Raw genomic sequence first — 57,671 nt, forward strand, 5'->3', positions numbered from 1 at the left:
AGCAGCGGCACCCTCACCTTCGCGCCCAATCTGGGCTGGCGCGATGTGGCCATCGGCGGCCTGCTGCGGGCGCGCCTGCAGGGCAGCGCGCTGGCCGAGGTGCCGCTGTTCGTGCAGAACGAGGCCGATGTGGCCGCGCTCGGCGAGCTCGAGTTCCAGCCGGCGCCGGCGCCCGATCCGCTGCTCTACGTCAGCATCAACCAGGGCGTGGGCGCCGGTGTGGTGGTGGGCGACCGCCTGCTCACCGGCCGCCACGGCTTTGCCGGCGAGGTGGGCCACATGGTGCTGCAGGTCAACGGCCCGCGCTGCTCGTGTGGCCGCCGCGGCTGCGCCGAAGCCCTGATCGGCACGCGTGCGCTGGTGCCCGAGTCGAGCCCCGACGACGCCACCGGCAGCACCACGCTGGCCGAGGTGCAGCGCCGCCTGCAGGCGCAAGACCCCGCCACGCTGCGCAGCGTGCGCTGGGCCGGCACCTACCTGGGCGTGCTGCTGCAGAACCTGGCCAGCGCCTACGACCCCGGCTGCATCGTGCTGGGCGGGGCGGTGGTCGAGCTGGGCGAGCCCTTTCTCCAACCCGCACTCGACACCTTGAACGACTACGCCGCCGCCGCCAACCTGGCCCCTCCCGTGGTGCAGACCGCCCGTTTTGGCGCCGATGCCGTGGCCGTGGGTGCCGCTGCACTGGCGCGTTACAAGCTCACCCGTCCGCTGATCCCCACCACCTCCAGCGGCAAGGCGCTGGCCGAGGGCGACGGAGCTTTGCCATGAGCGCCCCAGCCGCCGAGCGCTGCTACCTGGGCATCGACCTGGGCACCTCCGAGCTCAAGCTGCTGCTGCTGGACGACCAGGGCCGCATCCTGGGCCAGGCGGGCGAGCCGCTGACGGTGTCGCGCCCGCAGCCGCTGTGGTCGGAGCATTCGCCCGACGACTGGTGGCAGGCCACCGAGCGCGCTGCCGCACGCCTGCGCGCTGGGCATCCGCAGGCCTGGGCCGCCATCCGCGCCATCGGCCTGTCGGGCCAGATGCACGGGGCCGTGCTGATGGACGCCGACGACCAGGTGCTGCGCCCGGCCATCCTGTGGAACGACGGCCGCAGCCACGCCGAATGCGCCGAGCTCGAGCAGCGCGTGCCGGCCCTGCACGACGTGGCCGGCAATCTGGCCATGCCCGGCTTCACCGCGCCCAAGCTGCTGTGGCTGCGCAAGCACGAGCCGGCGCTGTTTGCGCGGGTGCGCAGCGTGCTGCTGCCCAAGGACTGGCTGCGCTGGCGCCTGTCGGGCGACAAGGTCTCGGAGCCGTCCGACGCCGCCGGCACGCTGTGGCTGGACGTGGCCGCGCGCGACTGGAGCGACGGCCTGCTCGCCGCCTGCGGCCTCAGCCGCACGCAGTTGCCGCGCCTGGTGGAAAGCAACGAGGCCAGCGCCCGCCTGGCCGCGCCGCTGGCCCGGGCCTGGGGCCTGGGCGACACGGTGACGATTGCCGGCGGCGCCGGCGACAACGCTGCCAGCGCCATCGGCATCGGCGCGGTGGCGCCGGGCGATGGCTTCATCTCGCTGGGCACCTCGGGCGTGCTGTTCGTGGTCAACGACCGCTACCGCCCCAACCCGCAATCGGCCGTGCACGCCTTCTGCCACGCACTGCCGCAGCGCTGGCACCAGATGAGCGTGATGCTCTCGGCCGCCAGCTGCCTGAGCTGGTTCGTGCGCCTGAGCGGCGCGGCCGACGAGGCCACGCTGCTGGCCGAGGTGGCCGAGCTGCCGCCCGAGGCGCTGGACGCCGCACCGACCTTCCTGCCCTATCTGGCGGGCGAGCGCACGCCGCACAACGACCCCTTTGCCAGCGGCTTGTTCTTCGGCCTCACGCACCAGAGCTCGCGCGCGCTGTGCGCCTATGCCGTGCTGGAAGGCGTGGCCTTCGGCCTGGCCGATGGCCTGGCCGCCCTGCAGCGCGCCGGCACCGAGGTGAGCCAGCTGTCGCTGGTGGGTGGCGGCGCGCGCAGCCCGCTGTGGGCGCAGCTGATCGCCGACGCGCTGCAGGTCGACATCGTGCGCCACGACGGCAGCGAAGCCGGTGGCGCGCTGGGCGCCGCGCGCCTGGGCTGGCTGGCCGATGGCGGTGATCTGGCCCGGGTGTGCACCCGCCCGCCCGAACTGGCCCGCCACCGCCCCGACAGCGCCCGCCACGCCCGGCTGCAACCGCGGCTGCAGCGGTTTCGCGAGCTGTACCAGCGGCTGCAGCCGCTGACCTGTCCGATCCCGCGGCACTGAGCTGCCGCACCGCACCGCACCCCCCCCGCCATGACGACACGCTTTTTCGACCACATCGCCCCCATCACCTACCGTGGCCCCGACAGCCAGGAGCCGCTGGCCTTTCGCCACTACCAGCCCGAGCGCATGGTGCTGGGCAAACCCATGGCCGAGCAGCTGCGCTTTGCCGTGTGCTACTGGCACAGCTTCTGCTGGCCGGGCACCGATCCGTTCGGCCTGCCCACCTTCGACCGGCCGTGGTTCCAGGGCGGCTCGGCCATCGAGCAGGCGTTGGCCAAGGCCGAGGCGGCGTTCGATTTCTTCAGCAAGCTGGGCGCGCCGTACTACTGCTTTCATGACCGCGACGTGGCGCCCGAGGGCGACAGCCCGCGCGACAGCCGCAACCACCTGCTGCGCCTGGTGGACGCGCTGGGCGAGCACCAGCAGCGCACCGGCATGAAGCTGCTGTGGGGCACGGCCAACCTGTTCAGCCACCGGCGCTTCATGGGCGGTGCGGCCACCAACCCCGACCCCGCCATCTTTGCGCTGGCCGCGCTGCAGGTGCGCGACGCGATGGACGCCACGCTGCGCCTGGGCGGCGAGAACTATGTGCTGTGGGGCGGCCGCGAGGGCTACGAGACCCTGCTCAACACCAGGCTCGGGCAGGAGCTCGACCAGCTCGGCCGCTTTCTGAACATGGTGGTCGAGTACAAGCACAAGATCGGCTTCCAGGGCGCCATCCTGATCGAGCCCAAGCCGCGCGAGCCCACCAAGCACCAGTACGACTTCGACGTGGCCGGGGTCTACGGCTTTCTCGCCCGGCACGGCCTCGAGAAGGAGGTCAAGGTCAACATCGAGACCAACCACGCCACGCTGTCGGGCCACAGCTTCGAGCACGAGATCGCCACCGCCGCGGCGCTGGGCATCCTGGGCAGCATCGACATGAACCGCGGCGACGCCCAGCTCGGCTGGGACACCGACCAGTTCCCCAACAACCTGCCCGAGGTGGCGCTGGCCCTGTACCACATCGTGCAGGCCGGCGGCCTGGGGCAGGGCGGCCTGAACTTCGACGCCAAGGTGCGCCGCCAGTCGATTGACGCCGAGGACCTGTTCCACGGCCATGTGGGCGCGATGGACCTGTGCGCCCGCGCCCTGCTAGTGGCCGAAGCCATGGTGCTCGACGGGCGCCTGCAGGCCGCGCTGGATGCGCGCTATGCCGGCTGGGACACGCCGGCCGGCCGCGACATCCTGGCCGGCCGCCGCACGCTGGACCAGCTGGCCGAGCAGGTGCTGGCCGGCAACACCGACACCGCGCCGGCATCCGGTCGCCAGGAAGCCCTGGAGAACCTGGTCAACCGCTTCTGCGGCCTTTGAGCGAACCCGCTGCCCCTTCTGGCATGCCGGAGACAACCCAGCCAGGCGACTGACGCGCCTGCTCCACCGCAAGCGCCCGGCACAGCCCTGGGCCCGAGACGCCGGCATGCAGCCGGTCACCGACAGGAGACGACATGAACAGACTTCAGCGCACCGCCGTGGCCCTGGCCGCGGCCCAGGCCTCCTTGCTGTGCGGCGCCGCGGCGTGGGCGCAAGCCCCGGCGGCCGCCGATCCGGCCAAGGACGCCAAGGCCGAAACCGTGGTCGTCACCGGCCGCCGCGCCGCCATGCAATCGGCGCAGAAGATCAAGAAGGACGCCGAGGAGATCGTCGACTCGATCGTCGCCGACGAGATCGGCAAGCTGCCCGACCGCTCGGTCACCGAGGTGCTGCAGCGCGTGGTGGGCGTCACCATCGACCGCACCCTGGCCAAGAACGACCCCGAGCACTATTCGGTCGAAGGCTCCAGCGTGATGATCCGCGGCCTGAGCTTGGTGCGCTCCGAGCTCAACGGCCGCGACACCTTCTCGGCCAACGGTGGCCGTTCGCTCAACTTCGAGGATGTGCCGCCCGAGCTGATGTCGGGCGTGGACATCTACAAGAACCCGTCGGCCGCGCAGATCGAGGGCGCCATCGGCGGCCTGGTCAACCTGCGCACCGCCCTGCCCTTTGACTACCAGGGCCTCAAGCTGGCCGGCTCGCTGCAGGCCGGCTACAACGCGCTGCAAAAGAAGTGGAGCCCTTCGGCCACCGCGCTGATCTCGCACCGCGTCAACACCGGCCTGGGCGAGTTTGGCGGCCTGCTGAGCCTGGCGCATTCGGTCAGCACCACGCGCACCGACCTGTGGCAGGTGGAGCCCTACTACAAGCTCGATGGCACGCACTGGGTGCCCAAGGGCGCGCAGTGGCGCGACTCGAACTTCGAGCGCACCCGTGACGGCCTCTACGCCGCCGCCCAGTGGCGCCGCGGCGGCGTGAGCAGCTCGCTGAGCTACTTCGAGTCGAAGTACAAGATGCAGTGGGACGAAAACGCGCTGTTCGCGCAGTCGGACCCGTGGCGCATCAACGTGGCCAACGCCACCTACGGCGCCAACGGCCAGCTGCTGACCGGCACGCTGAGCGACCCCACCAATGGCGGCATTGCCTTTGGTGCCGACACGCGCTACATGACGCGCAACTCGAACACCCGCGACCTCGGCTGGAACCTGCAGTGGAAGGCCAGCGACCGCTGGTCGTTCAGCACCGATGTGCAGCTGGTGCGCTCCAGCACCCGGGCCTTCGATTCCACCGTGGCCACCGGCCTGCTGATGCCGCGCGAGACGCTTGATCTCAGCGGCTCGGTGCCGCGCGTGGTGTTCGACGCCAGCGATCTGGCCGCGCTGGGCAACAAGGCCAACTACTACTGGGCCTTCACGATGGAGCATCAAGACCGCTCCAAGGCCGAGCAGAAGGTCTGGAAGGGCGATGCCAAGTTCAGCTTCGACCACCCGGTGCTGCAAGACCTGAGCTTTGGTCTGCGTCTGACCGAGCGCAGCGCCATCACCACCAAGAGCGTGCCCGACTACAACTGGTCGCCGGTGAGCCAGACCTGGCAGCGCGGCTGGAACATCAAGGACCTGGCCTACCTGAACGATCCGCGCTTCAACGCACCGGTGCGGCTGCACAGCTTCAACAACTTCTTCGGCGGCCAGAACGTGCCGGCCGTGTACGTGCCCAGCATCGAGCTGGCCAAGGGCTATCCCGGCAGCTATGCCACCCTGCACAGCTACAACGACACGCTGTGCGCCGACCTGCAGGCCGCGCAGGGCTGGTCGGTGTGCTCGCCGTGGACGGCGGGCAGCTTCGGCACCGACCCGGCCGGCACCAATGACCAGAAAGAGCGCACCCAGGCCGCCTTTGCCCAGCTGCGCTTCGACTTTGCCGACTGGGGCGCGCCGCTGGACGGCAATGTGGGCGCCCGCGTGGTGCGCACCCAGAACAAGGCCAACGGCTACCTGGTGTTCACCAACAACGGGCCCACGCTGGCACCGGGCCAGACCCTGGGTGGCGTGCCGATCCCGGCCATCGCCAGCTTCAGCAGCCCGATCAAGGCCGAGCAGAGCTACACCGACGTGCTGCCCAGCCTGAACCTGCGCCTGAAGGCCGGGCCCGAGTGGCAGTTCCGCGCGGCACTGGCCAAGGCCATTGCGCGGCCCGATTTCTCGCAGCTGCAGGCCTACTCGAAGCTCGATCTGGGCACCACCAACCATGTGGAGGGCAGCACGCTGGTGATCGATCGCGTCAACCTCACCGGCTCGGCCGATGGCAACCCGATGCTCAGGCCGGTCAAGTCGACCCAGGCCGACATCACGGCCGAGTGGTACTTCGCCAAGACCGGCTCGGTCACCGTGGCGCTGTTCAACAAGCAGCTCAAGGACGTGATCGTCGACCAGACGGCCAGCAGCGTGCAGCGCGATGCCAGCGGCAACGCGCTGCTGTTCACCACCACCGCGCCGGTCAATGGCGCCAAGGGCCATGCGCGTGGCGTCGAGCTGTCGTTCCAGCGTTACCTCGACATGTTGCCGGGCTGGATGTCGGGCTTTGGCGTGCAGGCCAACTACACCTACGTGGACAGCAAGACCCGGCTCTACAACCCCGTGTTCAGCGCCTACTGCGCCGGCACCAGCGGCAATGACGACAACCTCAACCTCAACATCAACGGTTGCGACACCGACGGCCGCAGCTTTGGCGACCTGCCGCTGAAGGGCCTGTCACGCAACGCCTACAACCTGGCGCTGCTGTACGACCATGGCGACTTCTCGGCCCGCGTGGCCTACAGCTGGCGCTCGCGCTATCTGCAGGGCGTGAACGTGAACGGCACGCGCGGCAGTGACGGCCGCCTGGCCGATGGCAGCTCGGTGGCCTGGGCCCTGCCCACCTGGAGCGACGACTACGGCCAGGTCGATGCCGGCGTCAGCTACTCGGTCAACCAGCATCTCAAGCTCAGCCTCGAGGTCAGCAACCTCACCAACGAGGTCAACCGGCAGTTGATGCAGCAGCAGATCGGCATGATGACCCGCGCGGTCAACTACACCGGCCGCCGCTACAACCTGCAGGCCAACTTCCAGTTCTGAGCATGCGCCTGCCCGGTCTTCGCTCCTGTCTTGCCGCCGGCCTGTGGCTGGCGGTCCTGCTGTGCCATGCCGCGCCGCCACCGCGCCTGACCCAGCACGATGGCCGCGCCGCGCTGCTGGTGGACGGCCAGCCCTTCCTGATGCTGGGGGCCCAGGTGCACAACAGCAGCAACTACCCGGCGGCGCTGGCCCAGGTGTGGCCGGCGGTGAAGGACCTGGGCGCCAACACCGTGGCCGTGCCGGTGGCCTGGGAGCAGGTCGAGCCCGAGGACGGCCGCTTCGACTTCCGCTTTGTCGACACCCTGCTGGCCCAGGCGCGCCAGCGTGGCCTGCGTGTGGTGCTGCTGTGGTTTGCCACCTGGAAGAACACCAGCGCGCAGTACACGCCGGCCTGGGTCAAGCTCGACCCGGCGCGCTACCCGCCGATGCGCGACGCAGAGGGCAAGCCCAGCTACTGCCTGTCGCCCTTCGGCGAGGCCACGCTGGCGCGTGACCGCCGCGCCTTCACCGCGCTGATGGCGCATCTGAAAAAGACCGATGCGCGCCGGCGCACGGTGATCCTGGTGCAGGTGCAAAACGAGGTCGGCACCTACGGCCTGGTGCGCGACCACGGCCCCCAGGCCGAGGCCGCGTTTGCGCAAGTCGTGCCGGCCGCGGTGCTGGCGCGCCAGCCGGCGCTGCCCGGCCGCCCGGCCAGCGGCAACTGGCGCGAGGTGTATGGCGACTATGCCGACGAGTACTTCCATGCCTGGGCCATTGCGCGCTACATCGATGCCGTGGCCCGCGCCGGCCGCCAGGTGTACGACCTGCCGATGTACGTCAACGCGGCGCTGCGTGACCCGCTCGAGCAGCCGCCGCTGCCGTGGAAGAACAACTTCGCCGCAGGCGGGCCCACGCCCGAGGTGATCGCCATCTACAAGGCCGCCGCGCCGCACATCGACGTGGTGGGCGCCGACCTGTACCAGGCCGAATCGGCCAAGGTCGAGGCCACGCTGGGGCAGTTCCAGCGCGCCGACAACGCGCTGTTCGTGCCCGAGATCAGCAATGCGCCGGCCTATGCCCGCTACCTGTGGGCCATCCTGGGCCGCGGCGCCATCGGCGTGGTGCCCTTCGGCATCGACTACTTTGCCTACAGCAATGCGCCGCTGGGCGCGGTGGCCACCGACCGCAGCATGGTGGCCCCCTTCGCCACCGTGTTTGCCGCCTTCGCGCCGATGCAGCGCCAGTGGGCGCGCTGGTCGCTGGAGGGCCGCACCGCCGGCGCCGGCGAGCCCGACGACGGCGCCGAGCGCCGCCTGCCTCTCAAGGGCTGGCAGGCGCGCCTGAGCTTCGGTGAATGGATGTTCGGCGACAAGGCCTGGTTTCCGAACGTGGCGCCGCCGGCCTGGGCCGGCAGCAAGCAGGGCGGCGCGGCGATTGCGCAGATCGGCGCCGACGAGTTCATCGTGGTCGGCCAGCGCAGCCGCGTGCGCATCGAGCCCACCGATGTCGGCGCACGCACCGTGCTGCTGTCGGCCGAGCAGGGCCGCTTCGATGCCCGCGGCCGCTGGGTGGCCGAGCGGCGCTGGAACGGCGACCAGGTCGACCACGGCTTCAACCTGCCGGCCACGCCGGTGGTGCTGCGCGTGCGCATGGGGCGGCTGAAGTGAGCGGCCTGGCCACCCGGGCCGGCGCGCCATGATCGCGACCCTGCACAAGCGCCGGGCGCCACGGGCGCGCGCCCTGGGGCGGCTGGCCAGCGCGCTGGCGCCGGCCCTGCCAGCCATGGTGGCTGCCGTGCTGTCTGCCGTGGTGCCTGCCGTGCTGTCTGCTGCGGCGGCTGCCCTGGTGCCCGCGGCGGCGGCGGCCGCGCCGGCGCTGCAGCTGCATGCGCCGCGCCCTGCGCCCGACACCCCGGCCGGCTGGGAGCGCGAGGCCTACCCCATCGGCAACGGCCGCCTGGGCGCCATGCTGTTTGGCCAGACCGGGCGTGAGCGCGTGTCCTTCAACGAGATCACGCTGTGGACCGGCGACGCCCGGCGCATGGGCGCCTACCAGCCCTTCGGCGACGTGCTGCTCACGCTCGACGGCCATGAGCAGCCGGTGCAGGCCTACCGCCGCGAGCTGGACATTGCCCGCGCGCTGCACCGTGTGCGCTACACGCTGGGCGGTGTGCAGTTCACGCGCGAGGCCTTTGCCAGCCACCCGGCGCAGGTGATCGTGCTGCACCTGGCGGCCAGCCGGCCGGGCCAGCTGAGCGGCCGCATTGCGCTGGCCGACCGGCACGGCGCCATGGCCGCGGCGCAGGCCGTGGCCGGGGGCGGCCAGCTGCACCTGGCCGGCACGCTGGCCGGCTGGGTGCGGCCCGAGGCCGATGGCCGGCCGTCCGGCGATGCCCCCAACCCGGCCGATCTGCGCTATGCCAGCCGGCTGCAGGCGCGGCACCAGGGCGGCCGGCTGCAGCTGGCCCACGACGCCGCGGGCGGCGCCGTGCTGCGCTTCGAGGCCTGCGACTCGCTCACCCTGGTGCTGGGCGCCGGCACCTCGTACGTGCCCGATGCCGCCCGGCAGTACCTGGGCGACGCACCCGCGCCCCGCGTGGCCGCCCAGGTGGCGGCGGCCGCGGCCCGCCCGCTGGCCAGGCTGCGCGCCGAGCACCAGCGCGACCACCAGGCGCTGTTTGGCCGCCTGCAGCTCGATCTGGGGCGCAGCGCCGCCGCGCGCCGCAGCCTGCCCACTGCCGAGCGCCTGGCCGCCTACACCGCCGACGGCCGCGACCCCGAGCTCGAGGCGCTGCACGCCCAGTACGGCCGTTATCTGCTGATCGCCAGCTCGCGCAACAGCCTGCCGGCCAATCTGCAAGGCCTGTGGAACGACAGCCTCACACCGCCGTGGAACAGCGACTACCACAGCAACATCAACCTGCAGATGAACTACTGGCCGGCCGAGCCCACCGGCCTGGCCGAGCTGGCGCGGCCGCTGCATGGCTTTGTGCAAAGCCAGCTGCCGATGTACCGCCGTGCCGTGGCCGAGGCCGCCGAGCAGGCACGCCGCGGCACCCTGCCAGCCGAAACCCCGCCCTGGGGCGAAAGCTTCATGCCGCCGCCGCAGACCTTTCTCACGGCCGAGGGCCGGCCCGTGCGCGGCTGGGCGCTGCGCACCGAGACCAATCCGTTCGGCGCCATGGGCTACCTGTGGAACCAGACCGGCAACGCCTGGTACGCCCGCCACTTCTACGAGCACTGGGCCTTCACGCAGGACGCCAGCTTTCTGCACCGCGAGGCCTGGCCGGTGCTGCGCGAGGTGTGCCAGTTCTGGATCGACCGCCTCAAGCGCCTGCCCGACGACGCCGCGCTGGGCGCGCTGGCCGGCACCTGGGTGGTGCCCGATGGCTGGTCGCCCGAGCATGGCCCGGTGGAAGACGGCGTGGCCTACGACCAGCAGATCGTCTGGGACCTGTTCGACAACACGCTGCAGGCCGCCCAGGCCCTGGGCAGCGCGCTGAGCGCCGACGACCGCGCGCTGCGCGACCAGGTGGCCCGGCTGCGCGATGGCCTGGCGCCCCCACGCGTGGGCCGCTGGGGCCAGGTGCTGGAGTGGCTGCACGAGAAGACCGATCACCCGGTGCTCGACACGCCCACCGACACCCACCGCCATGTCTCGCACCTGTTCGGCCTGTACCCCGGCCGGCAGATCACGCCGCTGCGCACGCCGGCGCTGGCCGCCGCGGCGCGCCGCACGCTGCAGGGCCGCGGCGATGGCGGCACCGGCTGGAGCATGGCCTGGAAGATCGCCTTCTGGGCCCGGCTGCACGATGGCGACCATGCCCACCACCTGCTGCGCGGCCTGCTGGCCACGCCGGGCGCGCGCACCGCGGCGCTGGGCGGCCCGGGCACCGACAGCAACAACCACGGCGGCACCTACCCCAACCTGCTTGACGCGCATCCGCCGTTCCAGATCGACGGCAACTTCGGCGCCACCGCGGCGCTGGCCGAGATGCTGCTGCAGTCGCACGACGGCGCGCTGCACCTGCTGCCGGCGCTGCCCGCGGCCTGGCCCGACGGCGCGGTGCGCGGCCTGCGCGCGCGCGGCGGCTATGCGCTCGACCTCGCCTGGCGCGCCGGCCGGCTGCACACGGCGCGGCTGCGGGCGCTGCCGGTGGCCGGCCTGGCCACGGCCACGGGCAGCACCATGCCCACACCCATGGCCATGCCCAGGCCCGTGCCGATGCCCTCCCGCGAGGTCCGGGTGCGCCTGGGCGAGCGGGTGGTGGCGCTGCGCCTGCGCCCCGGCCAGCAGCGCAACCTGATGCCCCTGCTGGGCGCCCACCCGAGCGTGCTGCCCGCACGGCCTGCCCGATGAACCTGCTGTCCATGACCCGCCTGATCTCCGCCGGCGCCCTCAGCGGCGCCATGAGCACCTGCGCCGCGGCGCCGGCCGCCGATCTCACCGTGTTCAATGGCCAGCCGGGCGCGCATTGGCGCGTGCTGGTGGCCGATCCGCAGGGCCGCGTGGCCTACCAGGGCCAGGCCGTGCAGGTGCCCAAGGGCGCCACGGCGCAGCAGCCGGCCAGCGTGGTGGGCGCCCGCCCGGCGCGCCGCCAGGCCCGGGGCGGTGTGGATGGGGGTGCCGGTGCCGATGCAGGAGCAGGTGCGCCTGGCGAGGCCGATGCAGTCAGCCTGCACTTTCGCGACACCTGGTACGCAGCGCTGCGCTTCGAGTCACCGGTGCCGCTCGACCTGGGCCCCTGGCTGGCCCGCGGCCAGCTGGTGCTGGACATCCAGGTGGCCGAGATGGCCCAGGGGGGCCTGCACATCGGCCTGTCCTGCGGCGAGCACTGCGGCCGCCGCCTCAACCAGGTGCTGCCATCGCGCGCGCTGGCCGGCCGTGGTTGGCAGACGCTGGCTTTTCCGCTGCATTGCTTCGTGCGCCAGGGCGACGACTGGCGTGGCGCCACGCCGGCCGTCACGCTGGACGGCAACGGCGCCGGCGAGGTGGCCGTGGCCCGCGTGCGCCTGAGCGCGGCGCCAGTGCCCGGCCTGGCCGCGCAGCCCTGCATCAGCGCCGAGGCGCAGACCGTCACACCCGAGCCGCTCAACCAGGCCTGGTCGCTTGGCTGGTGGCTGCCGCGCCACCAGCAAAAGCTGGCCGAGGCGCGCGCCATGCTGGCCGCAGGCCGCGGGCCGCAGCTGGTGATGATCGGCGACTCGATCACCCAGAGCTGGGAGGACACCGGCCGCGGCCCCTGGAACCGCCACCTGGCGCCGCTGGGCGCACTGAACCTGGGCTTTGGCGGCGACAAGACCGAGAACGTGCTGTGGCGGCTGCAGAACGGCGCGCTGGACGGCCTGAACCCGCGTGTGGTGACGCTGCTGATCGGCACCAACAACACCGGCGACCGCATGGACCATGCCGCCGCCACCGCCGCCGGCGTGGCCCGGGTGCTGCAGGAGATCCGCCAGCGCCTGCCCGCCGCGCGGGTGCTGCTGCTGGCCATCCTGCCGCGCGAGGCCCGGCCCGATGCCGCGATGCGCCAGCGCAACGAGCAGATCAATGCGCTGATCGAGCGCCTGGCCGATGGCCGGCAGGTGCACTTCCTGAACGTCAACAGCGCCCTGACCAACCCCGACGGCACGCTGTCCACCGAGCTGCTGCCCGATCTGCTGCACCTGTCGGAGCGCGGCTATGCGCTGTGGGCCGAGCGCCTGCTGCCGGTGCTGCGCACGCTGATGGCGCCCTGATCCGCGCCCCCTTCGCCCGCCTACACAACGCCCCGGCAACGCCCCGACAACGCCCCCCTTTTGCGATCCCGACCCGCCTGTCCTGAATGAGCACCCTCACCTACTCCAGCCCCTTTCCGCCGAGCTTTACCTTCGGCGTGGCCGCCGCCTCGGCGCAGATCGAGGGCGCGGCCTTCACCGACGGCAAGGGCGAGTCCATCTGGGACCGCTTTGCCCGCCAGCCCGGCAAGGTGCACAACGGCGACACGCTGGACATCGCCTGCGATCACTACCACCGCTTCGACGACGACTTCGCGCTGATGGCCTCGCTGGGCATCCGCCACTACCGGCTGTCGATCGCCTGGCCGCGCATCTACCCCGATGGCGACGGCGCGCTCAACAGCGCCGGGCTCGACTTTTACCACCGCCTGATCGACAGCATGGTGCGCCATGGCATCACGCCCTGGGTCACGCTGTTCCACTGGGACATGCCCCAGTCGCTGGAAGACCGCGGCGGCTGGGCCCGGCGCGCCACGGTCGCCGCGTTTGCGCGTTATGCCGACACGGTGGTGCGCTCGCTGGCCGGCAAGGTGCGGCACTGGATCACGCTCAACGAGATCCGCTGCTTCACCTGGCTGGCCTATGGCATCGGCAGCAAGGCACCGGGGCGGCGCGAGAGCGATGCGGTGGTCAGCCAGACCATCCACCACGCGCTGCTGGCCCATGGCGAGGCGGTGCGCGCGGTGCGCGAGCATGGCGGCGCCGGCGCCACCGTGGGCCTCACCGACAACTGCGACGTGTGCGTGCCGGTCACCGAGACCGAGGCCGACATCGCCGCGGCGCGCGCCTGGTTCACCGAGCGCAATGCGCACATCCTGGGGGCCATCCACCAGGGCGGCTACTCCGACGCCTACCTGGCCCGTGCCGGCGCCGCCGCGCCGCAGGTGCAGGCGGGCGACTTCGAGCGCATCAGCCTGCCCACCGACTACCTGGGCCTGAACATCTACACCGCGCATTTCGTGCGCGCCGGCCGCGACGGCCAAGCCTACGAGCAGCTGCCGCTGCCGGCCCGCTACCCGCGTGCCGACAGCCCGTGGCTGAACATCATGCCGCAGGCCATCTACTGGGCGCCGCGCCTGTGCGCCGAGCTGTACGGCCAGCGCTCGATCTACATCACCGAGAACGGCTGCGGCTACGACGATGAGCCGGTGATCGACGGCCAGGTGTTCGACCTGCACCGCCGCGACTATGTGCGCAACCACCTGCGCGAGGTGCACCGCGCCATCGCCGACGGCGTGCCGGTGGACGGCTACTTCCTGTGGAGCTTCATCGACAACTACGAGTGGGAAGACGGCTACCAGCGCCGCTTCGGCATCGTGCACAACGACTACGCCACGCAGCGCCGCACGCCCAAGCTGTCGGCGCACTGGTACGCGCAGGTGATGCGCGAGCGCCGCATCGTCTAGCGCGGCCCGCGCCCCGTTCACCCCGCTCGCCCCGCTCGCCCCGCTCGCCCCGCTCGCCCTGCCCGAGACGATCCGCCCCGATCCCTCCGGCCCGCCCCCTCCACCCAGCCACCGGCCCACCGCATGACCACCGCCAGCCTTGCCGCCGCCACCCGACCGGCCGCCATGCCGCCCACCGCGGCCGCCGACCGCGTGCCGATGCCGCAGAAGCTGGGCTACGGCCTGGGCTCGTTTCTCGACATGTGGGGCCACTGGCTGTACCAGTCGCTGGCCTTCCATGTGTTCAACGTGGGCCTGGGCATGGCGCCGGGGCTGATCTCCACCGCGCTGGGCATCAAGATCTTCGTCGACGCGGCGGCCGATGCGCTGTTCGGCTGGCTGTCCGACAACACCCGCACGCGCTGGGGCCGGCGCCGGCCCTTCATCCTGGTGGGCGGGGTGCTGGCCGGCATCGGCCTGCCGTTGATGTTTGCCGTGGGCCGCGGCTGGAGCGACCAGCAGTACTTCTGGTTCATGGTGGTGTCGCTGGTGCTGTACGTGCCGGTGATGAGCTGCTTCAACATGCCCTGGGTCAGCCTGGGCTCGGAAATGACGCCCGACTACCACGAGCGCACCAGCGTGATGTCGGTGAAGAACGCGGTGCAGAAGATCCCCGAGCTGGCGATGTTCGTGGCCGCGCAGTTCACCACGCTGGCGATCTTTCACGACGAGCAGGGCAAGCCCGACATCCTGCGCGGCGCGCAGGTCTACACCACGATCCTGGGCGCGGTGATGATCGTGCTGTCGATCGCCATGTTCATGCTGGTGCGCGAGCGCTACTACCAGCAGGTGGCCAGCCGCACCTACCAGCGCGTGCCGTTCAAGGACACGCTCTACCGCACGCTGCGCAACCGGCCCTTCCGCGCACTGCTGGGCACCATGCTGGCCTATGGCATGGCCACCGCCATGGTCGGCCTGCTGGGCTACTACGCCACGGTGTACTACGTGTGCGGCGGCAATGTCACCGAGGGCGCCAAGTGGAACTCGCTGATGGGCATCTCGGGCATGGTGATGGGCCTGCTGGGCATTCCGTTCGCCGGCCGGCTGGCGCGGCGCTTCGGCAAGCGCAACGCACTGGCCACGGTGCTGCTGCTGGCCATGGCCGCCTTCGTGGGCGACTGGTTCTTCTACAACCCGGCGCTGCCCTGGCTGCAGCTGCTGGCCAGCGGCTGCGTGGCCTTCACCGGCGCCGGCTTCTGGACGATCTACGGCTCGGCCATGGCCGACGTGATCGACCACGACGAACTGCAGACCGAGCAGCGCCGCGAAGGCTCGTTTGCGGCCTGCCAGAGCTGGATCAGCAAGGCCGGCATCGCGCTGGGCAACCTGGCCTCGGGCTTTCTGCTGCAGGCCACCGGCTTTGACGCCAAGCTGCCGGCGCAAAGCGAAGAGGCCATCTGGCTGATCCGCGTGATGCTGTCGGGCATCCCGGTGCTGGGCCTGGCGATCGCGCTGGTGGTGATCCTGCGCTTCCAGCTCACCGAGGCGCGCATGCACGAGATCCGCCGCGCGCTCGAAGCACGGCGCGGCACGGTATGAGCCTGCGCCGCCGCCACATGCTGCGTTCGGCCGCGCTGGCACCGGCGGCCTGGGCCGCGCTGCCGGCCGAGGGGGCCACCGCCAGCGGCGCCGCGCCACCGCGCTTTGGCCGCGGCATCGAGGGCCAGCGCCGCGCCGACCTGGGCAACGGCCACTACCGCAACCCCATCCTGGCCGGCGATCACCCCGACCCCACGGTGCTGCGCGACGGCGACGACTACTACATCACCTTCTCGTCCTTCGATGCCTCGCCGGGCCTCGAGATCCACCACTCGCGCGACCTGGTCAACTGGACGCCGCTGGCCCATGCGCTGCCGCGGCCGATATTGCCGCAGGCCTCGGTGTGGGCCTGCGATCTGGTCAAGCACGGCGGTCGGTTCTTCATCTACATCCCGGTGATGGCGCCGGGCGGCAGCAGCATCTGGGTGGTGCATGCCGAGCGCATGTCCGGCCCCTGGAGCGCGCCGGTGGACCTGGGCATCGCCGACGCCATCGACCCCGGCCATGTGCTGGGCGAGGACGGCCGGCGCTACCTGTTCGTCAACGGTTTTCGCCGCGTGCGCCTGCGCGACGACGGCCTGGCCACCGACGGCCCGCTGGAGCCGGCCTGCACGCCCTGGCGCTATCCCGAGGACTGGGTGGTCGAGATGTTCGCGCCCGAAGGCCCCAAGCTGTTCTGGCGCGAAGGCTGGCTGTACCTGGTCAGCGCGGTGGGCGGCACCGCCGGCCCGGCCACCAGCCACATGGTGACGCTGGCCCGCTCGCGCTCGGTGCACGGACCCTGGCAGGACTGCCCGCACAACCCCATCGTGCGCACCCGCTCGGCCAGCGAGCCCTGGTGGTCGCGCGGCCATGCCACGGTGCTGCAAGGCCCCGGCGGCGACTGGTGGATGGTCTACCACGGCTACGAGAACGGCTGGCGCACGCTGGGCCGACAAACCCTGCTGGAGCCCGTGCGCTGGACCCGCGACGGCTGGCTCGAGGCCCGCGGCGGCGCGCTGGACCAGGCCCTGCCCAAGCCGCGCGCGCCGGCCCTGCCCGCGGCCAGGGTCGTGCCCGCCAACGCCACAACCACCGCCGCCACAACCGCAGCCACCACCGCCACCGCCGCCACCACCGCCACCACCGCCAAGGCCAAGACCATGGTGATGGCCCCGGCCGCGCTGGGCGGCGCGCCGCTGTCCGACCGCTTTGCCGGCCCGGTGCTGGGCCGCCAGTGGCGCTTTGCCGCGCCCGGCAGCGACGAGGCCGCGCGCCTGCGCTTTGCCGCGGGCGGCGGCCTGCTGCTGGCCGGCAAGGGCCGGGCGCTGGCCGACTGCTCGCCGCTCACCTGCATCCAGGGCGACCGCGCCTTCGAGGCCGAGCTCGATTTCACGCTGCCGCCCGAGGCCGGCCCCGGCTGCCACGCCGGCCTGGGCCTGTACTACAACGAACGCGGCCATGCCGCCGTGGCCTATGGCCGCGACGGCCAGCGCACCTACGGCTATGGCGAAGAGCAGACCTGGATGCGCGTGCCGGCCGCGGCCGGGCAGCCGGTGGGCCGGGTGCGCATCCGCATGCGCTGCCGCGAGCAGGTGCTGCGCTTCGACTGCGCGCTCGACGACGGCCCCTGGCAGCGCCACCCCTGGCAGATGGAAGTCTCGGGCCTGCACCACAACGTGTTCGGCGGCTTTCTGAGCCTGCGCCTGGCGGTGTTTGCCGCCGGCCCGGGCACGGTGCGGCTGAACCGCTTTGCCTACCGCGGACTGGACGAATGAGCGACCCCATGCCCCACCACCCACCGCCCTCTAGCCCCGCGCCGCTGTCGCGCCGCCAACTGCTGCAGGCCCTGGCCGCCACCCCGGCCGCGGCCGGCCTGGCGGCGTGGGCGGCCGATGGCGGGCCGGCAACCGCACCCGCACCCGCACCCGCACCCGCGTCGCAGCCGCCGATGCGCGACGCCGCCACGCTGGCCGCCGTGCTGAGCCCGGGCTGGAACCTGGGCAACGCGCTCGAGGCCATCGGCGGCGAAACCGCCTGGGGCAATGCCCGCACCACGCCGGCGCTGCTGCAGGCGGTGGCCGCGGCGGGCTTTCGCTTCGTGCGCCTGCCGGTGGCCTGGAAGCAGCATGCCGATGCCGGCGACCGCATCCGCGCCGACTGGCTGGCCCGCGTGGCCGAGGTGGTGGCCCAGGCCCGCCAGGCCGGGCTGATGGTGATGGTCAACACCCATTGGGACGGCGGCTGGCTGCAGCCCACCCGCGCCGCCGAGGCCGGCGCCCGCGCCCGGCTGGCCAGCTTCTGGACGCAGATTGCCACCCACCTGCGCGATCACGACGACGGCCTGCTGTTTGCCGGCACCAACGAGGTGATGAAGGAGCACGACTGGAGCCCGCCCACCAGCGAGTACGTGGCGGTGCAGAACGGCTACAACCAGCTCTTCGTCGACACCGTGCGCGCCACCGGCGGGCGCAATGCCAGTCGCGTGCTGGTGGTGCAGGGCTACAACACCGACATCGGCCACACGCTCAGGCACTTTCGCGTGCCGCGCGACAGCACGCCCGGCCGGCTGATGCTGGAGGTGCATTACTACGACCCCTACAAGTTCACCATCGACGAGGCCAGCCCGCTGTGGCAATGGGGGGCCACGGCCACCGACCGCCAGGCCAAGGACAGCTGGGGCGACGAGGCCTGGGTCGACGCCCAGTTCGACAAGATGAAGTCCCGATATGCCGACGCCGGCCTGCCGGTGATGATTGGCGAGTACGGCGTCATCGCCAAGCCGGCCATCGCCGGCGCCGAGGCTTTTCGCGAGGCCTGGAACGCCCATGTCACACGGGCCGCGCGCCGCCGCGGCTTTGTGCCGGTGTACTGGGACAACGGCGTCACCGGCAACAAGGGCATGGGCCTGTTCGACCGCGCCAGCGGCCGGGTGGCCCATCCCGGCCTGCTGAAGGCCATCGTCGAGGCCGGGCGCTGAGCGTCCCGGCCGGCCGGCCAGGCGGCGCCGCTTGCCGCTTCTCCTGAATCCATCCACGAAAGCAGACCGACATGAAGTTCACCGATGGCCAGTGGCTGATGCAGCCCGGCGTCACGGCGCACTACGCCAGCGAGACCTATGCCATCCGCCGCGAGGCCGGCTGCGTGGTGGTGCTGGTCACCACGCGCCCGATCAAGCACCGCGGCGACACCCTGGCCGGCCCCACGCTCACGCTGCGCCTGAGCGCGCCGCTGCCCGGCGTGATCCGCGTTGCCGTGGCGCATTACGCCGCCAGCGAGGCGCCGCGCCTGCACGTGGCCATGCCCGGCGCGCTGGCCGCCCCGCTGCACGACGGGCAGCTTGAAGAGAGCGACAGCGAGCTGGTGCTGCACTCGGGTGCGCTCAGCGCGGTGCTGAAAAAGGGCGAAGGCTGGCGCCTCGAGTTTCGCGAGACGGTGGACGGCGTGAGTCGCGAGCTCACCCGCAGCGACTGGCGCAGCCTGGCCTACCTGCAGCTGGCCGCCGGCGCGGCCGGGCTGGCGGCCCCGGCGCGCAGCGTGCTGCACGAGCAGCTCACGCTGCAGGTGGGTGAATGCCTGTACGGCCTGGGCGAGCGCTTCACGCCCTTCGTGAAGAACGGCCAGGTGGTCGAGAACCTCAACAAGGATGGCGGCACCGCCTGCGAGCAGGCCTACAAGAGCGTGCCCTTCTACCTGAGCAGCCGCGGCTACGGCGTGCTGGTGGATGAGGCCGGGCCGGTGAGCTTCGAGCTGGCCTCGGAGAAGACCGCCCGCGTGCAGTTCAGCCGCGAGGGCGAAAGCCTGGCCTACTGCGTGATCGCCGGCCCCACGCCGGCCGCCGCGGTGCAGCGGCTCACCACGCTCACCGGCCGGCCCGCGCTGCCGCCGGCCTGGAGCTTCGGGCTGTGGATGACCACCTCGTTCACCACCCAGTACGACGAGGCCACCGCCACGCACTTCATCGACGAGATGGCGCGGCGCCGGTTGCCGCTGGCGGTGTTTCACTTCGACTGCTTCTGGATGCGCGAGTTCGAGTGGATGAACTTCCAGTGGGACCCGCGCGGCTTTCCCGAACCCCGGGCCATGCTGGCGCGCCTGCACGCCAAGGGCCTGAAGATCAGCCAGTGGATCAACCCCTACGTGGGCCAGCAGTCGCCGCTGTTTGCCGAGGGCGTGCGCGAGGGCTACTTTCTCAAGCGGGCGGGGCCGGGGCCCAACGCCGGCCTGACCTGGCAGACCGACCTGTGGCAGCCCGGCATGGCCATCATCGACTTCAGCAACCCGGCGGCCAAGGCCTGGTACCAGGGCCACCTGCGCCAGCAGCTGGCGCTGGGCGTCGACTGCTTCAAGACCGACTTCGGCGAGCGCATTCCCAGCGAGGGCGTGGTCTACCACGATGGCAGCGATCCGGTGGAGATGCACAACCTCTACGCCCTGCAGTACAACGAGGCGGTGTTCGAGCTGCTGCGCGAGGAGCGCGGCGACGACGCCGTGGTCTTTGCGCGCAGCACCTACGCCAGCGGCCAGCGCTTTCCGGTGCACTGGGGCGGCGACTGCTGGAGCAACTTCGAGTCGATGGCCGAGAGCCTGCGCGGCGGCCTGTCGCTCACCAGCTGCGGCTTCGGCTACTGGAGCCACGACATCGGCGGCTTCGAGGGCAACCCGCCGCCGGCGGTCTACAAGCGCTGGATCCAGTTCGGCCTGCTGTCCTCGCACAGCCGCCTGCACGGCAGCAGCAGCTACCGCGTGCCATGGCTGGTGGACGAAGAAAGCTGCGACGTGCTGCGCGCCTTCACCCAGCTCAAGCACCGGCTGATGCCCTACCTGTACGCCAAGGCCATCGAGGCGCACCAGACCGGCCTGCCGATGATGCGCGCCATGGTGCTGCAGCATCCGCACGATCCGGCCTGCCGCACGCTCGACCGCCAGTACCACCTGGGCGAGGCGCTGCTGGTGGCGCCGGTGTTCACGCACGGCGGCGAGGTCGAGTTCTACCTGCCCGGCGACGCCGGGCGCGCCTGGACCAACCTGCTCGACGGCCGCCAGCAGCCCGGCGGCCGCTGGCATGCCGAGACCCATGATTTCATGGGCCTGCCGCTGTACGTGGCACCGGGCACCGTGCTGCCCTGGGGCGCCGATGAGCAGCGGCCCGACTACGACTACGGCCGCGGCCTGGTGCTGCGCCTGTTCAACCTGGCCGAGGGCGAGGCCACGCCCTTTGCCGTGGCCGCGGTGGATGGCCGCATCGCCGCGCGTGGCAGCGTGCGCCGCGACGGGCAGCGCTACACCGCCCAGCTCAGCGAAGGTGTGCTGCACGACTGGCGGCTGCAGCTGGGCCAGGCGCTGAGCCCCGTGCTGGCGGCCGGCACCACCCTGGTGTGGGATGCTTCCGGCCATTGAACCCAAACACTGAGGCAAGCGTCTTGACATCTCCATGGCATCCCCTCCGGCCGCTGAGTGCGGTGTTGCTGCTGCTGCTGGGCCTGCCCGGCCCCGGCGTGCAGGCGGCCGGTCCACCGGCGGCGCCCGCGCGGGCGTCGGTAGAGGCCTTTTTTGACACGCCCGACATGGCCGATGTGCGGCTCTCGCCTTCGGGCGAGTACCTGGCGCTGCTCAACAAGGCCGGCAACGGCCGCAACCAGCTGGTGGTGATGCAGCTGGTGGACGGGCAGCCGCAGCAGGCCCGCGGCCTGGCGCACTATGGCGATGCCGACATCGAAGGCCTGGAATGGGTGGACGACGACCGGCTGATCTTCCGGCTGAGCGATCCCGAGCCGGGCTTCGACTGGCGCAGCTGGATGGCGCCGGGGCTGTTCAGCGTGTCGCGCAGCGGTGGACGGGTGCGCACCCTGGTCAGGTCGAACATCGAGAGCGCCGTCCGGGTCGACCCCGACTTTTCATCCGACCGGCGGCTGTCCCACGACCACCGGCTGCTCGACGTGCCGAAGGACGGCAGCGGCGAGGTGCTGCTCGGCCAGATCCAGCTCGGGCCCACCGGCCACATCGAGTCGCTGATGCCGCTGCGCCAGCATGCTGTCAGCGGCCTGGTGCGCCCGGTGGATACCGGCGGCCTGGCCTCGGCCCGCCGCTGGTGGTTTGACTCGCAGGGCCGGCCGCGTGCCGCGCTGAGCATCGAGCGTGGTCAGCAGACGGTGCACTGGCGTGAATCGCCCACCGGCGCCTGGCGCAAGCTGTACACCGCGCCGGCACTCGATGCCCCGTGGTCGCCGGTGCATGTGGACGACCACGGCGTGCTGTATGTCGCGGTGGCGCGCGGCCCGGCGGGCGAGGCCGAGCTGGCCCGAATCGATCCGGCCACCGGCGCGCCCGCCGCGCAATCGATGGTCAAGGTGCCGGGTTTCGACTTTGCGGGGCACGTGCGCGAGGCCGTCGGGTTCAGTGGCCTGGCCGGCTTCGAGATCGAGGGCGAAAGCCCGATCCAGCTGTGGTTCGACCCGGCGCACAAGGCCTTGCAGGACGAGATCGACGCGCGCCTGCCCGGACGCGCCAACACCATCGACTGCCGCCGTTGCGGCGACGGCGAGCGGCGCGTGGTGCTGGTGCACAGCCGCAGCGACCGCGACCCCGGCTCGTGGCTGCTGCTCACCGGCCGCCCGGGCCGGCTGGTGATGCTGGGCCGCGTGCATGCCGGCATCGACCCGCGCCAGATGGGCGAGACCGGTGTCGAGCGCATCCAGGCACGCGACAAGCGCGAGCTGCCGGTGTGGATCACCCAGCCGCGCCGCAGCGGCGAGACCGGGCCGCGGCCGGCGGTGGTGATGCCGCACGGCGGCCCGTGGGTGCGCGGTGGCCACTGGCGCTGGGAGCCGATGCGCCAGTACCTGGCCCAGCGCGGCTGGGTGGTGATCGAGCCCGAGTTCCGCGGCAGCACCGGCTATGGCGATGCGCATTTCCGGGCGGGCTGGAAGCAGGTGGGCCGGGCGCTGCAGGACGACATTGCCGATGCCACGCGCTGGGCCATCCAGCGTGGCCTGGTCGACCCGAAGCGGGTGTGCCTGATGGGCGCCAGCCACGGCGGCTATGCGGCGTTGATGGGCCTGGTGCGTGATCCGGGCCTGTTCCGCTGTGCCGTGGCCATGGCGGCGGTGACCGAGCCACTGCGCTGGCTGGAAGGCAGCTGGTGGTGGCGCGACGACATCACCGACGACGGCCGCGCCATGCTGGCCCAGCTGCTGGGCGACGCCCGTGCCGACGCCGCGATTTTCGAGGCCACCTCGCCGCTGCGGCAGGTGGCCCGCATCCAGGCGCCGGTGATGCTGGTGCATGGCGAGCGCGACCAGCGCGTGCCCATCGTGCATGCCCACGAGATGCGCGAGGCCCTGCGCCGCGCCGGCCGCGAGCCGGAGTGGCTGGTGTTCCCGGACGAAGGCCACGGCTGGGGCCGCGTGGCCAACCAGCGCCTGCTGGCCACCCGCGTGGCCGACTTTCTGGGCCGCCACCTGGATGGGCCCTTGCCACCCGCCACCCAACCCTAGCCGCGTCCAGCGGCACGCACCCCATGCCTCCATCCCTTTTGGCCCCGCGCGGCACGCGGCGGGGGCACGCGCTGCTGTGCGCCGCCTGGCTGGCCCTGCCCGTGGTGGCTGGTGCCGCTGCCGGTGCCGCAAGCGATGCGGCAGCCGACGCCAATGCGCCGGCCGAGATCCAGCTCAACCAGCTGGGCTACCTGCCCGGTGCAGCCAAGTGGGCGGCGGTGCCGGTGGCGGCCGGCGCAGCGCCGGCGCGGGCCTTTCAGGTGCTGCGTGCGGGCGGCGGGCCGCCGGTGCTGCGTGGCCGGCTGGGCCCGCCCGCACCCTGGCCCGAGGCCGGGCAGACCCTGGCGCTGGCCGACTTCTCGGCGCTGCGCCGGCCCGGCCGCTACCGGCTGCAGGTGGACGGGCTGCCGCCCTCGGCGCCCTTTGTGATCGACCCGCAGGCCCACCAGCCGCTCACCGCGGCGGCGCTCAAGGCCTTCTACTTCAACCGCGCCGGCATGGCGCTGGCGCCCGCGCACGCCGGCGCCTGGGCGCGGCCGGCCGGCCATGCCGACACCGAGGTGCGCATCCATGCCTCGGCGGCCTCGGCCGGGCGGCCCGAGGGCAGCACCATCAGCGCGCCGCGTGGCTGGTACGACGCCGGCGACTACAACAAGTACATCGTCAACTCGGGCATCACGATGTGGTCGCTGCTGGCGGCCTGGGAGCATGTGCCGCAGGCGCTGCGCGGCCTGCGCACCGGCATCCCCGAGTCGGGCAACGGCCTGCCCGACATCCTGAACGAGGCGCTGTGGAACCTCGACTGGATGCGCGCCATGCAAGACCCCGCCGACGGCGGCGTTTACCACAAGCTCACCAACCTGAGCTTCGACGGCGTGGTGATGCCGCACCAGGCCGGCGCGCCGCGCTACGTGGTGGCCAAGAGCACGGCCGCGGCGCTGAACTTTGCCGCCACCGCGGCCATGGCCAGCCGCGTGCTGCGGCCCTACGCCGCGAAGTGGCCCGTGGCCAAGCTTGCGCAGCGGCCGGCGGCCGACCCCACGCAGCTGCTGGCCGCGGCCCGCGCCGCCTGGGCCTGGGCCCAGGCCCATCCCGGGCACATCTACCGCCAGCCGGCCGACGTGCACACCGGCGACTATGGCGACGACCAGCTCTCCGACGAATTCGCCTGGGCCGCCGCCGAGCTGTTCATCAGCACCGGCGAGCCGGGCTTCTGGCAGGCCTTTGTGCAGGCCACGCGCGGTGGCCAGGCCGCGCTGGCCGTGCCCAGCTGGAACCAGGTGGCCGCGCTCGGCTGGATCTCTCTGGCGCAGCACCGCGCGGGCCTGCCGGCCCCGGCCGACCGCGCCCTGATCGAGCAGCGCGTGGGCGCGCTGGCCACGCAACTGGCCGCGCAGTGGCAGGCCTCGCCGCAGCGCCTGGGCACGCGGGCCGACGACTGGCACTGGGGCTCGGCCAGCGGCTTACTCAACCGCGCCATCGTGCTGATCCAGGGCTGGCGCCTGGGCGGTCCGCGCAGCCAGCTGGATGCCGCGCAGGCCCAGCTCGATCTGGTGCTGGGCCGCAATGCGCAGGCCAGCAGCTGGGTCACCGGCCTGGGCACGCGCTCGCCGCAGCATCCGCACCACCGGCCCAGCGGCGCCGATGGCGTGGTGGCGCCGGTGCCGGGCTTCCTGATCGGCGGGCCCAATGCCGGCCGGCAGGACGCCAAGGACTGTCCGCTGCCCTACCCGTCGGCGCTGCCGGCGCGCGCCTGGCTTGACCACTTCTGCAGCTACGCCAGCAACGAGGTGGCGATCAACTGGAACGCGCCGCTGGTCTATGTGAGCGCGGCGCTGCAGTCGCTGACGCCGCCGCCGGTGCCGCCTCTACCGCCACCCCCGCCGCGCAGCCAGGCCGGCGCCGCGGGCGGGGCCGTGAGCGGCGCCGCCACAGGGGCCGCCCGATGAAGTCCGACCGCCAAGGCCCGCTGCTGGCCTGGGTGCCCACGCTGTACCTGGCGATGGGCCTGCCCAACGTGATGGTGGGCGTGGTGGCCGCCATCGCCTACAAGAACCTGGGCATCGACAACGAGACCATTGCGCTGGCCACCTCGCAGCTCTACCTGCCGTGGGTGCTCAAGCCGCTGTGGGCGCCCTGGCTCGAGGCCCATGGCAGCAAGCGCGGCTGGGTCATCCGCATGCAGTTCCTGATGGCGGCGGCGCTGGGCGCGGTGGCCATGGTGCTGCCGCTGGAGGGCTTCTTCCGCCTCTCGCTGGCCTTCTTCTGGCTGATCGGCTTTGCCTCGGCCACGCAGGACACGGTGGCCGACGGCGTGTTCATGACCACCGCCTCGGCGCGCGACCAGGCGCGCTACGCCGGCCTGCAGGGCATGTGCTGGAACCTGGGCGCGGTGATCGGCTCGGGCCTGCTGGTCTCGCTGACCGGCTGGCTGCATGCGCGCCTGGCGCTGCCGTGGGTCAGCTGCTGGATGCTGGTGATGGGCCTGGCCGCGCTGCTGATGGCCGGCTTCGGCCTGTGGCACTGGCGCGTGCTGCCGCCCGGCTCGCCGCCGCCGCCGCCGCGCGCCGACGGCCAGCGCGCGGTGCCCATGCGCGAGGTCTGGCGCGCCTTCTTTGCCAAGCCGCAGGTCTGGCTGATGCTGGCGGTGATCTTCTTCTACCGCTTTGGCGAGGGCTTCATCGAGAAGTTCGGCCCGCTGTTCCTGCTGGATTCGCGCAGCGCCGGCGGCCTGGGGCTGGACAACGCGGCGCTGGGCCACATCCACGGCACGGTGGGCACCATCGCCTTCATCGCCGGCGCCTTTGCCGGTGGCGGCGTGGCCGCGCGCCTGACGCTGGCGCGCTCGTTCGTGCTGCTGGCGCTGGCGCTGAACCTGCCGCATCTCAGCTACTGGTTTCTGGCCCAGGCGCAGCCGGTGGACATGCTGTCGATCACCGTGCTGGTGGCGGCCGAGAAGTTCGGCTTCGGCATGGGCTCGGTGGGCCACATGCTGTACATGATGCAGCAGGTGGCGCCTGGCGCTTACCGCATGGCGCACTACGCCATCGCCACCGGCGTGATGGCACTCACCAAGTGGGCCACCGGCACCGCCAGCGGCTGGCTGTGGAGCGGCGTGCAGCACCAGTACGCCAGCTTCTTCGGCTGGGTGCTGCTGTTCTCGGTGCCGCCGGTGCTGCTGGCCTGGCTGGCACCGTTTGCGCACCACAACGCCGACCCCTGCCCAAACCCGGACGAGCGCAGCCCATGACCGTCAACCGCAGACAACTCGGCGCCTGGCTGAGCCTGGGCGCCCTGCCACCGGCCCTGGCTGCGGGCCGCGGCGCGGCGCCTGGGGCACGCCCGGTGCGGCTGGATCTGGGCCACGCCACGGCGCCGATCAACCGCTTTTTCACGCACTGCGTGGGTGCCGACTATCCCGGCGTCACCGGCCGCGCGGCCAACCTGGCGCAGCTACAGCTGGCGGCCGACGAACTGGGCTTTCGCCACCTGCGCTTTCACGACATCTTCCATGACGAGCTGGGCACCGTGCGCCAGCGCGACGGCCGCCTGGTGTTCGACTGGCAGGCCATCGACCGGCTCTACGACGCCATGCTGGCCATCGGCATGCGGCCCTACATCGAGCTGGGCTTCACGCCCGGCGTGATGCGCAGCTCGAACCAGACCATCTTCCACTGGAAGGGCAACACCTCGCACCCGCAGCCCGGCCCGTGGGTCGAGCTGGTGGAGGCCTTCGCGCGCCACCTGATCGCCCGCTACGGCGCGGCGCAGGTGCGGCAATGGCCGTTCGAGGTGTGGAACGAGCCCAACCTCGACGGCTTCTGGGAGCGTGCCGACCAGCAGGCCTACTTCGACCTGTACGCGCGCACCGCGCGCACGCTCAAGCAGGTGGACCCCGGCCTGCAGGTGGGCGGGCCGGCCACGGCCGGCGCGGCCTGGGTGCCCGAGTTCCTGGCCCATGCGCAGCGCGTGGGCGCGCCGGTCGACTTTGTCAGCACCCATGCCTATGGCGTGACCGAAGGCTTTCTCGACGAATACGGCCAGAGCGACCGCAAGCTCTCGCCCGATCCGCAATCGATCATCGGCGACGTGGCCCGTGTGCGGCGCGAGATCGATGCCTCGGCGTTTGCCGGCCTGCCGCTGCACTTCACCGAATGGAGCACCAGCTACAACCCGCGCGACAAGGTGCACGACAGCTACATCAGCGGCCCCTGGATCCTGAGCAAGCTGCGCGGCGTGCGCGGCCTGGCGCAATCGATGAGCTACTGGACCTACAGCGACCTGTTCGAGGAACCCGGGCCGCCCGATGCCGCGCTGCACGGCGGCTTCGGCCTGATCAGCCGCGACGGCGTGCGCAAGCCCAGCTGGTTTGCCTACAAGTACCTCAACGCGCTGCGCGGTCAGGAGATCCCCAGCGCCGACACCCGCCTGCTGGCCACGGTGGACGGCCAGCGGCTGGCCCTGCTGGCCTGGGATCTGCAGCACGCCGAGCAGCCCAGCAGCAACAGCGTGTTTTTCGGCCAGCCGGTGCCCAGCGGCCCGGCAGCCGAACTGCAGCTGCAGCTGCACGGCCTGCGCCCCGGCCGCTACCGCCTGCAACTGCACCGCACCGGCTACCAGCGCAACGACGCGCAGACCGCCTACCTGAAGATGGGCGCCCCCCGCACGCTGAGCCCCGCGCAACTGGCCGAACTGCAGGCCCTGACCCAGGACCGCCCCGAACTCGACCGCGCGGTGCACATCGGCAATACCGGCACCTGGCGCTGGCGTGTGCCGATGCGCAGCAACGACATGGTGCTGCTGACGCTGGCGCCGGCCAAGGCCACCCCATCGGCAGCCGGCTGACCGGGCCCGCGGGTGTGACCAGTTTGCGTCAATTGATGCGGAATGTAAGCGACGCAACCCGCGCACCATAGGTGGGCGCCTGTATCGGGAGATTGCCACCCCGTATCCGCGGGTAGTGCAGTGTGAAGAACCGTCAAGACCGCCCTCCACAATGGGTTGGATCAGGCTGTGCGACGGGGCCATCGACGAGCGGTGCGAACCCGGTACGACTGCACAAATTCCGGGGAAATCCATATGTCGATCCGTTCCATGCGTGCCCGTGTTGCCGCCGCCCTGCGGCATGCCAGCAAGGCCCGAAAGGCCGCTGCCGAGCAGCGTGAGCCGTCCGCATGGCGTATCGAGACGCTGGAACCCAAGCTGCTGTTGTCGGCCGATGCGATGCCGGGGGTGCAGTCGCTGCTGAACGACAGTTCGGCCGATCTGGCGCAGCCACCGTTGGCGGTGCCGGCCAGCCTGGCCCTGTCTGCAGCGGCAGCCGAGGCGCCGGCTGCCGATGTGATCGAGGGGCCAGGCAACAACCTGTACCTGTTCGGGCGGGGCGACGGCGCCGTCACGGTACGGTCGTACTCGGACCCCAACCTCGGCAAGCTCAACACCTTGCAACTGGCGGCCGGCGTGGCGCCGGCCGACCTGCAGGTGGCCCGCGCCCATGACTCGCAACTGGGTGCCGACGTGGCACTGGCCTTGAGCATTGCCGGCACCAGCGATGTCATCACCTTCAACGGATTTTTGTACGGCGGCACGCCCGCCAATGCGCTGAACACGCTGCAGCAGGTGAAGTTCAACGACGGCACGTTGTGGGACATCTCCCAGCTGCTGGCCATGCTGGGCATGGGCGGTCCGGCCGGCGAGGTGCTGAGCGGCGGCGAGTCGGCCGACCTGCTCAATGGAGCGGGTGGCAACGATGCCCTGTACGGCAATGGCGGCAACGACACCTTGTACGGCGGTTCGGACCATGACGCGCTCGACGGCGCCCATGGCGACGACCTGCTGGATGGTGGCAGCGGCAACGACACGCTGAACGCCGGCTACGGCAGCAACACCTTCCTGTTCGGCCGCGGCGATGGCCAGGACCGGCTCTACTACAACTACAACGGCGGTGACGGCAGCCGCGTCAACACGCTGCAGTTCAAGGCCGGCGTGGCACCGGCCGATGTGGTGGTGCGCCAGGCCTATGACAACTACTTTGGCGGCAGCAACAACGCGCTTGAACTGAGCATTGCCGGCACCACCGACTCGGTCACCGTCAACGGGTTCTTCTACAGCGACGACCCCGCCAACGCCTACAACGGCCTGCAGCGCGTGCGCTTTGACGATGGCACCGAGTGGGACATTGCCACGCTGGTGGCCATGGCGCAGACCTTTTCCGACGGCAACGACAGCGTGCGCGGCACCAATGGGCCCGACAACTTCAACGGCGGGCTGGGCGACGACAGCATCGGCGGCGCCGGTGGCGACGACCGGATCGATGGCGGGCCGGGCAACGACAGCCTGGCCGGCGATGCGGGTGACGACATCGTCATCGGCAACACCGGCAACGACCGTGTTCACGGCGGCGACGGCAACGACACGCTGCAGGGCGACGACGGCAACGACGCGCTCTACGGCGAGAGCGGCAACGACACGCTGCAGGGCGGCGCCGGCGACGACGCGCTCGACGGCGGCCATGGCGACGATCTGCTGGATGGTGGCAGCGGCAACGACACGCTGAACGCCGGCTACGGCAGCAACACCTTCCTGTTTGGCCGCGGCGATGGCCAGGATCGGCTCTACTACAACTACAACGGCGGTGACGGCAGCCGCGTCAACACGCTGCAGTTCAAGGCCGGCGTGGCGCCGGCCGATGTGGTGGTGCGCCAGGCCTATGACAACTACTTTGGTGGCAGCAACAACGCGCTTGAACTGAGCATTGCCGGCACCACCGACTCGGTCACCGTCAACGGTTCTTCTACAGCGACGACCCCGCCAACGCCTACAACGGCCTGCAGCGCGTGCGCTTTGACGATGGCACCGAGTGGGACATTGCCACGCTGGTGGCCATGGCGCAGACCTTTTCCGACGGCAACGACAGCGTGCGCGGCACCAATGGGCCCGACAACTTCAACGGCGGGCTGGGCGACGACAGCATCGGCGGCGCCGGTGGCGACGACCGGATCGATGGCGGGCCGGGCAACGACAGCCTGGCCGGCGATGCGGGTGACGACATCGTCATCGGCAACACCGGCAACGACCGTGTTCACGGCGGCGACGGCAACGACACGCTGCAGGGCGACGACGGCAACGACGCGCTCTACGGCGAGAGCGGCAACGACACGCTGCAGGGCGGCGCCGGCGACGACGCGCTCGACGGTGCCCAAGGCGACGACCTGCTCGATGGTGGCAGCGGCAACGACACGCTGAACGCCGGCTACGGCAGCAACACCTTCCTGTTTGGCCGCGGCGATGGCCAGGACCGGCTCTACTACAACTACAACGGCGGTGACGGCAGCCGCGTCAACACGCTGCAGTTCAAGGCCGGCGTGGCGCCGGCCGATGTGGTGGTGCGCCAGGCCTATGACAACTACTTTGGTGGCGGCAACAACGCGCTCGCACTGAGCATTGCCGGCACCACCGACTCGGTCACCGTCAACGGGTTCTTCTACAGCGACGACCCCGCCAACGCCTACAACGGCCTGCAGCGCGTGCGCTTTGACGATGGCACCGAGTGGGACATTGCCACGCTGGTGGCCATGGCGCAGACCTTTTCCGACGGCAACGACAGCGTGCGCGGCACCAATGGGCCCGACAACTTCAACGGCGGGCTGGGCGACGACAGCATCGGCGGCGCCGGTGGCGACGACCGGATCGATGGCGGGCCGGGCAACGACAGCTGCGGGTGACGACATCGTCATCGGCAACACCGGCAACGACCGTGTTCACGGCGGCGACGGCAACGACACGCTGCAGGGCGACGACGGCAACGACGCGCTCTACGGCGAGAGCGGCAACGACACGCTGCAGGGCGGTGCCGGCGACGACGCGCTCGACGGCGCCCATGGCGACGACCTGCTCGATGGTGGCAGCGGCAACGACACGCTGAACGCCGGCTACGGCAGCAACACCTTCCTGTTCGGCCGCGGCGATGGCCAGGACAGGCTCTACTACAACTACAACGGCGGTGACGGCAGCCGCGTCAACACGCTGCAGTTCAAGGCCGGCGTGGCACCGGCCGATGTGGTGGTGCGCCAGGCCTATGACAACTACTTTGGCGGCAGCAACAACGCGCTTGAACTGAGCATTGCCGGCACCACCGACTCGGTCACCGTCAACGGGTTCTTCTACAGCGACGACCCCGCCAACGCCTACAACGGCCTGCAGCGCGTGCGCTTTGACGATGGCACCGAGTGGGACATTGCCACGCTGGTGGCCATGGCGCAGACCTTTTCCGACGGCAACGACAGCGTGCGCGGCACCAATGGGCCCGACAACTTCAACGGCGGGCTGGGCGACGACAGCATCGGCGGCGCCGGTGGCGACGACCGGATCGATGGCGGGCCGGGCAACGACAGCCTGGCCGGCGATGCGGGTGACGACATCGTCATCGGCAACACCGGCAACGACCGCGTTCACGGCGGCGACGGCAACGACACGCTGCAGGGCGACGACGGCAACGACGCGCTCTACGGCGAGAGCGGCAACGACACGCTGCAGGGCGGTGCCGGCGACGACGCGCTCGACGGTGCCCAAGGCGACGACCTGCTCGATGGTGGCAGCGGCAACGACACGCTGAACGCCGGCTACGGCAGCAACACCTTCCTGTTCGGCCGCGGCGATGGCCAGGACAGGCTCTACTACAACTACAACGGCGGTGACGGCAGCCGCGTCAACACGCTGCAGTTCAAGGCCGGCGTGGCACCGGCCGATGTGGTGGTGCGCCAGGCCTATGACAACTACTTTGGCGGCAGCAACAACGCGCTTGAACTGAGCATTGCCGGCACCACCGACTCGGTCACCGTCAACGGGTTCTTCTACAGCGACGACCCCGCCAACGCCTACAACGGCCTGCAGCGCGTGCGCTTTGACGATGGCACCGAGTGGGACGTGGCCACCATCGTCAACCGGCTGCTGGCCGGCAGCGTGGGCAATGACAATGTGGCCGGCACCAGCGCGGCCGACACCTTGCATGGCGACGTGGGCAACGATGTGCTGTCGGGCCGCGGCGGCGACGACCAGCTTTTCGGTGACGACGGCAACGACACCCTGTATGGCGACAGCGGCAGCGACACGCTGACCGGCGGCGCCGGCAACGACTGGCTTGATGGTGGCACCGGCGATGACACCTATGTGTTCGGCCGCGGCGATGGCCAGGACACCATCGGCTACCACTACGACACCACCGGCGGCAAACTCAACACCCTGCTGTTGCGTCCTGATGTGCTGCCTGGCGATGTGAGTGTTCGCCGTGTCTTTGACAGCCAGAGCGGCAGCGCCACGGCGCTTGAACTGGCCATCAACGGCAGCAACGATCGCATCACCGCGAACTACTTCTTTCAGGGCGACGACCCCGCCAACCCCTACAACAGCCTGCAGCAGGTGCGCTTTGCCGATGGCACGGTATGGAACATCGCCGCGCTGCTGCAGCTCACCAGCACCGGCACCGAGGCCAACGACCTGCTGCGCGGCAGCGCTGGCGCCGATACCCTGACCGGCGGCCGTGGTGACGATTCGCTGGACGGCCGCGATGGCCATGATCGCCTGCTGGGCGGCGCCGGCAACGATGCGCTGTATGGCGCCGGTGGCCATGACACGCTTGACGGTGGTGCCGGCAACGACTGGCTGGAAGGCGGCTACGGCAACAACACCTACCTGTTCGGCCGTGGCGATGGCCGCGACAGCATTGCCTACCTGTACGACAGTGCGGCCGGCAAGCTCAACACCGTGCAGCTCAAGGCGGGTGTGGCACCGGCCGATGTGCTGCTGCGCCGCGCCACCGGCAGCCAGGGCGGCGGCAACGAGTCGCTGGAGATTCAGATCGCCGGCACCGATGACCGGCTCACCGTCAACTACTTCTTCCAGGGCGACAGCCCGGCCAGCTTCTACAACCCGGTGCAGCAGCTGCGTTTTGACGATGGCACGGTGTGGAACATCGCCGCCATCGTGGCCGAGCTGGGCCGTGGCAGCGCGCTGGCCGAGACTCTGCGCGGCACCACCGGCAATGACAGCCTGAGCGGCGGTGGCGGCAGCGACTCGATCGATGGTGCCGCAGGCGCCGACACGATCAGCGGTGGCGCCGGCAACGACGCGCTGTATGGCAGCGCCGGCAACGACACGCTCGACGGCGGCAGCGGCAACGACTGGCTCGACGGGGGCAACGGCAACAACACCTACCTGTTCGGCCGCGGAGATGGTCGCGACAGCATCGCCTACCTGTACGACAGCGCGGCCGGCAAGCTCAACACCGTGCAGTTCAAGGCCGGTGTGCTGGCGGCCGACTTGGTGCTGCGCCGCGTGGCCGGCAGCCAGGGCGGCAGCAATGAATCACTGGAGATCCAGATCGCCGGAACCGACGACCGGCTGACGATCAACTACTTCTTCCAGGGTGACAACCCGGCCAGCTTCTACAACCCGGTGCAGCAGCTGCGCCTGGACGATGGCACGGTGTGGAACCTCGGTGCCATCCTGGCCGAACTGAACCGCGGCACCGCGCTGGCCGAGAATCTGCGCGGCTCCAGTGCCGGCGACAACCTGAGCGGCGGTGGCGGCAGCGATTCGATCGATGGGGCCGAGGGTGCCGACACGATCAGCGGTGGCGCCGGTAACGATGCGCTGTATGGCAGCGCCGGCAACGACACGCTCGACGGCGGCAGCGGCAACGACTGGCTCGACGGTGGCAACGGCAACAACACCTACCTGTTCGGCCGCGGTGACGGCAGCGACAGCATTGCCTATGTCTACGACAGCACCGCCGGCAAGCTCAACACCGTGCAGTTCAAGGCCGGTGTCGTGGCGGCTGACGTGGTGTTGCGCCGCGTGGCCGGCAGCCAGGGCGGCAGCAATGAATCACTGGAGATCCTGATTGCCGGTACCGACGACCGACTCACGATCAACTACTTCTTCCAGGGCGACAACCCGGGCAGCTTCTACAACCCGGTGCAGCAGCTGCGTTTTGACGACGGCACGGTGTGGAACCTCGGTGCCATCCTGGCCGAGCTGAGCCGCGGCAGCGCGCTGGCCGAGAACCTGCGCGGCTCCAGCGCTGGCGACAGCCTGAGCGGTGGCGGCGGCAGCGACTCGATCGATGGGGCCGAAGGCGCCGACTCGATCAGCGGTGGCGCCGGCAACGATGCGCTGTATGGCAGCGGCGGCAACGACACCCTCGACGGTGGCAGTGGCAACGACTGGCTCGCCGGAGGCGGCGGCAACAACACCTACCTGTTCGGCCGCGGCGATGGCAGCGACAGCATCGGCTATGACTACGACAGCACCGCCGGCAAGCTCAACACCGTGCAGTTCAAGCCGGGCGTGGCACCGGCCGATGTGCGGCTGCGCCGCGTCACCGGCAGCCAGGGCGGCAGCAACGAGTCGCTGGAGATCCTGATCTCCGGCACCGACGACCGGCTCACGGTCAACTATTTCTTCCAGGGTGGCAACCCGGCCAGTTTCTACAATCCGGTGCAGCAGCTGCGCTTTGACGACGGTACGGCCTGGGATCTGGCGGCCATCGTGGCGCGCCTCGAGACGGCGCCAACGCTCACCGCCGTCAATGGCACGAACCTGGCAGACACGCTGAGCGGCACCGCGGCCGACGAGGCGCTCAGCGGCCTGGCCGGCGACGACCTGATCGCCGGCGGTGCCGGCACCGACACGCTGGCGGGAGGCACCGGCAGCAATACCTTCGTGTTCCGGCGCGGCGATGGGGTGGACACCATCCTGCACAGCGGCGACACCTCGGGCGGCCGGCTCAACACCGTGCAGCTGGGTGGCGGCATCGTGGCGGCCGATCTGGTGCTGCGTCTGGCACTCGACAGCCAGACCAACGAGCGCACCGCGCTCGAGATCGCACTGCGCGGCAGCGGCGACCGCCTGCGCATCAACTACTTCGTGTATGGCGACAGCCCGAACAACAGCCACAACCCGGTGCAGCAGCTGCGCTTCGACGATGGCACCGTGTGGACGGCCGCCGAGATGTTCCGGCAACTGGTGCAGGCCACGTCGGGTGACGACACGCACCGCGGCTCGAGCAGCGCCGACGTGCTGGACGGCGGCCAGGGCGACGACAGCCTGTCGGGCCGCGGTGGCAACGACACGCTGCAGGGCGGCGCGGGCGACGACCTGCTGTACGGCGAAGACGGCGACGACACGCTTGAAGGCGGCGCCGGCCACGACTGGCTCAACCTGGGCACCGGCAACAACACCGTGCTGCTGGGTCTGGGCGACGGCCAGGACACCCTGGCCGCGACCGACTGGAACACCGGCAAGACCAACACGCTGCAGTTCAAGGCCGGCATCAGTGCGGCCGATGTCACGCTGAGCCGGGCCTTCGATCAGGGCGCACGCAACCACAGCGCCTTGCGGGTGGCCTATGGCAACGCTGGCGACGCGCTCACGGTCAACGGCTTCTTCGAAGGCGATGACCCCAACCGTGGCTACAACCCGCTGCAGCGCGTCGCGTTTGCCGACGGCACGGTATGGAGCCTGGCCGACATCGTGGCCCGGGTGCAGGCCGGCAGTGCCGGCAACGACACGCGCACCGGCCAGGTGTGGAACGACAGCCTGGACGGCGGCCAGGGCGACGACAGCCTGTCGGGTCGCGGTGGCAACGACACGCTGCAGGGCGGCGCGGGCGACGACCTGCTGTACGGCGAAGACGGCGACGACACGCTGGACGGCGGCGCCGGCCACGACTGGCTCAACCTGGGCACCGGCAACAACACCGTGCTGCTGGGTCTGGGCGACGGCCAGGACACCCTGGCCGCGACCGACTGGAACACCGGCAAGACTAACACGCTGCAGTTCAAGGCCGGCATCAGCGCGGCCGATGTCACGCTGAGCCGGGCCTTCGATCAGGGCGCACGCAACCACAGCGCCTTGCGGGTGGCCTACGGCAACGCTGGCGACGCGCTCACGGTCAACGGCTTCTTCGAGAGCGACGACCCCAACCGTGGCTACAACCCGCTGCAGCGCATCGCGTTTGCCGACGGCACGGTATGGAGCCTGGCCGACATCGTGGCCCGGGTGCAGGCCGGCAGTGCCGGCAACGACACGCGCACCGGCCAGGTGTGGAACGACAGCCTGGACGGCGGCCAGGGTGACGACAGCCTGTCGGGTCGCGGTGGCAACGACACGCTGCAGGGCGGCGCGGGCGACGACCTGCTGTACGGCGAAGACGGCGACGACACGCTGGACGGCGGTGCAGGCCACGACTGGCTCAACCTGGGCAGCGGCAACAACACCGTGCTGCTGGGCCTGGGCGATGGCCAGGACACCCTGGCCGCGACCGACTGGAACACCGGCAAGACCAACACGCTGCAGTTCAAGGCCGGCATCAGCGCGGCCGATGTCACGCTGAGCCGGGCCTTCGATCAGGGCGCACGCAACCACACCGCCTTGCGGGTGGCCTATGGCAACGCTGGCGACGCGCTCACGGTCAACGGCTTCTTCGAGGAGGACGACCCCAACCGCGGCTACAACCCGCTGCAGCGCATCGCGTTTGCCGACGGCACGGTGTGGAGTCTGGCCGACATCGTGGCGCGGGTACAGACCGGTGGCACCGGCAACGACACGCTCACCGGCCTGGTGTGGAACGACACGCTGGACGGCGGGGCGGGCGACGACAGCATGGCCGCCCGGGGCGGCAGCGACCAGGTGCGTGGTGGCGCCGGCGACGACAGCCTGTCCGGTGAAGACGGCAACGACACCATCGACGGCGGTGCGGGCAACGACACCCAGTCGGGTGGCAACGGCGCCAACACCTACCTGTTCGGGCGCGGCGATGGCCAGGACACGCTGCTTGAGAGCCCGTGGGACACCAGCGCCGGCAAGCTCAACACGCTGCAGTTCAAGGCCGGTGTCCTGCCGTCCGACGTGATCGTGCGCCGCGTGTTTGACTACCGCACCGCGCAGTACACCGCCATCAGCCTGGCCATTGCCAACACCGACGACCGCATCACGGTCAGCTATTTCCTCTACAGCAACGATTCCAGGAACCCGTACAACCCGCTGCAGCAGGTGCGTTTTGACGATGGCACCGTGTGGAACCTGGCCGCCATCGTGGCCGAGATCGACAAGGCCGTGGGCATGGACCTCACGGTGCAGGATCTGGTGGTGAGCCCGGTGGCGGCCACGCAGTTCCTGTCGGGTGGCCAGGTGCAGGTCAGCTGGTCGACGGTGAACCAGGGCCCCACCGCCACCATCGGCGACTTTGCCGACCGCGTGACGCTGCGCAGTGCCGACGGCACGGTGCTGGTGCAACTGCTGGTGCCCTATGTCGAGGCCAGCAGCGGCGCACTGGCCGGTGGCGCGCGCGTCACGCGCACCGCCACGCTCACCCTGCCCGATGGCCCCAGCGGCGCGGGCAACCTGCTCGCGGTGGTGGAAACCGACGTCGGCAACACCCAGAAGGAGGGCGGCACTGCCGAGACCAACAACCGAGGCCAGACCGGCTTCAGCAGCACGCTGGCCGAGTACGTGAACTACGTCAACCTGGTGGCGGGCGATCTGTCGATCTCGCCCACGGGGCCATGGCAGCCCGGAGACACCGTCACCGTGGGCTGGACCAGCAGCAACGCCGGCACGGTGCCGCCGGCCCGCGCCTGGACCGAGCGCCTGGAGGTGCTGAACCAGAGCACCGGGCAGTTGATCGCCAGCCTCACCCGCGCCGGCAATCCGGCCGAGGCCGCGCCGGGTGCCAGCGTGGCACGCAGCGCCAGCTTCGTCTGGCCGGCGGGCAGCAGTGCCGCTGGTGCGATCCGCCTGCGGGTCACGGTGGATGCCGGCAGCGAGATCGCCGAGTTCAATGGCGACGGCACGCTGGAGAACGACAACCAGCTCGAGCGCTACATCGAGGTGGGCTCCGACCTGGTGGCGCGCAACGTCGGCCTGGTCGAGGCCGGCCCGCAATCGGGCGACGTGGTCACCGTGCGCTGGGACGACGTCAACCTGGGCGCGGTGGCCACCCACCTGCCCTACCAAGACCGGCTGCTGGTACGCCAGCGCAACGCCGACGGCAGCGCCGGCGCGGTGCTGGTGGACACGTTGGTGAGCTTTGCCGGTGCGGCCGCCGCGCCGCTGGCGGCGGGCGAGGTGCGTGCGCGCAGCTACAGCTTTGCACTGCCACAGGGCCAGGCCGGCAGCGGCAGCTTTGACATCACCGTGGGGGTTGATCGCAGCGTGGTCGGCAGCGGTGTGCTGTACGAGACCAATGCCGACGGCACGGCCGAGGCCAACAACGAGGCCAGCGGCAGCTTCACTGCCAGCCTGCGCCTGTATGCCGATCTGGCGGTCACGCTGCTGGACGCACCGCCCGTCGCCAACTCGGGCGCCGACATCACCGTGGGCTGGACCGTGCGCAACCAGGGTGGCGCGGCTGCCAGCGCCGGCAGTGGCTGGCTGGACCGCATCGTGCTGTCGGCCGACGAGACCATCGGCAATGGCGACGACATCGTGCTGGCCGAGCTGCCGCGCGGCGCGGCTCTGGCCGTGGGTGCCGAGTACCGCCAAAGTGCGGTGGTGCGCGTTCCCACCCGGCTGTCGGGCAATTACCGCGTGGCCGTGATCGCCGATGTGACGCGGCAGGTCACCGAGCCCGACACGCGCGCCGACAACACCCGTGTCTCGGCCGCCATCGCGGTGAGCCAGACCTTTGCCGACCTGAGCCCCACGCTCACGGCCGTACCGGCCGAGATTTTTGCCGGCCGCAGTGCCCGGGTGCAGTGGTCCGTGCGCAATGGCGGCACGGTGGCCACCGACGTCAACCGCTGGGTCGACCAGGTCTACCTCAGCAGCACGCCCGAGCTGACGGCCCAGGCCATGCTGATCGGCTCGGTCACCCGCGCCGGCACGCTGGCGGTCGGCGAGAGTTATGCCGCTGCGCTCGACTTCACCGCACCGCGCGACATCACCGGCGCACGCTGGGTGATCGTCAAGACCGATGCCTTCGCCGCAGTGTACGAATTGGGCCGCACCGCCAACAACCTGGCCGTGGCCAGCGAGGCCACGGCCGTGCGTGCCGAGCCGCGCCCCAACCTGCTGATCGAGGGCCTCAGTGCGCCCGCCAGCTGGCGTGTGGGCCAGACGGTGCAGCTCGACTACAACGTGCGCAACGCCGGCAACGACGCGGTGGACGGCTTCTTTGGCGAGGAGATCCGCCTGGTTGACGCGCTGGGCATCACCCCGCCGCAGGTGCTCACCAGCACCTGGGGCTTCCGCAGCCTGGCCGCCGGGGCTGCGTTGCCGCAGCGCCTGAGCCTGGCCGTGCCGGCCCTGCCACCGGGCCAGTGGCGCCTAGAGGTGGTGGCCGACAAGGGTGGCCATGTCACCGAATCGGTGGAGACCGACAACACCAGCAGCCAGACGGTGGCCCTGGTGGCGCCCGATCTGGTGGTGGGCGGCCTCGCCACCACCGGCCTGCTGCAGGGCGGCGAAACCGTCTCGCTGGCCTGGCTCACGCGCAACATCGGCAGCGCCGACGCCGTCAGCGTGCACGAGAAGATCTACCTGTCGCGCGACGGCGTGGTGGATGGCGCCGACACCCTGCTCGGCGAGCGCCAGCTCGACGCGCTGGCCGCCGGCGCCAGCGCCGCGGGCAGCCTGGTTTTCACGCTGCCGGTCGACCTGTCGGGCAGCTGGCGACTGATCGTCGTCACCGACACCGGCAATGCCAGCAACGAGAGCACACGCGAGAACAACAACCTCGACTCGCTGGCCGTCAGCGTGGCGCAGGACGCCTATGCCGACCTGGCGGTGCTGAGCGTCAGTGCGCCAGCCCAGGTCATCGACGATCCGGCCAGCATCACGGTGGAGTGGACCGTGGCCAACCAGGGCCCTGGCGCAGGCCGCAGCAGCAGCTGGACCGACCGGGTCATCTACACCAGCAACGACATCATCGGCGACAGCGACGACCTGTTGCTGGGCAGCGTGGTGCACAACGGCGCCCTGGCCGCCGGCGGCGCCTACAGCGCCCACCTTGATGTGCGCTTCGGCCCGGCCTTCAGCCGGCATGGCAGCATCGTCGTGCGCAGCGATGCCACCGGCGCGGTGTGGGAGAACGGCAGCGAAGCCAACAACGAGCTGCGCGCCGCCAACAGCACCGATGTGATGCCGATGGCCTATGCCGATCTGCGCGTCGAGTCGGTCAGCACGACCGGGCCGGCCTACAGCGGCCGCGAGCTCAGCGTGCAGTGGCGGGTGGCCAACCGCGGCATCGGCATCACCAACACCGGCAGCTGGAGCGACACGGTGTGGCTCAGCCGCAATGCCGACGGCAGCGGCCAGCGCTTCGAGCTGGCCAACGCCGGCCACCTGGGCCAGATGGCGGTCGGCGACCACTACCAGCGCAGCATCAGCGTGCGCCTGCCCGAGGGCATCTCGGGTGACTGGTACCTGAACGTGGCCACCGCTGGCGGCGCGGTGTACGAGTTCATCCACGGCAACAACAACACCGGCCACTCGCTGGCCGTGCCGGTGACGCTGAGCGACTCGCCCGACCTGGTGGTGGAAAGCGTCGACGCACCACCCGCGGCGCAGGAGGGCGCCCTGATCGATGTGAGCTGGACGGTGTTCAACCAGGGCCTGGCGCGCGCCGCCGGCCAGTGGCAGGACACGCTGCTGCTGCTGTCGCCCAGCGGCTCCAGCGTGGTGCTGGGCCAGTTCACCTACGACCGCGGGCTCGATGCCGGCCTGCGCTACACCCGCACCGAGCAGCTGCGCCTGCCGTCCAAGATCGAGGGCGGCTGGCGCCTGCGCGTGGTCACCAACAGCCTGCTGGGCAGCTCGGGCAATCCGCAGGTCTACGAGCACGCCAGCGCCCGCGACAACAACACCTTCACCGACGGCGACGCCATCGTGGTGTCGCTGAACGACCGGCCCGACCTGCGCGTCAAGGACATCGTGGTGCCCCCGTCGGTCACCGCCGGCACCAGCACCGGGGTTCGTTTCGAGATCGTCAACACCGGCCCCGAGAGCACCAGCGGGCAGTGGCAGGACTACGTCTACCTTTCGCTCGACGGCATCCTGAGCGGCGACGATGTGCTGCTGGCCCGGGTGGACAGCGGCGCCGCGCTGGCCACCGGCGAGAGCTACCGGTCCGATCTGGCGCGTGTGGACATCCCGATCCGCTACCGCGGCGATGCCTACCTGATCGTGGTGGCCGATGGCGCCAACCGCGTCGACGAATACCCCAGCGACGGCAACAACAGCCGGGCACAGCGCTTCCACATCGACCCGATCCCGTTTGCCGACCTGGTCACCAGCAACGTGGTGGCACCCGACCAGGCCGTGCACGGCGCCAGCATCGAGGTCGGCTACAAGGTCACCAACCAGGGTTCGGCCACCACGCGCGGCGACTCGGCCGCGGTCAACAGCTGGACCGACACCGTCTGGCTCACCGTCGACAAGACACGTCCCAACCCGGCCAAGGGCGACATCAAGATCGGCCAGGTCACGCACACCGGCCACCTGGCGGTGGGTGAAGACTACCTGGGCAGCATCACCGCGCGCCTGCCTGAAGGCGTCAAGACGGGACAGTACTTCGTCACCGTGTGGAGCGACCTCTACGACGCGGTGCTCGAAGACACGCTGTCCAGCAACATCAACCCCGACGATCCGACGCAGATCGACAACAACAACTACAAGGCCCGTCCGATCAGCGTGCTGGGCATCACGCCGCCCGATCTGGTGGTGAGCGCGGTCACGGCGCCGGCCACGGCCGCGGCCGCCGGCAACTACAGCTTCAGCTACACGGTCAAGAACCGCGGCGATGCCTATGAGGGCAGCTGGACCGACAAGGTCTGGCTGATGGACAACCCCGATCCCACCCAGGCCCGGGTGAGCTGGCTGCTGGGCGAGTTCACGCAGCAGCGCGCACTCGGCAACAACGAGAGCTACAGCGTCAGCCAGACGGTGGCGCTGTCGCCGGCGGTCAGCGGTGGCTGGCTGGTGGTGCAGACCGACGCCGGCTACAGCTTCGTCGGCCGCAACGAGGTCACCGAGGTGGCCGACGACAACAACGTCAACCGCGCCGTCTCGCTGGTGGGCAACCAGCCGGCCGACCTGCGCGTGGTGAACGTGCAGACGCAGCCGCTGAACTACTCGGGCGAGGACACCACGGTCACCTGGACGGTGGAGAACATCGGCGCCGCGGTGTGGGCCGGCACCAAGGGCTGGATCGACAACATCTGGGTCAGCCCCGACCCGAGCTTCATTCCGGAGCGTGCCACGCAGATTGGCTCGGTGGTGCACACCAGCGCCACGCCGCTGGCCAACGGCGAGCGCTACACCGCCAGTGCGGTGGTCAAGCTGCCGCCGGGCACCGATGGCAGCTACTACATCTACGTGATGACGGACGGCAAGCACCGGTGGGATGAACTGCGGCCGTACTACGCCCGCGAAAGCGGCGATGTGCGCCAGCAAGCGCAGGACGAAGCGCTGACGCCCTACTCGCCCTACGCCAACCTCAATGCACAGACGCGTGAGCAGCTCTACGCCAACTCGGTGTTCGAGGGCGCGCGCCGCGACAACAACCTGGGTCAGGGCACGCTGGACATCGTCTACCGCGAGCCCGACCTGCAAATTGACAGCATCACCGTCGACCAGCCCAACCCGAGCTCGGGCGACACGATCACCGCCACCTGGACGGTCACCAACCGCGGCACCCGCGCCGCCCGCACCGCGGGCTGGATGGACGGCGTGTACCTGTCGCGCGACGCCACGCTGGACCCCAGCGACGACCCGCTGGTCGACCGCGGCAGCGAAATCGAGGTGCTGCTGCGCGCACGCAGCGTCTACCTCACCGACGCCGAGGGCAAGCCGCGCTACCTGCAGCCTGGCGAGAGCTACACGCACAGCGCCACCTTCACGCTGCCCACGTCGATCAGCGGCAGTTTCAAGCTGATCGTCAAGACCGATACCGGTGTCTTCAAGGACTTCTACAACCAGGTGCCCAGCACCGTGCGCGCCGGCCTGCCGGTGATCGCCGAGACCGGCGCCAACGGCGTGCTCGAGTTCGCCGACGAAGGCAACAACATCGCGCAGATCGATCTGCCGATCACGCTGGCCACGCCGCCCGATCTGCAGGTGACCCGCGTCACCGCGCCCGAGGCGGTGGTGGCCGGCCAGAACTTCACCGTCGAATACACAGTGGACAACCTGGGCGGCAAGACCCCGGCCGACCAGGGCAGCTGGTACGACATGGTCTACCTGAGCAAGGACCGCTTCCTCGACCTGAGCAAGGACCGTTACGTCGGCTATGTGCAGCATGGCGGCGGGCTGGCGGCCGGCGGCCGCTACAGCGGCACGCTGAACTACACCGCGCCGCGCGATCTGGAAGGGCCGTACTACGTGTTCGTGGTCACCGATCCGGCCCGCCACTGGGGCAGCGGCGAGTCGGGCCAGGTGCTCGAGTTCGGGCGCGACGACAACAACCACGCCGCAGCCGTGCAGCCCATGCGCATCGAGACGCCGCCGCCGGCCGATCTGCAGGTCGATGGCGTGCAACTGCCGGCCAGTGCCAAGGTGGGTGACACGCTGGACATCAGCTTCACGGTCACCAATGCCTCGATCAACCCGGCCTCTGGCCGCTGGACCGACGCGCTGTACCTCTCGGCCGACAACAGCTGGAGCCTCGACGACGTGCTGCTGGGCAAGGTGGCCCATGTGGGCGACCTGGGCCACAACGGCGTCTACACCGGCACGCTGAAAGCCACGCTGCCGCCGCTGAAGGACGGCCCCTGGCGTGTCATCGTGCGCCCCGACCTCTACAACGAGGTGTTCGAAGGCCGCATCACCTACACCGAGACCGGTCTCAACCTGCCGGCCGGCGAGGCCAACAACCGCACCGCCTCGGCCGCCACGCTGAACGTGCAGGTGCCGGCGCTGACCCTTGGCCAGGCCCTGGCCACCACCTTGGGCAACGGCCAGACCCAGGTCTACAAGGTCAGCGTGGCGGCGGGTCAGACCCTGCGCGTGCTGCTTGACTCGAGTGCCGTCAACGGCGCCAACGAGGTCTATGTGCGCTGGAACGACGTGCCCACGCCCAGTGCCTTTGACGTGGCCTACAGCAACCCGGTCTCGCCCGACCAGAGCCTGCTGGTGCCCACCACCCAGGCCGGTGACTACTACGTGCTGCTGCGTTCGCGCCAGGGCGGCAGCGCCACGCCGGTGACGCTGCGGGCAGATCTGCTGCCGCTGTCGATCACCAAGGTCACACCCGACCAGGGTGGCTCGGGCGACGACGATCACCGCTGGGTCACGATGGACATCGAGGGCGCGCACTTTGCCGCCGGTGCGCTGGTCAAGCTGGCCCGGCCGGGCGAGTTCGAGGTCGAGCCCGAGCGCTGGCAGGTGCTGGACGCCACCCGCATCCGCGCGGTGTTCGACCTGCGCCATGTGCCGCTGGGCCTGTACGACGTGGTGGTAACCAACCCCGACGGCGAGCGGGTGATCGAGCCCTATCGCTATCTGGTCGAACGCATGATCGAGGCCGATGTGGCCATCGGCGTGGGCGGGCCGCGCAACATCCAGCCGGGCGATTCGGCGGTCTACAGCGTCAGCCTGCAGAGCCTGACCAACGTCGACACGCCCTATGTGCGCTTTGACATCGGCGCCACCGACATGGGCAACAGCGATTACGTGCTGGAAGGCCTGAACCTGCCCTATGTGGTGTTTGGTGCCAATGTGGGCGGCCAGCCCACCGGCGCCATTGCGGCCGGCAACGGCAACAACCAGGCCTACGGGCCCACGCCCACCACCGGCGTGCGCGCCGACATTCCCTGGGCCTCGCTCGACGGCATGAGCAACACCAGTGGCTGGAACCTGGCGCCCGGGTATGCCTTCGACATGGCCGCCAACGGCTTTGCCGGCATGACCTTCACGGTGCAGACCTACCCCGGCCTGGCCGAGTGGATCAACTACGACTTCGATGGCCTGCGCAGCAAGCTCTACGCCATCCGCCCCGAATGGAAGGCCGCCGGCCTGCTCGACGAAGGCCCCAGCGGCCTCGACCGCATCCAGAAGGGCCTGACCAAGAAGTTCCTGTCCACCGACCCCGAGGAGCACATCACCAAGGAGGAGGCCCTGGCGATGGCCTTCCGCTTCGACACGCTGGCGGCGGTGACGCCGCTGACGCGGGCCGAGTTCGTGGCCGAGCAAAGCGCCCATGCGCGTGCGCTGCGCAGCGCCATCCTGGCCGATGCGGCTGCGCCCAACGCACTCACCGTGCTGGCCGCCGACGAGGCGCAATGGGTGCAGGGCTGGCTGGCGGCACTTGAGACCGCCGGCCTGCTGCGTGCCGAGTCCAGCGCGCCACCGGTCCGCAGCGACGAACTGGTGCTGAGCCTGAACGCCACGCTGGCCACCGGCATCCTGCTGGCCAAGGGCGGCGAAAGCTACCGCACCCAGGCCGACCTGCTGGGCTTTTTTGGCAAGGTGCAGCAGTGGTACGGGGACACCGCGCGCTACGCCGGTGATCCGTCCGCCGCCCATGCGCCGGTGGATTACGTCGAGGTGCGCACCTCCGACGACGCCACCGTCGAGGTGCCGGTGCCGGTGGCCCCGGATGCTGCCCACTACGACCGCCAGGCCGCACAGGACACGCACTTCATCAGCTTCGACGTGTTTGCCGGCAACCGCGCCGAGCTGGAGTACCTGCGCCACATCGGTGTGCTGGATGCCGAGTTCCGACCGGTGGGTGCCCAGGCATTGAACCTGGCGCGCTACCTGCAGCAGGCCGCGCAGACCGAGGCCGACGCCAAGGCCACCGTGGCCGTGCGAGGCCCGCAGGCCCTGCCGGCCGCCAATGGCGCCACCTATGTGCCCACCGACTACGCCCTGCCCTACACGCTGAGCTTCAACAATGCCACGGCGGCGGCGGTGGGAGAAATCCGTCTGGTGACCGGCATCGACACCGATCTCGATGTGCGCAGCCTGCGCCTGGGCGACCTGAAGATCGGCGACATCAATGTGCATGTGCCCGACGGCCAGGCCGTGTTCCAGGGCGACTTCGACTTCACCGGCAGCAAGGGCTATGTGCTGCGCGTCAGCGCCGGCATCGATGCCCAGAGCCGCGTGGCCACCTGGCTGCTGCAGGCCATCGACCCCGACACCGGCGAGGTGCTGCGCGACCCGCAGCGCGGCCTGCTGCCGCCCGATGCCAATGGCAAGGCCAGCGGCGGCTTTGTGTCGTACACCGTGCGCGCCAGCGATCTGGCGGCCACCGGCGCGGTGATCTCGGCCTCGGCCCGCGTGTTCTTCGACGGCACGCCGCCCATCGCCAGCAGCGTGATCACGCACACGCTGGATGCGCAGGCGCCGGTCACCACGCTCACCGTCAGCCGCAATGGCGAAGACGGCCAGGGCAAGCCGCAATACCAGGTGGCCTGGACGGCCAGTGACGATGCCAGCGGCGTGCGCCATGTCACCGTCTACGTGGCCGAGGACGGAGGTGATTTCCGCATCTGGAAAAAGCAGGTGGCCGGGGCCGACAGCGCGGCGCTGTTCACCGGCAGTGCCGGCAAGCGCTACGAGTTTCTGGCGGTGGCCACCGACCAGGCCGGCAACCGCGAGGCGGCGCTGGTCACCCAGGCCGTGCTGCCCGATGACGGCAGCCGCGACCAGGCTCAGCTGGGCCTGGGCAGCACGGAGACCCTTGACGCCACGGCCGAGCTGCCGGCGGCCACACCGGGCCGCAGCTACGACAGCAGCCCGCTGTTTGCCCAGGCCGCGCAACAGCTGCCCGGCTTCGTCGTCACGCCCGCCCAGGGCGGGCTGGGCAGCGACCTGCAGGCCGTGCTGGCCCCGCTGCAGCTGCGCGGTTTTGCCAGTGGCTTTGCCGACAGCCAGGCCGGCATCGGCGCACTGGCCATGGTAGTGCTGCCCGATGGCAGCGTGCTGGCCAGCGCCGGCAGCCTGCGCAACGAGGTGTTCCGCTACGCCCCCGAGGGCGGGCGCTCGGTGCAGCCGCTGTTCACGCTGGACCGCGCCGTGCTCGACATGGCGCTCGACCGCAACGGCAACCTGTGGGTCATGACCGGCAGCGAGCTGCTGATGGTGGATGCCGGCAGCGGCGCGGTGATCAGCCGCACCCGCGCGCCGGCCGGCGAGCCGCTGACCCATGCGCTGGCCATCGAGCCGGCCAGCGGCCTGATCTATCTCAGCAGCGGCAATGGCGTGGAGGTGTTCAACCCTGCCGAGGCCGATGCCGCCAAGGCCTGGCGCCATTTCAGCAACACCCGCGTGGGCGATCTGGCCTTCGGGCCCGACGGCCGCCTGTGGGCCGTGCGCTGGACCGGGGCCGACATCGCCTCGGCCCTGCCTGAAGCCACCACCGACATCGTCAGCTTCCCGATGAGCGGCCGCAACGCCGGCCGCGCCGAGCTGGAGTACCGCCTGCCCGGCCTGGTGGACAGTCTGGCCTTCGGTCAGACCGGCACCGCGCTGGCCGGCCTGCTGCTGGCCAGCAGCAACACCGCCCAGCGGCCGGTGGCCGCCGACGGCAGCAGCACCGCGCTGCATGCCGCCAGCGTGTGGGCCATCGAGCTGGCCACGCGGCGCAGCCTGCAGCTGGCCCAGGGTGGCACACGCGGTGAAAGCATCGTCACCACCGCCGACGGCCGCGTGCTGGTGGCGCAGACCGATCGCATCGATGAGCTGGCGCCGGTGAAGGCGCCCAAGGTGGTGGGCGCCAGCGTGGCCGATGGCGCGCTGGTGCCGCTGCCGCTTACCCAGCTGGCGATCAGCTTCGACCAGGCCATGTGGACGGGCGCGGGCGGCGACGACGTCAGCAGCACGTCATCGGTGCTCAACCCGGCCAACTACAGCCTGGTGGCCACCGGCGCCCACAGCAGCCTGATGCTGGCGCCGCAATCGGTGCGCTGGGATGCGGCCAGCAAGTCGGCGATCCTCACGCTGCCCAATCTGCCGGCCGGTGGCTGGCGCCTGCAGGTGGCCGAATCGCTGCGCAGCCTGCAGCAGGTGGCGCTGGGCCAGGCCTACGACCTGGTGTTCACCGCCGTCACCGACATCAGCAACCTGGTTCGCCTGCGTTTTGCCGACACCCGCGCCGACCGCCTGAGCGGCAGCGTGAGCTACGACGTGGACATCACCAACATCGGTGTCGACGACCTGCGCGGCCCGCTGATGCTGCTGCTGGACCCCGGCCGCTACTTCGGCGACAGCATCCTGGGCGCTGCCCAGGGCGATGGCGAACAGGCCGAACTGTGGGTGCTGGATCTGGGCAGCGCCCTGCAGGGCGCCGCGCTGCGCACCGGCGAAACCCTGGCCGGGCAGACCGTCACCGTGCGTCCGGCAGCCAGTTTTGGCAGCACGCCGGGCACGGGCCAGCTGGTCAAGTTCAACCTCGGCCACGGCGTGTATGCCGTGCCCTACGACAACACGCCGCCCGAGCTGGGCCTGCCCAACCGCGACGGCAGCCTCGACCTGTTGACGCCCCTGCTGCCGGCGGCACAGGCCGGCCAGGCCTGGAGCGTCGAGCTGGCCGCACGCGACAGCGACGGCCGCCTCTTCTACTGGGAGGTGGTGAGCGGCCCGCAAGGCCTGGTGCTGGCGCAGGACGCCCAGGTGGAGAGCAGTGCCACCGGCTACGGCAACCGCGCCACGCTGCGCTGGACGCCCACCGCCAGCGACCGTGCCGACAGCAGCGTGCTGCTGCGCGTGATCGACAGCCGTGGTGGCGTGGCACTGCGCCGCTACACCATCGCCGTGGCCGGTGCCAACCATGTGCCGGTGCTCAATGCGGTGCAGAACCAGGTGCTGGCCGAGGGCCAAAGCCTGGTGCTGCCGCTGCTGGCCGCCGATGCCGATGGCGACACCGTGACGCTGCAGCTGCGCAACCTGCCGGCCGGCGCCAGCTTTGATGCCGCCAGCGGCGTGTTGAGCTGGACGCCCGGCTTCGACCAGGCCGGCAGCTACACCGGCATCACCGTGGTGGCCAGCGATGGCCGCCACGAGGTGCAGCGCCAGTTCAACATCACCGTGGCCCAGGGCTGGCCCAAGCCGCAGTTCCCGGCGCTGCCCGACCAGGTACTGCGCGAGGGCGACCGCTTTGCGCTGCAGCTGCCCGGCAGCCTGCCGGGCCAGGCGGCCGATGGCCAGCTGCAGGCCGATGGCAGCCGCGTGAACCTGAGCTGGACGGCCGACTGGCTGCCCGCCGGCGCCACGCTGGACGCCGAGACCGGCTGGTTCAGCTGGACGCCCGGCTACGCCCAGGCCGGCGTGCTGCGCGTGCCGGTGCGCCTGCAGGCGCTGTTCACCGCGGCCGATGGCAGCACCACGCGCAGCTCGGCCGTGCGCGAGCTGGTGCTGGACGTGCGCAACGCCAATGGCGCCCCGGTGCTCGACCCCGCCGCCACCTGGGAGGTGCTGGAGGGCCAGCCGCTGCGCATCAGCGTCTTCGCCTTCGACCCCGACAACCCCGGCTACGAACCCAAGCTGCGCCTCAGCGCCAATGGCCAGACCACCGAGGGCGCCGGCACGGCCAGCGTGAGCTACACCGTCACCGGCCTGCCGGCCGGTGCCAGCTTCGATGCCGAGACGCTGGAGCTGGTGTGGACGCCGGGCCATGCCCAGGCCGGCAGCTACCAGGTCACGGTGACCGCCACCGACGACGGCAATGGCACCGGCACGCCGCTGTCCAGCCAGGTGGTGCTGCCCATCGTGGTGAGCAACGCCAACCGCTCGCCCGAGGTCGGTGACCTGAGCAATGCCTTCGTCGACCGCGGCGCCGTGCTCGAGATCCCGATCACCGCGCTCGATGCCGACGGCAATCCGCTCAACCTCACGCTGCAGGGCCTGCCGTCCTTTGCCACCTACACCCAGACCGAGCGTGCCGATGGCCGCCTGGTGGGCGTGCTGCGTTTTGCGCCAGGCGCCGGCCAGCGTGGCGACTACACCATCACCGTGGTGGCGCAGGACAACGGCGACGGCGACGTGAACCAGGTGCTGGCGCAGGCCAAGAGCTTTGTGCTCACGGTGCGCAGCCCCAGCGAGGCGCCGGTGATCAGCCTGCCGCGCCAGGTGGTGGCGGTGGCCGGCACCGAGCTGCGCGTGCCCATCACGGTGAGCGATCTGGACCAGGATGCGCTGACGATCTCGGCCACCAACCTGCCCGCCGGCGCGCGCATCGAGACCGATGCCCGCTACGGCCTGGCCACTCTGGTGTGGACGCCAGCCGCCGGGCTGAACGGCAGCTTCGACGTGAGTTTGGCCGTCACCGACCTGGGCCTGCCGCCCGCCGATGCCGGCTACGTGCTCGACCCGCTGAACCCGCCGGTGCCCAACACCACGGTGCGCGACTTGCGCATCGTGGTGCGCGCCAGCGACGCTGCGCCCACGCTGTTTGCACTGAGCACCAGCGGCGGCACGGTGCTGGGCGGCGATGCGCTGGCCGGCCCGCGCACGGTGGTCCAGGCCACCGAGGGCACGCCGCTGGTCATCGACCTGGCGGCCCTCGACACCGACCTCGACCCGCTGGACTGGACCCTGGCCGGCCTGCCCGGCGCCCTGCCCACCGGCATGCAGCTCACGCCCAGCGTGGGCAGCGAAGGCCAGACCCGGCTGCAGCTGCGCTGGACGCCGGGCCTATATGCCGCGCAGAGCGACAACCGCAACGGCATCAGTCCCGGCGTGTACCGCCTGCTGCTGAGCGCCAGCGATGGCGCGGCCAGCGTCAGCCGCGAGATCGAGATCCGCGTGGCCAACCTCAACCAGGCACCGGTGCTGCTGCCGCTGCCGCTGCAGCTGGTGCCCGAGGGCCAGACCCTGTCGTTCAACGTGCGCGCCACCGATGGCGACAACGACCCCGTGGCGCTGAGCCTGGTGCACGATGCCGGCACGCCCGAGGGCGTGGTGTTCGATGCCGCCAGCGGCTACCTGGAATGGACGCCGGGCGCCGAGGTGGTGAACAACGCCAGCGCCGATTCACGCGCCTACACCTTCACCTTCACCGGCAGCGATGGCGCGGTGACCGTCACCCGCACGGTGCAGGTGCGCGTGGTGGATGTGAACCGACCGCCCGAGATCAGCACCGCCAGCCATGCGCTGCGCGTGGGCCAGAGCTTCACGCTGCCGGTGGTCAAGGGTGATCTGGCACCGGCGGGCGCACTGCGCGTGGCCGATGCCGATGGCGCGCTGCAGACCGCGGCACTCAGCGTGGCCTTCAACGGCCTGCCCGAGGGTGCCGTGTATGACGCGGCCAACGGCCTGCTGCGCTGGACCCCCGGCCCCGGCCAGCTGGGCGACTTCACCGTGCTGGCCACGGTGGGCGATGGCCGCAACACCGCCACCCGCAGCTTCGTGCTGCGCGTGGTGGCCGAGGAGGCCGCCAATGCGCCCAGGCTGCTGGTCAACCTGACGCCCAGCACCCCGGTGGTGCCCGGCCAGGTGGTGCTGGCCACGGTGCGCGCCGAGGCCTTCAGCCCGATCGCCAGCCTCACGGTGCAGGCGCGCGGCGCCGGCATTGGCCAGGCCGACTGGGTGGCTGTGGCGCTCGACAGCCTGGGCCGCGTGCGCCTGGCGCCCAGCGCCCCCGGCCTGATCGAGCTGCGCGTGCAGGCGGTGGATGCCGACGGCTTTGGCAGCAGCCTGGTGCAGACGGTGCGCGTGCGTGATCCGCTGGATGCACGCGCGCCGCAGCTCGCCTTCACCGGGGCACTCGACCCCGATGCCACCGGCCTGGCGCCGGCGGTGATCAGCGCCGCCACGCCAATCAGCGCCTTGATCGCCGAGCAGCAGCTGATGGGCTGGGTGCTCGACGCCGCGCCGTCGAACGGCGACCGGGTGGACGAGTCCGCCTGGCGCACGCTGGCCAGCGCCGAGCTGGCCGCCGTGGCGGCCAATGGCATCCAGAGCCTGGCCACGATCGACCCCGCGCTGTGGCCCAACGGCGTGTACCAGCTGCGCCTGCGCGGCTGGGACCTGGCCGGCCGCAGCAGCGAGATCAGCACCCGCGTGCTGATCGATTCCGCCAGCAAGCAGCTGGTGGTGGCGCAGCACAGCGATGCCGTGCTGCGCCTGGGCAGCCACGACCTGGCCCTGGTGCGCAACCTGGGCACCGGAGGTGGCGGCGACTTCGGCAACTGGACGCTGCCGCTGCTTGACACCCGTCTGAGCCATGACCAGGCCGGCAGCGACCGCCTCGGCGCGGCTGCGGCCTGGCTCACCGGCGCCCGTGTGTGGTTGCAGGTGCCAGCCAATCTGGCCGACCCCGCCGCCAGCCTGCAGTACCTCAGCTTCACGCTGGGCACCCGCAGCGAGGCCCTGGCCACCGACAGCACGGCCCCGCAGGTGCTGCGCCCGGTGTTTGCCGGCAGCCAGCCGGGCTGGCAGCTGCGGGCGCTGGAGCCGGTGGCCGACCAGGCCACCGCCTTGCAGGCCCAGGGCCTGCGCCTGCTGGACCGCAGCACCGGCCTGCCCTGGCAGCCCGCGGGCTACGAGCTCACCGGCCCCGACGGCACGCGCTTGCGCCTTGATCGCCAGGGCCGCATGCTGGCGGTGCACTTCACCGACGGCCAGCAGTGGCTGGTCAGCGATGCCGGCGTGGCCCTGGTGGGCAGCGCCGATCCGTCCCAGCGCGTGCGCTTCGAACGCGACACGCAGGGCCGCATCGAGCGCATCGTCGGCCCGCAGTCCGGCGGCCAGGAGGCCGCGCTCGTCTACCGTTATGACGCGCTGAACCGTTTGGAGATCGCGCGCAGCCTGTATGCCGCCACGCCGCTGAACCAGCAGCTGGGTTACCACGCCGACGGGCGCTTGATCACCGAGGCGATCACCGCCCAGCTGGGCAGCGCGGTGAACTGGCTGGCCGGCGCCGTGAACCCCAGCGACCGCTGGAGCGGCACGCTGCCCGCCGGCCAGGCGCTGAACTTCAGCTTCCTGGTGCGCGAGAGCGAGCTGGCCAGCACCGTCAAGACCCCCGGCGCAGCCGGGGCGGTGATCCTGGCGGTGCAAGCCACCGAAGGCAGCCAGCTCAGCGTGGAAGGCGGCGTGGTGATCGGCCAGGCCAGCCATGGCGGCCTGACCACCACCCTGGTGCGCGTGAGCAGCGCCGGCCTGAAGCTGCTGACCCTGCGCGGCAGCGGCGCCGCCACGTTGAAGGTGGCGGTGGCCGGCGACATCAACCGCGACGGCCGCATCGACGGCCTGGACACCCAGGTCTTCGCCGCCGGCCAGAGCGGTGCCGATCTGGATGGTGACGGCCTGGCCAACGACGGTGATCGCCAGATCGCCTACGCCAACCATGGCTGGCGTGCCAACCTCGCGCCCGGCCAGTCCGCGCCGGCCGAGGCCCTGACCCACACCAACCTGGGCACCCAGGTGGCCTTGGACAGCATTGCCATCGACAGCGAAGGCGACGCGCTGTACTGGCGCGTGCTCGATGCCAGCCATGGCAGCGCGCGCCTCACCTCCGACGGCCGCAGCCTGTATTTCATGCCCGACGCCGGCTTCACCGGCATGGCGCAGGTGCGCCTGCTGGCCGACGATGGTTACACCGCCTCGGCTCCGATGACGCTGAACCTGCAGGTCAGCGGTGCCCGCCTGGTGCGCATCGACATCACGCGCATGGCCACGCTGGCGCTGGGCAGCCCGCGCTACCTGGAAGTGCGCGGCGATTTCGAAGACCAGCAGGACGTGTGGCTGCCTGCCAGCTACCTGCAGCTGGAGTCCAGCGACAACGCGGTGCTCACGGTCAATGCCGACGGCCTGGTGGCCCCGGTGGCGGCCGGCACCGGCTTTGTGCGGGTGGCCGCGGGCGGCCTGCAGGCGGTCAACGCCTACACGGTGGCCGTGGCCCCGCGCGTACCGCTGCTCGACGACGGCATGGAGGTTGACGTCTACCCGCGCGCCCTCACCCTGGTGCCGGGCGGCGAGCGCCAGCTCAAGGTGCGCCTGGCCGACGAGACCCTGATCTCGGGTGCCGCCAACGGCACGCGCTATGTCATCAGTGACCCGCGCATCGCCGAGGTCACGGCCGACGGCCTGATCCGTGCCAAGACCACCGGCCTCACGCGCATCAGCGTGATGCACCTGGGCAAGCAGTACGACCTCGAACTCACCGTGATGGCGCCCTCGCTGGGCACGGCCACGGTGGGCGACAGCGGCGCCGCGGTGCAAGATGCCGCCGGCAACCTGATGATGCTGGCCCCCGGCGCCCTGCCCGAGGGCACGCAGGTGTCGATCGCGGCCCGCGCACTGGGTGATGTGGGCATGCCGCTGCCGGCCAGCGAGGTGCAGGAAGCCCTCGGCGCCTGGCAGATCGACCTGGGCGGCCTCACTGCCGGCCAGCCGGTGCAACTGGCGCTGAAGGTGCAGCCGGCGGTTGATCCGCTCACCGGCCAGTCCACGCCGCTGGCGGCCGGCACGCAGATCTTCTTCTGGCGCAAGGGCCAGATCCTGGATGCCGACGGCACGGTGCACGACACCTGGTGGCTGGTGGACAACGGCGTCATCGGCGCCGACGGCATGGCCCGCACCTCGAGCCCGCCGTACAACGGCTTCATGTCGGGCCAGATGCTGGTGGCCACGCGCGGCAAGGTGAAGGACGACGACACCGGCGAGATCGAGGTCAAGGGCGCCTTCATCAACTGGGACGCGATCTGGTCCCAGCAGATGATGATCGCCATGGCGCCGTCGCCGATGATGGCCGTGGCGGCCATCGGCATCTTTGCCGCATCGGCCTCGCCGGTGTACTCGGTGAAGTACACGCTGGACGGCAGCTACAAGCGCGCCGTGCCGGTCTCGGCCCTCACGCCGCGCACCATCTCGGTCGATTTCCCCGAGGCCCCGGCCGACACGCTGCACCTGCCGCGCATCACCAGCATCAAGTACGAGGCCGGCAGCCAGCGCCTGACCGTCATCGGCAAGGACTTCTGGCCCGAGGGCACCTCGCGCAGCAGCTTTGCCTTCAAGGTGTGGCTGCAGCCGCGTGGCGACCAGCTCGAGGCGCCCAACGGCCAGTGGCCCGAGCGCGGCATGGTCTGGCATGGCTACAGCGCCTTCGCCTGGCCGGGCGACGGCGGCACCGACACGCTGGAGATCACGCTGCCCGACGGCATTGCGCTGTCACAGCACCATGTCTACGTGGAACGGGTGCCGATGGCACCCAACCCCGAAGGCGACATCGTGGCCCTGCGCAACACGGCTGAATCGCTGATGCAGCGCGCCTGGACCACGGTGGACAACACCGACGACAACCCGAACAACGACAGCGACACGCTGGTCACCACCTGGGGCGCGCTCAACGTCTACAAGAACGCCCCGCGTGTGGCCGGCAGCGGCGCCACGCCGGGGGCGGTGACCCTGGTGGCCAGCCTCAGCACCGACGAGCGCGGCAATGCACTGAGCCTGTACGGCAGCTATGTCAACCAGATCACGTTCAGCGCCGACGGCTCGATGGCCTTCATCGCGGCGCGCAATGGCCTGATCCACGTCTACGACACGCTCACGCGCAAGATCTTCCACACCCTCCGCCTGGAGGGTGGCGGCGCGTCGATTTCCAGCCTGCTGGTCAACGACGGCTGGCTGTACGTGGCCGAGGGCAGCAGCTACGGCAGCGGCGGCGGGCGCATCGTGCGCGTCGACATCGAGCAGACCTCGTCCGGCTTCCTGCAGCGCCAGCAAGACATCCCGGCGCTGCGCCTGATCAATGCGCCCTTCGGCTACACCGACATGGCCGTCAGCGGCGGGCGCTACCTGGCCTTCGGGGCGCCGCAGGCGCGCATCCCGCTGTCGAACGCGCCGGGCCTGACCCGTGGCAACTTCTATGTGCTCGATCTGTACCAGATCGACGACCGCGGCCGCCTCGATGGCACGCCCAAGCTGCTCGAGAACTACGCCAGCGCCAATGGCGGCAAGGGCCCGCAGTTCATCTCGGCCGGCCCCGAGGCCGGCAACTTCCTGCTGTCCAACGCCAAGGACTACAACCGCGGCGTCACCGGTCTGCGCTACAGCTTCGACGAGAACGGCAACATCACCAGCGTGGCCAGCGTACAGCCCGAGCTGAGACCGGCGGGCTACCAGTACCTGCAGATGAAGTGGCAGCAAAACATCCAGCGCGCCGCCGATACGGTGATCGCGTTGTATGGCGGCGAAGAGTACGCGCTGGTGGCCGACTACAACTTCATCTTCAACGATGTGCACTTCAATGCCGAAAACGGCTTCGGCTTCGGCAAGCAGATCGGCGGCAAGATCGGTGTGGTGCGTGACCCCTTCGGCAAGCGCGGTGCACCGGTGTTCCTGGGCGCCACCACGCCCATTCCGGGCGGCTCGATCAAGGAGCTCTCGCTGGCCGAGAACGGCAACCTGTTTGCCGAGGTCTGGATCGACGAGGGCTACGGCGTCAACTTCACCGGCAAGATGTACGAATCGATGTTCGTATGGAATGCCGGTGCGCTGATCCAGGCGGCCATCGCCCGCAACGGCGCCGAGCTGTGGAAACCCATCGACCGCGCCGGCGCCAGCCAGCCGCAGCAGGTGGCCCCCGCACGTTACGACGAGATCCAGGCCGGCCGACCCTTCGTGTGGATCTATGGCATCGGCAACTACGCGCCGATGGAAGAGGTGGTGTCGGTGGCCGGTGTGGCCTTGCCGCCGCTGCCGCCCAACCCGGTGCCGGCGGCCGACCTGAAGGCCGAGCGCCGCATGCCGCCCACCGGCAGCGCCTGGGAGACCATGACCATCCGCATCGGTGCCACGATGATGAGCACCTGGTCGGGTGTGGAGCTGGGCATGCGCCGCCTGTTCGGCCTGAGCGACGGCAACGCGCTGCAGAACCTGCAGGAGTCACGCGACATCCTGGCCAACCTGAGCTATGCCGACAACGAGCCCGGCATCGGCCGCTCGCTGGCCATGCTGGGTGACGGCTTCGTGGCCGGCGTTGGCGAGATCGGCAAGCTGGCCGGCGACGCCTGGTTCGCCATCGCCGCGATGGCCCAGGCCGAGTTCAACGGCACGCCGATCGCCGACATCCCGCCGCTCAGCCAGGTGGCGGCCGACTACCGCGATGGCAATGCCACGCGTCTCGACCTGTTCCTCACCCCGATGAAGCAGGCGGTCGAACGCAACCCGGCGGTCTCGGCGCTGACGGCGGTGCACGACATCTCGGGTGCGCTGATCGCCATGCGCAATGCCGGTGGCGACGACCTGCTGCGCGACCAGGCCATGTCCACGCTGCTGGGCGCCAGCCTGTCTTATGGCGACGCCAAGCGCGCGGTGAAGGACCTCAATGACGCGCGCGCCGCGATGTCGCGCGGTGAACCCGGTGCCTCGGCGGCCACTGTGCGCCGCCTCGAGCTGGAGGCGGCCAAGAAGGTGGAGGAGGCCAACCTGCAGTCGCGCAATGCCAGTAAGGCCATGCAGGACCTGAGCGACTTCCAGGAACGCAAGAACTCGACCAAGAATGCGCAGAACGGGCGTACGCCGAGTGCACAGCAGTTCAAGCACGTGGAGGGCGCCGGCACGATGGAAGAGCAGGCGGCCAAGTCCACCTTCCGCGACACGGCCGACCCGATCGACTTTGCGGCGCTGACCAAGGAGATCGAGGCCAGCGGCGTGGTGGCTGGCCTGCAAGCCAAGGCGGCCAAGGTCACCGTGGATGGCAAGGTGGCGTTCGACGTCACATTCAATGCCATGCGCGACAGCCAGAACCGACCGCTGGTGGTGCGCTTCGAGC

At 70.6% G+C, this 57,671-nt stretch carries 18 protein-coding genes and 1 pseudogene (2 of these 19 running past the window's edge); all 19 read left to right on the plus strand.

What is annotated here, in order from left to right; translation table 11 throughout:
* On the plus strand, window positions 1–768 hold the 3' portion of the coding sequence (locus tag N4G63_RS24445; RefSeq protein ID WP_260789584.1) for an ROK family transcriptional regulator. 474 nt of this gene lie to the left of the window's left edge; 768 of the gene's 1,242 nt are visible here — the last part of the coding sequence; the start codon falls outside the window, past its left edge; its stop codon occupies window positions 766–768.
* On the plus strand, window positions 765–2,267 hold the full coding sequence (xylB, locus tag N4G63_RS24450) for a xylulokinase (protein WP_260789585.1): 1,503 nt from the start codon (window positions 765–767) through the stop codon (window positions 2,265–2,267). Before N4G63_RS24445 ends, xylB begins: the two co-directional genes overlap by 4 nt.
* 30 nt (window positions 2,268–2,297) lie before the next feature.
* Window positions 2,298–3,620, plus strand: coding sequence for a xylose isomerase (gene xylA / locus N4G63_RS24455; protein WP_314600252.1), 1,323 nt, complete (start codon window positions 2,298–2,300; stop codon window positions 3,618–3,620).
* Between the two features lie 134 nt (window positions 3,621–3,754).
* Window positions 3,755–6,733 carry a TonB-dependent receptor gene (locus N4G63_RS24460; protein ID WP_260789587.1) on the plus strand — a complete coding sequence of 993 codons (2,979 nt, stop codon included), beginning with the start codon at window positions 3,755–3,757 and terminating at the stop codon, window positions 6,731–6,733.
* Between the two features lie 2 nt (window positions 6,734–6,735).
* A complete protein-coding gene (locus N4G63_RS24465; protein ID WP_314600253.1) occupies window positions 6,736–8,382 on the plus strand; it encodes a DUF5597 domain-containing protein in 1,647 nt (548 codons plus the stop codon).
* 28 nt (window positions 8,383–8,410) lie between these two features.
* Complete coding sequence (locus N4G63_RS24470) at window positions 8,411–11,074, plus strand: glycoside hydrolase family 95 protein (protein ID WP_314600254.1); 2,664 nt, start codon at window positions 8,411–8,413, stop codon at window positions 11,072–11,074.
* Window positions 11,071–12,453 (plus strand): GDSL-type esterase/lipase family protein, encoded by a 1,383-nt coding sequence (locus N4G63_RS24475; protein ID WP_314600255.1) that lies wholly within the window; start codon window positions 11,071–11,073, stop codon window positions 12,451–12,453. Before N4G63_RS24470 ends, N4G63_RS24475 begins: the two co-directional genes overlap by 4 nt.
* 86 nt (window positions 12,454–12,539) lie before the next feature.
* Window positions 12,540–13,898 (plus strand): GH1 family beta-glucosidase, encoded by a 1,359-nt coding sequence (locus N4G63_RS24480; protein WP_314600256.1) that lies wholly within the window; start codon window positions 12,540–12,542, stop codon window positions 13,896–13,898.
* A 123-nt stretch (window positions 13,899–14,021) separates the two neighbouring features.
* Window positions 14,022–15,476 (plus strand): MFS transporter, encoded by a 1,455-nt coding sequence (locus tag N4G63_RS24485; protein ID WP_260789591.1) that lies wholly within the window; start codon window positions 14,022–14,024, stop codon window positions 15,474–15,476.
* Window positions 15,473–17,233, plus strand: coding sequence for a family 43 glycosylhydrolase (locus tag N4G63_RS24490; protein WP_314600257.1), 1,761 nt, complete (start codon window positions 15,473–15,475; stop codon window positions 17,231–17,233). The genes N4G63_RS24485 and N4G63_RS24490 overlap by 4 nt, the downstream gene beginning before the upstream one ends.
* Complete coding sequence (locus N4G63_RS24495) at window positions 17,230–18,435, plus strand: glycoside hydrolase family 5 protein (protein WP_260789593.1); 1,206 nt, start codon at window positions 17,230–17,232, stop codon at window positions 18,433–18,435. Before N4G63_RS24490 ends, N4G63_RS24495 begins: the two co-directional genes overlap by 4 nt.
* Window positions 18,436–18,506: 71 nt before the next feature.
* Window positions 18,507–20,855 carry an alpha-xylosidase gene (yicI, locus tag N4G63_RS24500; RefSeq protein WP_314600258.1) on the plus strand — a complete coding sequence of 783 codons (2,349 nt, stop codon included), beginning with the start codon at window positions 18,507–18,509 and terminating at the stop codon, window positions 20,853–20,855.
* A 62-nt stretch (window positions 20,856–20,917) separates the two neighbouring features.
* The gene (locus tag N4G63_RS24505; protein WP_260789596.1) at window positions 20,918–22,951 is read left to right on the plus strand and encodes an alpha/beta hydrolase family protein; all 2,034 of its coding nucleotides are present in this window, start codon (window positions 20,918–20,920) and stop codon (window positions 22,949–22,951) included.
* Between the two features lie 23 nt (window positions 22,952–22,974).
* On the plus strand, window positions 22,975–24,900 hold the full coding sequence (locus N4G63_RS24510; protein WP_314600259.1) for a glycoside hydrolase family 9 protein: 1,926 nt from the start codon (window positions 22,975–22,977) through the stop codon (window positions 24,898–24,900).
* Window positions 24,897–26,201 carry an MFS transporter gene (locus N4G63_RS24515; protein WP_260789598.1) on the plus strand — a complete coding sequence of 435 codons (1,305 nt, stop codon included), beginning with the start codon at window positions 24,897–24,899 and terminating at the stop codon, window positions 26,199–26,201. The genes N4G63_RS24510 and N4G63_RS24515 overlap by 4 nt, the downstream gene beginning before the upstream one ends.
* Window positions 26,198–27,796 carry a GH39 family glycosyl hydrolase gene (locus N4G63_RS24520; protein WP_314600260.1) on the plus strand — a complete coding sequence of 533 codons (1,599 nt, stop codon included), beginning with the start codon at window positions 26,198–26,200 and terminating at the stop codon, window positions 27,794–27,796. Before N4G63_RS24515 ends, N4G63_RS24520 begins: the two co-directional genes overlap by 4 nt.
* A 249-nt stretch (window positions 27,797–28,045) precedes the next feature.
* A pseudogene (locus tag N4G63_RS24525) lies at window positions 28,046–29,506 on the plus strand (calcium-binding protein); the annotation flags it as partial.
* Window positions 29,507–29,868: 362 nt separating this feature from the next.
* Window positions 29,869–30,675 (plus strand): calcium-binding protein, encoded by an 807-nt coding sequence (locus N4G63_RS24530; RefSeq protein WP_314600261.1) that lies wholly within the window; start codon window positions 29,869–29,871, stop codon window positions 30,673–30,675.
* Window positions 30,626–57,671, plus strand: partial view of a calcium-binding protein gene (locus tag N4G63_RS24535; RefSeq protein ID WP_314600262.1) — the 5' portion only. Its footprint extends 4,748 nt past the window's final position; only the first 27,046 of its 31,794 coding nucleotides appear in the window; its start codon is at window positions 30,626–30,628; its stop codon lies beyond the right edge, outside the window. Before N4G63_RS24530 ends, N4G63_RS24535 begins: the two co-directional genes overlap by 50 nt.

Origin of the sequence: Aquabacterium sp. OR-4, from assembly GCF_025290835.2 — a bacterium.
In the GTDB taxonomy this organism is placed as follows: Bacteria; Pseudomonadota; Gammaproteobacteria; order Burkholderiales; family Burkholderiaceae_C; genus Pseudaquabacterium.

Excerpts from the sequence above, each read along its gene's own strand:
- xylB (WP_260789585.1), top strand. The coding sequence starts at position 765 with ATGAGCGCCCCAGCCGCCGAGCGCTGCTACCTGGGCATCGACCTGGGC.
- xylA (WP_314600252.1), top strand. The coding sequence starts at position 2,298 with ATGACGACACGCTTTTTCGACCACATCGCCCCCATCACCTACCGTGGC.
- N4G63_RS24460 (WP_260789587.1), top strand. The coding sequence starts at position 3,755 with ATGAACAGACTTCAGCGCACCGCCGTGGCCCTGGCCGCGGCCCAGGCC.
- N4G63_RS24465 (WP_314600253.1), top strand. The coding sequence starts at position 6,736 with ATGCGCCTGCCCGGTCTTCGCTCCTGTCTTGCCGCCGGCCTGTGGCTG.
- N4G63_RS24470 (WP_314600254.1), top strand. The coding sequence starts at position 8,411 with ATGATCGCGACCCTGCACAAGCGCCGGGCGCCACGGGCGCGCGCCCTG.
- N4G63_RS24475 (WP_314600255.1), top strand. The coding sequence starts at position 11,071 with ATGAACCTGCTGTCCATGACCCGCCTGATCTCCGCCGGCGCCCTCAGC.
- N4G63_RS24480 (WP_314600256.1), top strand. The coding sequence starts at position 12,540 with ATGAGCACCCTCACCTACTCCAGCCCCTTTCCGCCGAGCTTTACCTTC.
- N4G63_RS24485 (WP_260789591.1), top strand. The coding sequence starts at position 14,022 with ATGACCACCGCCAGCCTTGCCGCCGCCACCCGACCGGCCGCCATGCCG.
- N4G63_RS24490 (WP_314600257.1), top strand. The coding sequence starts at position 15,473 with ATGAGCCTGCGCCGCCGCCACATGCTGCGTTCGGCCGCGCTGGCACCG.
- N4G63_RS24495 (WP_260789593.1), top strand. The coding sequence starts at position 17,230 with ATGAGCGACCCCATGCCCCACCACCCACCGCCCTCTAGCCCCGCGCCG.
- yicI (WP_314600258.1), top strand. The coding sequence starts at position 18,507 with ATGAAGTTCACCGATGGCCAGTGGCTGATGCAGCCCGGCGTCACGGCG.
- N4G63_RS24510 (WP_314600259.1), top strand. The coding sequence starts at position 22,975 with ATGCCTCCATCCCTTTTGGCCCCGCGCGGCACGCGGCGGGGGCACGCG.
- N4G63_RS24515 (WP_260789598.1), top strand. The coding sequence starts at position 24,897 with ATGAAGTCCGACCGCCAAGGCCCGCTGCTGGCCTGGGTGCCCACGCTG.
- N4G63_RS24520 (WP_314600260.1), top strand. The coding sequence starts at position 26,198 with ATGACCGTCAACCGCAGACAACTCGGCGCCTGGCTGAGCCTGGGCGCC.